Origin of the sequence: Sphingopyxis terrae subsp. terrae NBRC 15098, assembly GCF_001598815.1 — a bacterium.
Taxonomy (GTDB): domain Bacteria; phylum Pseudomonadota; class Alphaproteobacteria; order Sphingomonadales; family Sphingomonadaceae; genus Sphingopyxis; species Sphingopyxis terrae.
Window position 1 is genome coordinate 56,780 of record NZ_BCZQ01000003.1, and the last position, 55,101, is coordinate 111,880.

Genomic DNA, 55,101 nt, shown 5'->3' on the forward strand with positions numbered 1-55,101 from the left:
CAACCGCCCGCAGCGCCTCGCGGTCGGGATCATGCTCGAGCAGATCGCCGAGTATCTGCCGCTTGAGCGCTGCTGCTTCATCCTCCTCGATAGCGCGAAAGCCGGGAAGCAGCTTTGCCTCGAGCGGAAAGCTGGCGAGCAAGGTCTGGCAGAAGCTGTGGATCGTCTGGACGCGGATCGCACCGCCGGGGCTGTCGATCACCGTCGCAAACAGCGACCGCGCGCGCGTCATCAGCCCCGGCCGCTCCCAGTCGAGCCCCAGCGCGTGGAGATCGAGCCGCAGATCGCCGTCGCTCATCCGCACCCAGGTCGCGAGCCGTTCGTGGATGCGGTGCGCCATTTCGGCAGCGCCCGCCTTGGTGAAGGTGATGCACAGGATCGCCTGCGGCGAAACGCCGTCGAGCATGAGCCGCAGCACGCGCGCCGACAGCACCTGCGTCTTGCCGGTCCCCGCCGATGCGCCGAGCCAGACATGGCTTTCGGGATCGGCGGCGGCGCCCTGCCGCGGATCGAGGGTGGCGAGGCCGGCGCTTCTGCTCACAGTCCGTCCTCACCGCGTCCGAACCATTCGTCGCGGCGCATGAGCTGGTCATAATCGCCATAGCCGCCGCCCTCGCCAGGCACGAAGGGTGCGTCGCCGAGCAAATAGTCGCGCGCCAGCCGGGTCAGCGTGTCGGCGGCATGGTCGATCGCCGCCTCAGCGGTCTTGAGCGTGCTGCGCGGGCCATAGCTGTTCGAAATCCGCCCCGCACCGTCGGCGCGGCGGTCCGGACGCAAGCTCCAATATTCGAGCGCCACGACGGGGGCGGCATCGATGCCCTCCATCGCCCCTTCGCGCGCAAGCAGGCCGAGCAGACCGAGTTGGTTGTCGAGCCCGTCGGCGGCGGCCTGCGCGCTCGGCGCGCCGCCCGATTTATAGTCGATAATGGCAAGGCCATCAGGGCCGCGGTCGATGCGGTCGGCCTTGCCATACAGGGTGATGCCGTCGTCGGTTCGTTCGCCCCGCGCTTCGACCGCGACGGGCTTGCGGTCGGCCTCCCAGACCTGCGCCGCCGCCCAGCGCAGCGCGGGTTCGATACGCGGCAGCCAGAAGGCGCGCGCAAGCCCGTCGAGCGCCGGATCGGCGGCGAGCGCGGCCAGTTCCGCTTCGAAAGCCTCGCGCGTCGCGCCGCCGCGCACCCAATCTTCGAACAATTTATGCACCCGCGTACCGCGCCAGCGCGGATCGGGCGCGGCACTCAACGGATCGAGCGCCGAGAGGCCGAGCATGCGGTCGGCATAAAAGGCGAAGGGATCGCGTGCGAGCTTGTCGACGCCGGTAACGCTGATCCGGCGCGGACGGTCGGCGGCGGGCGGCTGCGGCGCCGGACGACCGGCGGGCTGCGTACCGCCCGGCGGCAGGTCGATTTCGGCGGCGAGGCGCGTCAGCGGCACGCCCCCCGGCGCGGGTTCGGGAAGCTCGCCCGCGAGCGCTGCGAGCCGCAGCCAGAAGCGCGAGGCGACGGCGGGATCGCCGCCGCTGCGCTGCGCGCGCGTTACGACGATTCTCCCGGCTCCGAGCGCGCCCGCGAAATCATGCGCCGCCATCCCCTGCTGCCGTTCGGGCGCGGCAAGGCCGAGCAGACGGCGGATGCCGGGCGCGAGCCACGGGTCGGGTTGCGTCGCGGCGGGCCAGCGTCCTTCGTCGAGCCCGCCGAGGATCATCAGGTCGGCGCGCTGCAGCCGCGCCTCCAGCAAGCCCCAGATGAACAGGCGCGGATGCCCGCCATAGGGCGGACGCACGCTCGCTTGCCCGAGCAATTGCCCGAGCATCGCGGGAAAATCGGCAGGATCGACAAGCGCCGGCCCGGCACCGCGCGCCAGCGCCCACTGGTCGAACAGTTCGGCGAGCATCCGGCCCGCCGGCCCCGCCCACACCGCGTCGCCCGCCAGCCATTCGGCTGCGCGCTGCAACGCCGCGAGCAGGTCGGCGGGCGGCACCGGCCCGGCCGCGAAGGGCGCGAGCACGGCACCGAGCTCGGTCGAAACACGCGTCCACCATGGTGCCATCTGCACGGCGACGGAATGACCGCGCGCCTTGGGATCGGCAGCGCGCGCCGCAATGCGCGCGCTCACCCCGTCCCATCCCGGAAGCAGTCCGGGCTCGCGCAACGTCAGGTCGAGCCGCCGCACCTCGTCGAGCCACATGGTGCGCTCGCCTCCCGCGCGCACGAGCGGATGGCCGAGCAGCGCCACCAGCGCGACCGGATCGAATACAGCAGCCAAGTCGGCAAGCAGCAGCAACAGCGCGCCCGGCGCGGTGCGCGACAGCGGTTGGCCGGCGCTGTCATCGACGCTGATGCCCCAGCGCGTCAGCGCGGCGGCGACGCGCTCGGCGAGCGCGCGGTCGGGGGTGACGAGGGCAGCGGTGCGCCCCGGCGTCTCGATCGCCTCGCGCATCAGCAGGGCGATTCCCTGCGCCTCCTGCCCGTCGTCGGCAAAAACAGCGCCCGACAGGCCGGCAACCGCCGCCGACAGATCGCCCGCCGCCTGCCACTGGGTGCTGTAGTCCGCGGGCGCGAAGAGCAGCGACGCGAAGGGCTTCCGTGCTTCGGGGCCATCGTGCGGCGATGCGGCATCCCATGGCTGCACTTCGTCACGAGCAACGCCCATGCGATCGAGCAGCAGCTTCAGATGATATTGCGGATGCGTTTCGAGCGGGCGCCGGTCGTCATCCGCATCGGGCCGCGTCGGGCCGAGCGCATCCCATTCATCCGCCGCCATCACCTGATCGAGCCCGGGCAGCACGACCATGCCGCGCGTCATATCGGCCACGGTGCGGAGCAACCGCGCGATGGCAGGAGCAGCGGTGGTAACGCCCGCCGCGACGACGAAGCGCGCTGGCGGCGCCGCGCGCCACCCCGCCGCGACGCGATCGAGCAGCAAGTTGCGGCGCGCCGCGCGGTCGATCGCACCCGTCCTGGCAAGCGCGGCCGGCCATTCATCGACCAGCAGCCGCAGCCGCGACAGCGACGCCCGCCAATGGTCGGCAAAGGCGCCGAGATCGAGGTCGACGAGCGCCGAAACCGACACCTCTTCATAATGAAGCTGGTCGATCACGCGGCCCAGCCCATCGGCGAGCTGGAACGCCGCCGCGCCCGTGATCGCCGGTTCGCCCGGCGGTGTATGCCGCTCGATCAGCTCGGCGAGCAGCAGGCGCCGGTGCAGCGGATCGATGGCAGGCGGCAGCGGATCGTCGTCGATCGCATCAAGCGCCAGCGCGACCGATTCATCGAGATCGGCGTCGCCGATCACCGCCAGCCGCGGCATGAGAAGCCCCTGCCCGCCCGCGCGGACGAACGCCGCCTGCACCGCGCTGCGTGCACGATTGCTCGGCAGCAGGATCAGCCCCTGCGCCAGCCCCAGCGCGCCGTCGTCGAAGCGCGCGATCACCCCGGCGGCGAGCGCGTCGGCGAAGGCCCGATGAATCGGGATGGAATAGATGGTGGGTTGGCCGATCACAGCCATCAGGATTCCTTCGTCATCCCGGCGAAGGCCGGGATCTCTCCCTATCGCCATGACGCACCGGCGAGATCCTGGCCTTCGCCGGGATGACGATCCGTGTCAAACTTCGCTCAGCGCCGCTTCGGTCGGTGCAATGCTGGCGGGGGTTCCGACGTCGAACCATTGCCCCATATGCGACAGACCATAAAGCCGCCCCGCCGCGATCGCGCGGTCCCACAACAGGTTCGTCGAAAAGGGTCCATCAGGCGCGCCAACGAGCAGGCGCGGCGAAATGAGCTGGATGCCGGTATAGACGAAGGGTGCGACCCGGCCCGGCTTGCGCCGCGACAGCTTGCCGCTCGGGTCCATGTGAAAATCGCCCTTGCCGCCGTGTCCCGTCGCGCTCGCCTGACGGATGACGAGGAGCAGCGCATCCATCCGATCGCCGTCCCAGTGGCGCGCCAGATTGCGGATGCTGTCCTGCGGCCCGTCGGTCCAGATATTGTCGCTGTTGACGATCAGGATCGGGTCGCCCTTGAGCAGCGGCAGCGCCTTGACCATGCCGCCACCGGTTTCGAGCAGTTCGCCGCGTTCGTCCGACACCGCCAGGGTGAAGGATCGCTTCTGCTTCGCGAGATGCGCCTCGAGCGCGTCGGCGAGATAATGGACGTTGACGACGACATGGCTGATCCCCGCCGCCTCGATCCGGTCGAGGCTATGGTCGATCAGCGGCTTGCCGGCCACGCGCACGAGCGGCTTGGGCCGCGTCGCGGTGAGCGGGCGCATCCGCTTGCCGATCCCCGCCGCCATCACCATCGCGCTTTCGATCGTCGCGGTCATGCCGTCACTCGCTCCACGCCGCCGCGCGCTTGGCGGCGGGCACATTGTCGTCGAACCATTTTTTCACCGGCGCGAGCGCCGGGTGCGCGAGGTCGCGTTCGAGCAGACCCCACATGCGCGGCTGGAACTGGCGGTATCCGGGCTTGCCGTCGCGCTTCCACAAGCGCACGAAAACGCCCAGGATGCGCGTATTGCGCTGCGCCGCGAGCGCCCAATAGGCGGCACGGAACGCCGTACCCTGTCCCGTCGCAGCGACATAGCGATCGAGCATTGCCGCCTCGACCGTCGGGGTCACGTCGCGGCGCGCATCCTCGAGCACCGAGGCGAGGTCATAGGCGGGATGGCCGACCAGCGCGTCCTGAAAATCGAGCAGACCGAAATGTTCAATGCCGCTGCGTCCATCGACGAGCATGATATTTTCGGCATGAAAGTCGCGCAGCACGGTGACGCGCGGCAGGCCGTCCTGTTCGACGGGCGCCAGCGCCGTTTGCCACGCCGCGCGAAATCCGTCGCGATCGACGGCAAGGTCCAGCGCGGGGCAGTACCAGTCGGTGAACAGCATCACTTCGTCGAGCCATTGTTCGATGCCGTGGACGGGCAGCCCCGGCATCGCGGGGCGCGCGTGCAGATGGACGAGCAGGTCGGTGACCCCGGCGTAGAATTCGACCTCCGCCGCGGGGCGCGCGTCGAGCGTTTCGCGCAGCCGCACATCGCCGAAATCCTCGATCAGCAGCAGGCCCTGCGCCAGATCGCGGGCGAGGATCGCGGGCGCGCTCATCCCCTGTTCGCACAGCCATTCGGCGACGGCGATGAAGGGGCGCGGGTCTTCGTGCGGCGGCGGCGCATCCATCAGCACCGCCTGCCGCCCTTCCCCGACGACACGGAAATAGCGGCGGAACGAGGCATCGCCCGCGAGCGGCAGAATGCGGGCATCGCCCCAGCCATGCGCGGCAAGAAAGGCGGGCGCATGGTCGGGCGGAATCATCGGAGCGGCCATCGCGCTTCCCAAGCGGGCGGCACTTCCGCTGTCAAGACGCGCGTATCGCCCCCGCCCGAAATCGTCAGCGCCAGCGCGTCGCCCCATGCCTGCGCCCCCAATCGATCGGGCCATTCGATCAGCAGCGCGCCGTCATAGAGATAGTCGTCGAGGCCGAGTTCGATCAGTTCATCCTCTCCCTCGATGCGATAGAGATCGACATGCGCGATCGGCAGATCGACTTCGGGCGGGGCGTAGGGCTGGACGATCGCGAAGGTCGGGCTCGGCGCCTCGCCCGCCAGACCGCGCGCCTTGAGCATCGCACGCGCCAGCGTCGTCTTGCCCGCGCCGAGGTCGCCCGACAACAGCACGACATCGCCGGGTCTCAGCGCGGCGCCGATGGCGGCACCGATGCGATCGGCGTCTTCGAGACTATAGGGGCGACGGGATTGCATGGCGATTTTGCAACGGATTCGCGCAGCGGCGCGGAGATTTTTGGTTCACGCGAAGACGCGAAGACGCGAAGATGTAGTGTTTGCCGCGTAGCGGTTTTCTGGCTGCTTCGTCGGGTCCGGGCGAGACATTCGAAATGATAAAGGGCCTGTCGGCCCCGCGCTCCTTCTTCGCGTCTTCGCGTCTTCGCGTGAATCCCATCTTCTTCTCTGCGATCTCTGCGCATTCGCGCGAATCTTTCATCTGCGCAGGCAAGGACATCCCTACATCCCCCGCGGCAGGGTGACGCGGACCAGCGTTCCCTGGCCCTTTTCGCTGAGCACCTCCATCGTGCCGCCGTGCGCGGCAACGAGCTGGCGCGCGAGCGCGAGGCCGATGCCACCGGTCTGCGTACCCGCCTGCTGCCCCTTCGTCACCGCGGCGACCGCATCGGGCATGCCCGGGCCGTTGTCCGACACGACGATCTCCACTCCGCGCGCGTCGCCGTCGGCGTGGAGCAGTACGCGCCCGCCGCTGCGCTTGGCCGGGGCGGTGAAGCGGATCGCATTGTCGAGCAATCCGCCAACGACCCGCGACAGGCGCTGCGCATCGCCTTCGATACTGCCAAGATTGTCGGACAGATTGTCGACGAGTTCGATCTTTTCGGTCTCGGCGAACGGGGCCGCGTCGGCGAGCGCCTTGCCGAGCAGCGCGCGGACATCGACCGGCGCGCGTTCGACCGCCAGCGTCCCCGCCTCGCCCTGCGCAAGATCGAGCACATTGTCGATCTGACGGCCGAGCACCGCGACCGAATCCATGATCGCATCGACATAGGAGCGCGCGGCAGGCGGAAGCTCGCCCGCATAGCCCGCCTGCAGCATCTCGCCGAAGCCGCCGATCGAGGTCAGCGGCGTGCGCAGTTCGTAACTCATCCGCGACAGAAAGGCGGTCTTGACCTTGTCCGCCGCCTCGAGCGCCTCGTTGCGTTCGCGCAGCGCGCCCTCCATCTTCCGGCTGGCGGTGATGTCGAGCATGATGAGCAGCGCATTGCCGTCGGGCAGCGGGATCGAGGCGAAATCGAAATGGCGTCCGTCCTTGAACCGGATTTCGCCCGCGCGCTGCGTCCGCTCGAGCGTCGCGGCGCGGATCACTTCCTGAACGATGCTGATCTGGTTGGGCTTGGCGAGCCGGTCGGCGAGGCCGTTCATCAGCACATCGACGCGCGGATGCGCCGCAAGGGTCGATTCATCGACGCCCCACAAGCGGCGGAAACGCTGGTTCCACAGGTGCAGGCGGCCATCGGGAGCGAAGACCGCGATCGCCTCGAACAGATTGTCGAAGGTCGCGGTGCGCACGCGCAGCAACGTGTCGCGCGTCGAGGCCAGTTGCACCTGCTCGGTGCGATCCTCGGCTATCAGCAGCAGGCCGCCGTCGGGGGTCGGCTGGGCGACGACGTGCAGATGGGTGCCGTCGCGCAGGCGCCATTCCTCCTCGCTCGCGTGCGGCAGCGCGAACCAGTCGACATGCGCCTGCCGCCATTCGGGATAGTCGCGCACCTCGGGCGTCCGGCCGCCCTCGCGCCATGCATCGAGCAACCGCGCGAGCGCCCGGCCTTCGGACACATCCTCGGCCGTCACGTCGAACAGCCGGCGAAAGGGCTGGTTCGCAAAGACAAGGCCATGATCGGGGCCGAACTGCGCCACCGCCGCCGACAGCCGATCGAGCAATTCGCGCTGGGTATCGACAAAGCGGCGGTGCGCGCCGCGCTCGCTCTCCAGCTCCTGAATATCGATCGCATAGCCCGCTATACCGATGACGCGGCCGCCCTCGGGCGCCAGCGGCACGTCGACGACCCGCATGATCCGGCGCTCGCCCTCGATCGTTACCGGGACGGTGCGCATATGCGCCGCGCCCGCGGCACGCGCCGCTTCGGCCGCGTCGGTCGCGCTGACCCCGGCGATTGGCTCGCACAATTCGGTGCCATCCTCGATCACCCGCGCCGCGCTCTTCGCCTCGACCGCCCGGACATAGGCGGTGTTGACGAGCGCGAGGCGAAGATCGGGTTCGCGGAACCACATCGGAAACGGCGCCGCCTCGATCAAGCCCGACAGCGCCTCGAACGCCGCCATCGCCTCGTCGCGTTCGATCCGCGCCTTGGCGAGCGATTGCTGGCCATCGGTCGCATCGCTGAGCCACAGCAGGACGCTGCCCGGTCCGCCGACCGACTGCGGCGCCGCCACGCCCTGACAGACGATCGTACGGTGGCTGCCCTGCGGACGCAGGCTGAGCGTGAAGGGTTTGGCACCCCGCTGGGCGCCGAGGATCGCCTGGCGCAGCGCTTCGTGCGCCTGCGCGTCGAGCCCGGTGCCGAGTCCGCGAAGCTCGTCGAAACTGCGCGGCCCGGCATCGAGCCCGAGCCAGCGGCCGAGCCGCTCGCTCGCCTCGATGCGCCAGTCGCCGCGCACCACGACGAGCAGATAGGGAGACGCTTCGAGCAGGCTGGCGAGGCGTTCGGTCTGCCCGGCGACGAACGCCGAGCGCCGCTGCATCGCAACCCCGCGCCCGACCGCCCACAGCCCGGCGACCAGCCAGAGCGCGGCGAACAGGCCGAGCGCGAAGAGCAAGCCCGCGCTCATCGGCACGGGCATCGCGCCGATCGAAGCAAGAGGACGACAGGGACGCCGGATATCATCCGTCTGCCCCTATCGACTGCGCAGCCTCTATTCAATCGTCCGCCGCACGGGCGCGGCGGGACAGGACGCCGGAAGGCCTCGTCCGGTCGAATATCCCCGGCACTCCGCACCGATTGCGCGCGCCCACGCGGTCAGAATTTTGCCGTCGCCGATGCGCGGAAATAGCGTCCCAAAATGCCCGAATAATAAGTGATCGTGCCATTGGCCGCAGGCGCCGGGAACGGCGGCTTCGCGTCGAAAACATTGTCGACGATCAGGCGCAACGAAAACTGCTTCGACACGTCGACGCCGATCGAGGCGTTGAACAGCCACCAGGAACCGACACCGCTATATTCCAGCGCGTTGGGCGCCGCGTCGGCATTCCACACGCTTTTGCCATAATATTGCGTTTGCCAGAGCAGGTTTACCGGGCCGCGATCGACCGTGACATTCGCGGTGAACGAATGTTTGGGATTGCCGATTTCGCCGCGCGCGGTGTCGATATCGCCCGTTCCAACGCGCGTTTCGAGCTTGTCGAGATAGAAATAATTGAGCGACAGGCCGAGCGCCGTGTCCGCCGCGACCTCGCGCCGATAGGCGATTTCGGCGGTCAGGCCGCGGAAGTCCATCGACGCCGCATTGGCATAGCCGGTGCGCACGAAAGTCACTTGCCCGCCCGGATCGCGGTCGATCTGGCCGCAAACCGCCGCCGGATAGGCGACCGCATCATAGCAGGCGTCGAGCGTCTGGCCGGCACCGAGCAATATGACCGCATCGCGCAGCCGGATATCGACCCAGTCAGCGGTGATCGACAGACCAGGCACGAAGCGCGGGCGCAGGATCGCGCCGACGGTCCAGCTGTCGGCGCGCTCGTTCTTGAGTGCGGCATTGCCCGAAACCGAGATCGGCGCCGTGAATCCGACGATGTTCGACGTGAAGGCATCGGGGTTCGCTATCCCCGCTGCGATGCAGTTTGCGCGCCGCTGCGCCGGGTTCGGTCCCGAATTGACGAAGCGGCGATCGCACGGATCATTGGCCGTCGCAAAGGCCAGCGAGGTCGGGCTGAAGCTTTCGGTGATCGCGGGCGCGCGCACCGAGCGGGTGAAATTGCCGCGGATCGTCACATCGGCGACCGGCGACAATCGTCCGCCCGCGGTCCACGTCCAGTCGCCCCCCGCCGCCGAATGATCGATATAGCGCGCCGCGCCGTCGAGTTCGAACGCATGGACGAAACTGTCCATGGCGGGCGAAATCACTGGAATTTTCAGTTCGCCGGAAAATTCATTCGTGGTGAAGCTGCCCCGCACCGGATCGATCGGGATGCTGCGGCCGAACGGCATCCGGAATCCGCCCCCGACATCCTCGCCATAATAATAGGCGCCGGGATCGAAGGCGGTCTTCTCGTGCCGATGCTCATAGCCGAGCGAGGCGATGACATCGCCGCCGGGCAGCTGGAACAGCGGCCCGTTGACCGACGCGCTCAGCACGAACTGCGAATTGGTCGCGGTCGGATCGGCGATCGTCGTCACATAATCGAGCGCGGCCTGGCTGAAGCGGCCGACGCCGAACAGGTCGAGCGGCGCGCAGGTCGCGCTGCGCGTCGCGATGTTCGCGTTGCTGTATCCGGGACGGCAGATGATATTGCCGTTGGCGGCACCGCCGCCGAACACACCCTCGTCGACGGCATCGACCGCGTTGAGGAAATTCTGCTGCACCAGCACGCGTTCGCGCCCGCGCGTTTCGGAATGGCCGTAATTGGCCGAGACCTCCCATTTGTAGATCCGGTCGCCGACGTCGAATTCGCCGTCAAACCCGGTGACGAAGCGATAGAGTTCGACCGTCGTGTCGGAACGGCCGGTCGTCAGGTCGGTATTGGCGCGTGCCATCAGAAAGCTGTCGGGAGCCGTCGTGAAATCGGGATTGCCGTCGCCGTCGGCATCGATCGGAATCCCGCCGAGCAGACCATAGGCGGCCAGATTGTCGCGGATCGTCGCGCGGTCGGCGTCGTTCAGATAGGGATTGTCGAGGCTGAGCACCAGATTGCCGTTCGGCGACGTGCCCGGCCCCGCCAGCGCCGTATTATACAGCGGCTGCGCTGCGACATTGGTCCCCTTGCTGTGCGCATACCAACCCTCGCCGAACCAGCGAACCGTGTCGCTCAGCTCGAAACTGCCGAGCGCGGTCGCGAGATAGCGGTCATTATTCGTCGCGAGGTTGCCGTAATCCTTTGTCGCAAAGCCATTTCCGCCCGAGCTTTCGAACAGGCTGCCCGTGCGCGTCCCGAAGTCGAGCGGGACGAGTCGGCCGGCGTCGTTGAACGTCAGGACATTGCCCGACGCGTCGAAAATCCCGCCGAATTCGGGAATGCTGTCGAAGGCGAGCGGCACGCCGCTGTTGGTGAAGGCGTTGAGCCGCTGGTCGTAATAGAGTTGCTGCTGAAAGGGAGATGCCGGATCGGCGGCGGTCGTAAAAAAGGGGCCGGCGGCGCTCGTCAGAAAGCGGTCGCCCGTGGTGAGGCCGCGCGCGCGATTCCATTCGCCGCTGAGCGTGATGTGGCCGCGCCCGCCCGCAAAACCGGCGCCCCAGATGCCGCTGATGCGATAATTCGGTGCGTCGCCGCGCTGCGACACGCCCGCCTGGCCTTTGAGTTCAAGCCCGTCGAAATCCCGTTTGAGGATGATGTTGACCGTGCCCGCGATCGCATCGGAGCCATAGATGGGCGCGCCGCCGACCGCGACCGTTTCGATGCGCTCGACCAGCGTTTCGGGGATGACGTTGAGGTCGACCTGACTGCCCGGCCCGACCGGCCCGAATACCGAGGCGGTATTGGACGACACGAAGCGCCGACCGTTCACCAGAGTCAGCGTGCGCTGGCTACCCAGCGAAAAGAAATCGACGAAGGTCTGGCCCGAACCGAAGGGGCCTTCCTGCGCACCGACATTGCTGTTGCCGGGAACGCCGAAGGCGGCAATTTCCGACAGCGCCTGCGCGACATTGGTATAGCCGCGCCGGTCAATCTGGTCGGCGGTGGTGACCAGCGTCGGCTGGATCGTGTCCGCATCGGTGCGCGCGATGCGCGACCCGGTGACGATGATCTGTGTACCGCTGTCGGCGTCCGCCGACGCATCGGGCGCAACATCCTGCGCCGCAGCCGGTGTAGCCGCCGCCAGAATAGCCAGCGCGGACAGGCCGCCATAAAGCCCTGCTCGCATCGCGCGCACGGTAATCATTCCGGGAACTCCCTCGTTTAAGCGATGCCCCCCGGCCGCACCAAAATCTGAATCGAGCGAGCGCTGCCCCGAACCCCCAAAAGCAAAGGGCCACGCTCCCATCCGGTTTCCGGACGGCAGCGCGACCCTACAGTCTGCTTATGAAAAATTAGTAACGATCAGTAACGATAATGATCGGGCTTGAACGGTCCTTCGACCGGCACGCCGATGTAATCGGCCTGCTTCTGCGTCAGCGTCGACAGCTTCACCCCCAGCTTTTCGAGGTGCAGCGCCGCGACCTTTTCGTCGAGATGCTTGGGCAGAACATAGACGTCGTTCTTGTAATCGTCGGCCTTGGTAAACAGCTCGATCTGCGCGAGCGTCTGGTTGGTGAAGCTCGACGACATCACGAACGACGGGTGGCCCGTCGCACAGCCGAGGTTCACGAGGCGGCCCTTCGCCAGCACGATGATCTGCTTGCCATCGGGGAATTCGACGAGGTCGGTGCCCGGCTTCACTTCGGTCCACTTGTAATTGGCGAGCCCCGCGATCTGGATTTCGCTGTCGAAGTGGCCGATGTTGCAGACGATCGCCATCGGCTTCATCGCCGCCATATGGTCGGCGGTGATGACGTCGGCGTTGCCGGTCGCGGTGCAGAAGATGTCGGCGCGGGCGACCGCTTCGTCCATCGTGACAACTTCATAGCCTTCCATCGCCGCCTGCAGCGCGCAGATCGGGTCGATTTCGGTAACCAGCACGCGCGCGCCGCCGTTGCGGAGCGAGGCGGCCGAGCCCTTGCCGACGTCGCCGAAGCCCGCGACGCACGCAACCTTGCCGGCCAGCATGACGTCGGTCGCGCGGCGGATCGCATCGACCAGGCTTTCCTTGCAGCCATAAAGATTGTCGAACTTCGACTTGGTGACGCTGTCGTTCACGTTGATCGCCGGGAAGGGCAGCTTGCCTTCCTTGGCCAGCTGGTAAAGGCGGTGGACGCCGGTCGTCGTTTCTTCCGACACGCCCTTGATCGCGCGCACGCTCTTGGTGAGATAGCCCGGCTTGGCGGCAAGGAATTCCTTGAGCGCACGGACAAATTCGACTTCTTCGGCGTTGGTCGGCTCGAACAGCGGTTCGCCCGCTTCGACGCGCGCCCCCCACAGCGCGAACATCGTGGCGTCGCCGCCGTCGTCGAGGATCATGTTCGCGGTCTGATCGTCGCCCCAGTCGAAGATCCGGCCGACATAGTCCCAATATTCGGCGAGGCTCTCGCCCTTCACCGCAAAGACGGGCGTGCCGCCAGCGGCGATCGCGGCGGCGGCATGATCTTGGGTCGAAAAGATGTTGCAGGTCGCCCAGCGCACCTCGGCGCCCAGCGCGATCAGCGTTTCGATCAGCACCGCGGTCTGGATCGTCATGTGCAGCGATCCGGTGATGCGCGCGCCCTTCAGCGGCTGCGCCGCGCCATATTCGGCGCGCAGCGCCATCAGGCCGGGCATTTCGGTTTCGGCGATCGCGATTTCCTTGCGGCCGAAGTCGGCGAGGCCGATGTCGGCAATCACATAGTCGGCGGCGCCGTCCTTGGTCTTCGCCGCCGCGATTGCGGCATTGGCGGCGGTAATGGTGGCATTGGCTGCGGTGGTGGCCACGGGGGAGTCTCCATATTGGCGAGTACGGCCGCAGGCGAGCGGCCCCGAATTGTCGAGCAATTATGTTGCGCGCCCTAACCGAAAGCGCGTCGCCATTCAAATATAAACTTTTCTTTATATCTGCAAGGCGCGGGTCGCAGTCGAACGCGGCGCAGGCACGATTCGTCCTCCGCCAATCGCGAGGCAGCGCAAAATAAATTTCGGGCGCGCGCCAATGTTACAACGCGCGGGGCGCAATTGTGACACAGCCTTGCAATGGCCAACTTCCTAAGAAATTTACCTTATAATACGCCTTGCGATGAGCATAATCCGTCTATGTGACAGCAATGTTACATAGCCCGCGATTCATTGACTTTTATCCCCACAAACGAGAAAATAGGTCAAAGTTTTCGGGGAGATACCTAGATGAAAAAAATTCTGCTCAGCCTGGCTGCCCTGGCCGTCGCGTCGCCGGCGATGGCTCAGTCGATCGTCGTCACGGGCACCGAGGACAGCGCCTCGACGCCGCTGTCGGTTGCCTTTGAAGAATTACAGGCGGGCGAAAACAAGGCGGCAGTGGCCAAGCTGACCGACGGCCGGGTCGATGCCCGCGATCCGTCGCGCCTGATCAATCTGGGCACCGCCTATGCCCGGCTTGGCCGCACCGCCGACGCCGCGACCGCCTATCGGTCGGCGATCGACAGCCCGATCCGCTACGACCTCGAGCTTGCGAACGGCGATTTCATGGATTCGCGCTGGGCCGCACGCACCGCGCTCGCGCGGCTTGACCAAGGGCGCCCGCTCCTCGCCCTCGCGCACTGACGCAGCCGATCGACGGGCGGCGATCCTACGCTTCGCCGCCCTCGACCGTCAGCAGGCGCGCATCGATGCCGGCTTCGGCAAAGGCTGCCTGCCACCGCTGCGCCGGCGGCGTGTCGAACAGCAGCGCGTCGCTGCCGGGCGTCAGATGCCAGGCATGGCGCACCATTTCCTCTTCGAGTTGCCCCGGTGACCATCCGGCATAGCCGAGCGCGACGAGCCATTGCGACGGCCCGCGCCCCTCGCCGATGGCGCGCAATATGTCGTGCGAGCTCGATATCATCCAGCGCCCCGACACCTGCACCGCGCCTTCGCCCGACCAGTCGCGGCTGTGGAGCACGAAACCGCGCGACGGTTCGACCGGTCCGCCCAGAAAGACCGGCTGATCGAGCGGTGCGTCGTGCGCGATGTCGAGCTGATCGAGCACCGCACCGACGGTCATGCCGTCGATCGGGTCGTCGATGCTGATCCCCATCGCACCCTCTTCGTCGTGGCTGATCATCGCGATGACAGAGTGATCGAAACGCGGATCGCCGATGCCGGGCAGCGCGAGCAGCAATTGGCCGGTGAACCAGGTCGGCGCCTTTTCCATCGCCCCATCATGGACTGCCGGGCGCGCAGGGTCCAGCGTCTTTGCGGCCATATCGACGAACGGCGGGGTCCATTGTGCAATGTGAACGCTCCGCCGCTTGACTCGCGGCGGCGCACACCCAATGTCTCGCCCGCACAAGACCCCCCTCAACGAAAGGATGCCAGCATGACCATCACTACCGGAGACTCGCTGCCCGACACCAAGCTGGTGAAGGTCACCGAAGGCGGCCCCGAACAGGTTTCGGCCGCGGATTATTTCAAGGGCCGCAAGGTTGCGCTCTTTTCGGTTCCAGGCGCTTTTACGCCGACCTGTTCGGCCAAGCACCTGCCCGGCTTCGTCGAGAAGGCAGCCGAACTCAAGGCCAAGGGCATCGACGAAATCGTCTGCACCGCGGTCAATGACGCCTTCGTCATGGGCGCCTGGGCGAAGAATGCCGGCGCGACCGACAGCGTGACGATGCTCGCCGACGGCAATGGCGATTTCGCCGAAGCGGTCGGGCTGACCATGGATGGCAAGGCATTCGGCATGGGCAAGCGCGGCCAGCGTTTCTCGATGGTCGTCAACGATGGCGTCGTCGAGCAGCTCAATGTCGAAGCGCCGGGCGAATTCAAGGTGTCGAGCGCCGACCATATGCTCGAACAGCTCTGAGCGGTTTGCGGATTGGAATGAGGGGCGGCGCGGCGCTGCGCCGCCCCCCTTTCCTTTTGTCATATTTTCGTGCAACAGCGTCGCGATGACATCAGAATCATCGAACGAAAATATCGCCGACCCCACCACCCTTGTCGAAGGGGTCATCGCCGAACTTCAGTCGCGTTTCCGCACGTCGGTCGGCAATCTCAAATCCGCCATCGCCGCCTTCGTCCGTGACGGCACCTTGCCGCCCGCCGATGCCGCCGCGACCGGCCTGTTCGACTATCCGGCGCTGCGTCTCGTCACCAATGGCGAGTTTCGCGAAGGCCAGGGCGGCCACAACCTCGCCTTCGGTCATTTCGAGCGGGCGGGCGAGTTCGTCACGACGGTAACGCGCCCCGATCTGTTCGAGGCCTATCTGCGCGAACAGCTGACCCTGCTCGTCCGCCACTATGAGGTGACGCTGGAGGTGACGCGCACCGGGCAGCAGATCCCCTTCCCCTATGTGCTCGACGCCAGCGACGGGTCGGACATGGGCCGCGTCACTCCGCTCGAACTCGCGCGCCATTTTCCGACCACCGAGCTCGCCGATATCGGCGACGAGCTGGCCGACGGCCTGTTCGGCTTCGACCCCGCGGCGGCGCAGCCGCTCGCGCTGTTCGACGCGCTGCGCACCGATTTCAGCCTCGCGCGCCTGCGTCACTATACCGGCACCGCGCCCGAGCATTTCCAGCGCTATATCCTGTTCACCAACTATCACCGCTATGTCGACGAATTCGTCGCCTGGGCGGGGGCGCAGGTCGGCAAGGGGCGCTACACCGCGCTCGCCGGCGCGGGCGGCCTCTATGTCGACGAGCCGGATATCAACGCCAGCGCGCTCGCGAGCGACAGCGCGTGGCGGCGGCACCAGATGCCCGCCTATCACCTGATTGCCGAGGGCGGCAGCGGCATCACGCTCGTCAACATCGGCGTCGGCCCCTCGAACGCCAAGACGATCTGCGATCACCTCGCGGTGCTGCGGCCCGAGGCATGGATGATGATCGGCCACTGCGGCGGGCTGCGCCCCAGCCAGCGGATCGGCGATTATGTGCTCGCCCACGCCTATCTGCGCGACGACCATATTCTCGACAGCGTGCTGCCGCCCGAAATTCCGATCCCGCCGATCGCCGAAGTCCAGCAGGCGCTGGCGAGCGCCGCCGAGGCGGTGTCGGGAACCAGCGGCGCCGACCTCAAGAAACGGATGCGTACCGGCACCGTCGTCACCACCGACGACCGCAACTGGGAATTGCGCTTCACCGATTCAGCGCTGCGCTTCTCGCAGTCGCGGGCGATCGGCATCGACATGGAGTCGGCGACCATCGCGGCGCAGGGCTACCGCTTCCGTGTGCCTTACGGCACCTTGCTGTGCGTGTCCGACAAGCCGCTTCACGGCGAACTCAAGCTGCCGGGACAGGCCAACCGTTTCTATGAAGAAGCGATCGCCGCGCATCTCCAGATCGGCATCCGCACGTGCGAATTGATGCACGACGAGGGCGCCAAGCTGCACAGCCGCAAACTGCGCGCGTTCAACGAGCCGCCGTTCCGGTGACGCCGGCAGCCGCCCTTTCGCGCTCCGTCGCGGGCCGCGTCGCAATCGTCACCGGCGCCGCGAGCGGCATGGGGCGGGCGACCGCGCTGTTGCTGGCGCGCGAGGGCGCGAAGGTCGCGGTCACCGACCTTGACCCTGCCGCATGCGAGGCGGTTGCCGCGGAAGCCGGCGACGGCGCGCGCGCTTTTGCGCTCGACGTATCGGACGGCGAGGCGATCAAGCGGGTCGTCGCCGACGTCGCGGCGCATTTCGGCGGCATCGACATCCTTATCAACAACGCCGGCGTGTCGAGCTTCTGCCCGCTCGATGCGGGCGACGATTACGATGAGATCTGGCACCGCGCGATCGCGGTGATGCTGACCGCGCACCAGCGCATGGTGCGCGCGGCGCTGCCGTGGTTGCGGCAGAGCGACGCGCCGCGTATCGTCAACATTGCCTCGACCGAGGGACTGGGCGCGACGCCCGGCGACACGCCCTATGTCGCGGCCAAGACGGGCGTGACCGGGCTGACGCGTGGGCTGGCGGTCGATCTGGGCAAGGATGGCATCACCGTCAACTGTATCTGCCCCGGCCCGATCCGTACCGCGATGACCGACAAGGTGCCCGACGCGGACAAGGCGATCTTCGCACGGCGCCGCACCGCGCTACGCCGCTATGGCGAGCCCGAGGAGGTCGCGCACGTGACGCTGAGTCTCGTCCTGCCCGCGGCGAGCTATATCACCGGCGCGGTGATCCCCGTCGACGGCGGCCTGATGGCGCGCAACGCGTAAAGTACATTAGATATAGAAATCGGCGCGCAGGTTAAGGCCGCGTTCGACCCAGAGCTTGAGCGCGCAGAGCATCTGCGTCCAGCCGTGACAATTGCCGTAGCTGCCGTCGAGCGCCGCCTGCGTTTCGCGCCAGCCGCCCTCGGCGATCTCGACCAGCGTGCGACCGTCATCGAGCGGCTTGAAGGTCATCGTCACGCGGGTACGGTAAGCGGCGTCCGCCATCGTGCCGCCCTCTACCCCCGGCGCCTGGCCTTCATAGGCCGCCCATTCCAGAACGATCTTCTCATCCTGCACCACCTCGATCACATGGACCGGAAAGGCGCCGGGATAATCGTGGAAATCCCACGTTACCACCGCGCCGGTCTCGAGCCGGCCCTGTGCGCCGCCGGTGGTGAAATAGTGCGACAGTTGCGCGGGATCGGCAACCGCCTCGAACACCTCATGCACCGGCTTGGCGATGCGCGCCGCGACCCTGAATTTCAGTTCCATTTTCATTCTCCGCTTGAGTCGCATTTAATTATGTTATAAATTTATAACATGTCAATCCACGACGATTTCGACCGCATCTTCAAGGCGCTCGCGCACGGCGTGCGGCGGCAGATTCTGGACGATCTGAAGGATCAGCCGCTCACGACGGGGGCGCTGTGCGACCATTTCGCCGATCTCGACCGATGCACGGTGATGCAGCATCTGAAGGTTCTGGAGGAGGCGGGGCTGGTCATCGCCGAACGTCGCGGCCGCGAACGCTGGAATCATCTGAACGCGATGCCGATTCAGGATATTCACGACCGCTGGATCGGCCCGCATGCCGCAGCCGCCGCCGCGCAGCTTGCGCGGTTCAAGCAGGCTGTCGAAACGCAGTAGAAGTAGTCGCCGCGGGCCCATTTCGAGCGACCGCGCGGCCGATGGTCAGCCAGCCACGCCCTTCGCCGAACCCGCGACCAGGTTCATCACCAGCTTCGGCAGGCTGCGGTAGTTGGCGGCATGATATTGCGAATCGCCGGGCAGCGCTGCTTGCAGGCGGCGGTGCGCCTCTGGCAACGCGTGATAGGGAACGCCGGGCAGCAGATGATGCAGCGCGTGATAGCGCAGCCCTACCGGCGCCCACAGCTCGGGGAGCAGGCCCGGCGGCGGGACGTTGACGCTGTCGAGGAACTGCGCGGTTACGGTCAGCACCTCTCCGTCATTTTCCCACAGATGCGCAACGAGCGTGCGGATCTGGTTGAGCACGAGGCTGGCCGCCGCAATCGCGCCGAAGATCAGCAGCGCGCGCAGCGGCACCCAGCCGAACACGCCCGCCGCAATCAGCAGCGTCGACCAGGCCCAGGCCCCGCCCTCCTGCCACGCCCACTGGCGGCGGAAATCGCCTTCGGGCGGGCGGCGGCGGAACATCGGGTTGATGATCATCCCCGAATAGCGCTCCATCACCACGCGGCGGAGCGGCGGGATGACGAACGACAGCGGGGTCAGCACCGCAAAGCGAAAGAGCAGCGCCAGCGGCGCAAAGGCGGCCGCGCCGACGAACAGCGGCACCGTCCACGGCTTCATCAGCGCCAGCGGCAGATATTCGGGATCTTCTACCGTGCCATATTTGGTGCGGTTGTGGTGGAGGCTGTGGATGCCTTCGTAAAGGAAGGAAGGGATAAGCAGCGGGATACCGACGAGCAGATTCCACACGAGCCGAAAACCGGGGAGCGCGTTTTTGCGGATATGCGTCAGTTCATGGATGAAGCTGCCCGCGCGGTAGAGCGCGACGACGGCGATGAGCGCCGCGGCGAGCATCCATGCGGTCGATGGTGCCAGGATCGCAGCCGCGACACCGGCATAGCCGATGAATGCCGAACCGAGGAAATCCACCCAATAGATGCGCGCGTTCGGATTGACGAGATCGCGCGTCAGCTCCGAAGCCGCGCGGATCATCGCCATATCGTCGGCAATCGCCGATTTGGGCGTCTTGGTAGCCGGGGCCGCGGGGGGAGTCGCGATCCGTTCGGCAGCGGGATTGGTCGTCATCATGCCGGCGTCTTCACCATGATTTCGTGGCAGCATGATGGCCGAATACGGGTCGCCAGCGCCACAGCTATGCCCTAATGCGTCGCCACAAATATAGGCATCGTCATTCAGGAAACCAGCCATGGCCGCACATTCGCAAGGTCCCGTCTCCATCCATCCCGTCAAGGACAAGGCGGACAAGCGCGAATTCGTCGAACTGGCCTTTCGGCTCAACCGCGGCGATCCCGCCTGGGTGCCGCCGCTGAAAAACGAAGCGTTCGACCTGTTGACGCCAGGCAAGAACCCCTGGTTCGAACATGGCAAGGCGCAGCTGTTCCTCGCACGCCGCGACGGCCGCACGGTGGGACGCATTTCGGCGCATGTCGACTTCCTCGCGCTCGAACAGCCGGCGAGCCAGGGCATGGGTCCGGGGACGGGCAATTGGGGGCTGCTGGAGGCCGAGGATGCCGAGGTCGCGCACGCATTGATCGTCAGCGCCGAAGACTGGCTGCGCGGCCAGGGAATGAACCGCGCGCTCGGCCCGCTGTCGATTTCGATCTGGGACGAACCCGGGCTACTGGTCGAAGGCTTCGATACGCCGCCGACGATCATGCTCGGCCACAACAGCCCGCTCTATCAAGCGTGGATCGAGGGCGAGGGCTATCGCCCGGTCAAGAAGCTGTTCAACTATGCGGTCGATATCGTCGACGGCTTTCCGCCGCTGGTAAACCGCATCGTCGCGGCGGGCGAGAAGAACGAGCGCATCCGCATCCGCCGCGTCGACAAGCGCAAGTTCGATGCCGAGGCGCAGCTGATCATGGGCATCTTGAACGACGCCTGGTCGGACAATTGGGGGTTCGTCCCGCTGACCGACAGCGAGATCGCCTATGTCGGCAAGAAGCTGAAGGACATTGTTTTCGAGGATCTGATCCGCGTAGCCGAAGTCGACGGCGAGGCGGTCGCGTTCATGATCGTGCTGCCCGATCTCAACGAACTCTTGATCGGGATGGACGGATCGTTGTTCCCCTTCAACTGGGCGCGCCTGCTTTGGTGGCTGCGCAAGCCCAAGAGCAAGCGGCTGCGCGTGCCGTTGATGGGCGTGGTCAAGAAATTGCAGAACAGCCGCATGGCGAGCACCCTCGCCTTCATGATGATCGAATATATCCGCCGCGACGGCGTCGCCAAATATGGCGCCGAGCAGGGCGATATCGGTTGGGTCCTCGACGACAATCAGGGGATGAACGCGGTCGCCGACGCCATCAACGCGACGGTCAACCGCGTGTATCAGCTTTACGACAAGCCGCTGTCCTGACGCGGCGGGCCGCCATTCTGCTGGCATGATTTTGCGACAAAGGGCGGGCAGCTTCATGGTCTGAACCCGAAGGATGCGCGATGCCCAGCCTTTATCTTGCCGCCAACCGCTTCGGCCTCGGCCGCCGCTTCGACGATCCCGCGACCGACGATCCGCAGGCCTGGCTGCTGCGACAACTTGACGACTATGACCCGGTTCCCGTACCGATCGCCGCCTTGCCCGGCCGCGCCGCCATCGCCGCCGCCTATGTCGAATATCAGGACGACCGGCGAGCGATGCGCCGCAATGCGCTGGATGATGTCGCCCAGAAGGACGGCACAGGCACGGCGATGGCCCCCGAACTGCAACGCCTGTCGCGCTCCGCAATCCGCACCCATTATGTCGATGCGGCCGCCGCGCGGCTTGCCAGTGCGGTCGCGACGCCAATGCCCTTCCCCGAACGGCTCGTCCACTTCTGGTCCAACCATTTCGCCGTGTCGGCCGACAAGCTGCCGGTGATCGGTTTTGCCGGCAATTACGAGTTCGAGGCGATCCGCCCGCACATTATGGGCAAATTTTCGGATCTCCTGATCGCGGCGGTGCGGCATCCCGCCATGCTGCTCTATCTCGATCAGGCGCAAAGTTTCGGGCCCGACAGTCCGGTGTCCGACCGCATCCGCGCGCGCGGGCGGCGGCAGGCGCCGGGGCTCAACGAAAATCTGGCGCGCGAGATCATGGAATTGCACACGCTGGGGGTGCGTACCGGCTATACGCAGGCCGACGTCACGGCCTTTGCCAAGGTACTGACCGGGCTGACCGTCGCCGGGCTCGGCCGCGGTGCCGGGCAGCGGCTGATGCCTGCGGGCGCGGCCGACGGCGACACCGTCTTTATCGCACCGCTGCACGAACCCGGCGCGCAGTCGATCATGGGCAAACGCTATGCGCAAGGCGGCGCGGACCAGGCGGAGGCGGTGCTGCTCGACCTCGCGCGACATCCGGCGACCGCGCGACACATCGCCACCAAGCTGGCCCGGCATTTTTCCGGCGACACGCCTGCCCCCGCGCTCGTTGCGCGGCTTGAGGCCGATTTCCTTCGAACGGGCGGCGACCTGACCTCGCTCTACCGCACGCTCGTCGCCGCGCCCGAGGCATGGGCGGCCGACCCCGCGATGTTCAAATCGCCGTGGGACTGGACCGTATCGGTGATGCGAAGTCTGAAACTGCCGGCGCTTGGCGACCGGCAGAATGTCCCGTCGCTGTTCACCCAGCTCGGCCAGCCGATCTGGCGCCCCGGATCGCCCGCCGGCTATGACGATCTGGTCGCGACCTGGGCCGGATCGGCGGCGCTGATGCAGCGCGTCGAGCTCGCCAGCCGGATCGCCGGTCGCATCGGCGACCGCGTCGACGCCCGCCAGCTCGCGCCGCTGATCCTTGCCGACGCCTTGACGACGCAAACCGCGCAGGCGCTCGCCCGCGCCGACAGCCCCGGCCAGGCGCTCGCCCTGCTCTATGCCAGCCCGGCCTTTCTGCGGAGATAGACGATGACCCTCTCCCGCCGCCATATGCTCATCAGCGGACTGACCGTTGTCGCCGCCGGAGCGGTCCCGCGTTTCGCCTATGCCGCCGCGGCCACGCCGCGCCGGCTGGTGTTCGTGATCCAGCGCGGCGCCGCCGACGGCCTTGCGATCGTCGCACCGACGGGTGATCCCGCCTATGCCGCGGCGCGCGGCGCGCTCGCCGAAGAGGCCGGCGGCGCCAGCCTCAATGGCCTGTTCACGCTGCACCCGGCACTCGCCGCCGGTGCCGGTCTCTATCGCGCCAAGCAGGCGCATTTCGCGCACTCGGTCGCCACCGCCTATCGCGACCGGTCGCATTTCGATGGTCAGAATGTGCTCGAAGGCGGCGGCTCGCGCCCGTATGAAAAGAGCGACGGCTGGGTCGGGCGGCTGCTGACGCTGCTGCCCGCCGCCGAGCGCGAGGCGCTCGCGATCGCGCCGGCGGTGCCGCTGGCGCTGCGCGGCAGCGCCCCCGTCGCAACCTACGCCCCCAGTCGCCTGCCGCAGGCCGACGCCGATCTGATCGCGCGACTGTCGGCACTCTATGCCGACGACGCGCTGCTGCACCCGCTGTGGGACAGCGCGGTCAAGACGCAGGAGCTGGCGGGCGACATCGGCGGCAACAATGGCCGCAATGGTGCCGACCTCGGCAAGCTCGCGGCATCATTGATGCTTCCTGCCGACGGGGCGCGGGTGATGATGATCGAAACCGGCGGCTGGGACACGCACAGCGGCCAGCGCGGGCGGCTGACGGCGCAGCTTCGCGGGCTCGACCAGCTTGTCGGCGCGCTGCAAGTCGGGCTTGACGCGGCGTGGAACGACACGCTGGTCGTGGTCGCGACGGAATTCGGGCGCACGGTTGCGGTCAACGGCACCGGCGGCACCGACCATGGCACCGGATCGGCGGCGATGTTCTTCGGCGGTGCGCTGGCGGGCGGGGGGCCGGTCGCGGGCGGGATGGTCTCGGCCGACTGGCCGGGGCTGAGCGCCGCAAACCGCCTCGACGGCCGCGACCTCAAACCGACACGCAGCCTCGAAAGCGTGATCGGCGCCGCGATCGCGCATCACTATGCGCTTGATCCGGCGCGGGTGATGCGGACGCTCTATCCCGACGCCTGAGGCCATGGTCCAGCGTCATTGCGAGTGCCGCGAAGCAATGACGATTCAACTAATGGGGTTGCGTCATGCAAAGCTGGCCCAGGTTGGCGCATGGTCGCTCGCCTTTTCCCGGCCGCGATACGCCTTGTCGACCTGCGCATCGATCAGGCGGTCGGCCATCGCCGGGCTGAGCAGCAGATGGTCGATACGGAAACCATGGTCGCGCTGCCACCCGCCCGCCTGATAGTCCCAGAAGGTCCAGACATGCCCGGCCGGATGGCGGCTGCGGACCGCATCGGTCCAGCCATCGCCGAGCATTCGGAACCACGCGTCGCGCGATTCGGGCTGCATCAGCGCATCGTCCGCCATGCCGCGCACGTCCCACACATCGTCATCGTGCGGGATGACATTATAGTCGCCTGCCAGGATCGCGGGGATTTCGCTGGCGAGCAGCGCCTTCGCGCGTTCGCGCAGCCGGGCCATCCAGCGCAGCTTGTAATCGAATTTGGGGCCGGGATGCGGATTGCCGTTGGGAAGATAGATCGCCCCGATACGGACGCCGAAAACATCGGCCTCGAGATAACGTGACTGTTCGTCCTCGGCCTCGCCAGCGAGCCCCCGCTGCACTTCGACCGGATCGGTCCCCTTGGCGAGGATCGCGACGCCGTTGAAGCCCTTTTGCCCGTGATAGAGGAAGCCGTAACCCGCCGCCTCGATCTCCTTGGTCGGCATCGTTTCGTCGCTCGATTTCAATTCCTGCAGGCAGACGACATCGGGCTGCGTTTCATCGAGCCATTCGACAAGGCGCGGCATCCGCGCCTTGATCCCGTTGATGTTGAAGGTGGCGACTTTCATCGCCCCGCTATGGCAGGAAGCGCGCCGCTTAGAAAGGCGTCAGATCGAGAAGCTGGAGCCGCAACCGCAGCCCGAGGCGGCGTTGGGATTTTCGACCTTGAACGAAGATCCGCCAAGCGAATCGACAAAATCGACGGTGCAGCCGCGCAACAGATCGAGGCTGATCGAATCGACCACCAGCTTGACCCCGTCGGTTTCGGTGACGCGGTCATCGGCGTCGATGCTTTCAGCCAGACCGAAGCGATAGGTGAAGCCCGAACAGCCGCCGCCATCGACCGCAAGGCGCAGTGCAGGTTCCACCCCGCCCTTGCGTTCGGCGATCCAGCGGACGCGCGCCGCAGCGGCGGGAGACAGGGTGATATCGTCGATCTGCGTGGCCATCATATGAAGATAGGATCGCGAGCCCCAAAAGAAAAGGGCGCCCCGGCCGCTGGCCTGGGGACGCCCCTCCTCTCCGACCCAGAGAAACTGTTACTCGGGACCGCCCATGGCCAGCTTGTCGCCGGTGAGCGCCGCGATCGTCATCGAATCCGACCGGACGAACGGCATCGGGTTGACCGGTTCGCCGTCGATGCGGACTTCGTAATGGAGATGGTTGCCGGTCGAGCGGCCGGTCGAACCGACATAGCCGATCACATCGCCCTTCTTCACCTGCTGTCCGGGCTGCACGACGAAGGACGACATGTGGCCGTAGCGCGTCTCGATCGCGTTGCCATGTTCGATTTCGACATAATTGCCGTAGCCGCCAAGGCGCTGGGCGCGGCCGACGATGCCGTCGGCGGTGGCGTAGATGGGGGTGCCATAAGGCGCCGGAATGTCGACGCCATTGTGACGCGCGAGCTTGCCGGTGATCGGGTGGACGCGCATGCCATAGGACGACGAGAGCGACATCTGCTCAATCGGACGGCGCGACGGGATCGCGATGCCGATATTGGCGGTCAGCCCGGTGTCGAGACGCTTCCACGCCTGAAAAATCGCATAGGCTTCGCTGTCATCGCGCTGCGTCGGTGCCCCCGGGACGCTGTCCTCATCGGGTTCGTCGGGGACGACGATGCCCGCGTCGCTGCTGCCTTCGACCGCATGTGCAGCCGGAACGGTCATGCCTGTCAGTGCCAAGGCACCGAAAACAAGACCAAATCGGAACTTTTGCCCCAGAGAAGCGTTTCGCACGTATCGACCCCGCTATCGCCTTGTCGCCGACCCGTTTTACGGCGGTGTCGGCGCCGGTTGTTTCTCGTGGATGGGATTATTCCCTTGCCCGCGATGGTTACTGCGTGGCCGATCCTTACGAAGCAATAACGGCGTAGTATTCTTGCGTTAAACCGGCATCCCGGCGCGCCGAGTCGTTGAACGGCGGCTTCAGAGCTCCGCGAAATCGCGATTTCACGAGGGTTTGCCATGTCGGCGCCGGGACGAATCCCAATTCATCGCACATCCAGTTGAACCAGACAGTGCCGGCGCTCACATGCCGGATCTCGTCGGTGTAGATGCGCTCCAATATCTTCGCCGAAGCCGCGTCGCCTTGGGCGCGAAAGCGCGCCACGGTGGCGGGCGTCACGTCGAGGCCGCGCGCCTCCAGCACCATCGGCACGATCGCCAGCCGCGCGAGCGGATCGTCGGCGGTCGCCGCCGCCGCTTCCCACAGGCCTGCATGGGCGGGCAGCGCGCCATAGTGACTGCCAAGCGTGCGCAGGCGCCGGTCGAGGAGCGCGAAATGCATCGCCTCGTCGGCCGCAACGGCGATCCAGTCATCGACGAAGCCGCGCGGGAAGCGGTCGCCGAAGCGCCCCAACAGATCGACCGCCAGATCGATCGCGACGAATTCGATATGCGCCAGCGCATGCAGCATCGCGATGCGCCCCCGCTCGGACCCGCCCTTGCGGCGGCGCGGCATCTGGTTCGGCGGCAACAGCGCGGGCTCGGCCGGCCATGCGGGCTGATCCGGCATCGTCCCATCGCAGCGCTGGGCAAGCGCACCGCGGCGCCACGCCCGCGCCAACGCCCGCGCCGCGCGGCGCTTGTGGTGCGGGTCCGGCGTCAGCAGGACCGCGCGTGCCGCTTCGCCCAGGCTTTGCATCAGAGTGTCTTTGCCGCCTCCAGCACCGCATCGGCATGGCCTTTCACGCGCACCTTGCGCCATTCGCGGGCGAGCTTGCCATCAGCCCCGAACAGGAAGGTCGAGCGTTCGATTCCCATATAGGTGCGGCCATAATTCTGCTTTTCGACCCAGGTGCCGAAGGCTTCGCACACGCTGCCGTCCTCGTCGGAGGCGAGCCGCACGGTCAGACCATATTTGTCGCGAAACTTGCACAGCTTCGCCGGCGCGTCGCGCGACACCGCGATCACCTGCGCATTCAGATGCGCGAAATCGGGTGCGAGCCGGGTGAAATCCTGCGCCTCGGTGGTGCAGCCCGGCGTATCCGCCTTGGGGTAGAAATAGACGACCAGCGGCGCGCCCTTCAGCGCCTTGAGGTCGATCGCCGCGCCGTCGGCATCGGCAAGCGTGCCGGCCGGAATATCGTCTCCGATCGCGAGTGCGCTCATTCTTCCTTCTCCTTCTGGGGCGCGGCGGACCGAATCGCGGCCCACCAGTCGCCGACCTCCTGCCGCGCCGCATCGTGCGCGGCAAGCAGTTGCGGCCAGCCCGGTTCGCCGCAGGCGCTGGCGACGAGTTGGCGCGCCGCCGCAGTGGCGGGGGCGCCTTCGGGGGCGGTCAGTCGCAGCATGACGAGCATCCGCGCGAGCAGCGCATGCGCCGTGCCCATTCCGGTCGGCGCCAATGCCGCGGCTTCCAGGCAGGCCATCGCGGTCGGAATATGCGGATCGCGACAGCGCCCGCTCGCCAGTTGCTCGGTCTGCATCGCAAATTCCAGATCGACGAGCCCGCCGGGGCCGCCCTTGATGTCGAGCGCGCCCTGCGGCGGCTTATGCGCGGCGATCTTGTCGCGCATCGTCGCGGCGTCGGCGACGACCGCGGCCCGGTCGCGCGGCGCCGTCAGGACCTTTTCGATCACGCGGCCCACCTCGGCGCGCGCCGCGTCCCCACCATAGACGGCGCGCGCGCGCAGCAGCGCCATATGCTCCCACGTCCACGCCTCCTCGCGCTGATAGCGGTCGAAGCTGTCGACCGTGACCACCAGCGGCCCTTGCGCGCCCGACGGGCGGAGCCGGACATCGACGTCGTAGAGCTTGCCCGCCGCGGTGGGTACCGACATCGCCGCCGTCACCCGCTGCGCAAGCCGGTTGTAATAGGTCGTGGCGCCGAGCGGCCGCGGCCCGTCCGATTCGGCGAGATGGTCGCCAGTGAACAGATAGATGAGATCGAGGTCGGAGGCGTGGGTCAGCGCGCGGCCGCCAAGCCGCCCGAGCGCCAGCACGACCAGTTCGCTGTCCGGAACGCGGCCGTGCGCGGCGACGAATTCGGCAACCGTGGCGTCGGCGAGGACCTGCAACGCCGCTTCGGCCAGATCGGCATAGCCGCGCGCGACGATCAGCGGGTCGGTCGAGCCGGCGATCAGTTGCACGCCATAGGCAAAACGCCGCTCGCCCACCCGGTCGCGCACGCGGTCGAGCAACCGTTCATAATCAAGACCGGCAAGCGTCGGCGCCCATTCGGCGAGCAGTTCGGCCTTGCTCGCCGGTGCCTCGAACGCGCGGGCGTCGATCAACCCTTCGATCAGTTCGACGCGCGCCGCGAGCGCATCGGAGAGCGCGGGCGCGAGCGCGAGGATGCGCGTCGCGATTTTCGCCAGCGCGGGCTGCGCCGCGAGCAGATGAAAGAAGCCCACCGCACTGGGCAGCCCCCCCACCAGCTTGTCGAAGCGGACGAGCGCCGCGTCGGGATCGGGCGCCGCGCCCAGCGCGCGGACGAGTTCGGGGAGCACCGTCTCCAGTGCCTCGAGCGCCGCCGGACTGCGCAGCGCGCGCGCCTTGCCGCCGCGCCATTCGGCGATAGTGCGCAGCGCGGCGTCGGGCGGATCGAACCCCGCCGCGGCGAGCGCCCCCGCCAGTTCCCCCTCGCCCGTCGGCAGCCCGCGCGCCACCGCGCGTTCGGCCACCAGCCGGTCGTAGACGGCGCCGACATCGGTAACGACGGGTTCGAGCGTGGCGAGCAGCGCGGCGCCGTCGGCCTCTCCGTCGAGCCGCGCCACCGCGTCGAGCGCGGCGGGCTGGACCGGCAGGCTGTGCGTTTGCTGATCCTCGATCATCTGCAACCGGTGTTCGATCCGCCGCAGCACCGCATAATGATCGGCAAGCCGCGTCGCGATATCGGCATCGATCCGTCCTGCCCCGGCGAGCGCGGCCAGCGCGTCGACCGTCGCCGGCACGCGCAGCGAGGGATCGCGCCCGCCGTAGATGAGCTGATGAACCTGCGCGAAAAATTCGATCTCGCGAATGCCGCCGCGGCCGCGCTTGAGGTCAAAACCCGGGCCAAATGCCTGCCCTTGCGCGAAATGGTCGCGGATGCGGTCGCTCATCGCGCCGATTTCCTTGAGCTGGCGAAAATCGAGGCTGCGTCGCCAGATGAAGGGCTGGATCGCGTCGAGGAAATGCTGCCCGAGCGCGCGGTCGCCCGCCGACGCGCGCGAACGGATGAAGGCCGCCTGCTCCCATGCCAGCGCCTCCGACTCATAATAGGATATGGCGGCACTTTCGGGCAGGACGATCGGCGTCACCTCGGGGTGCGGGCGCAGGCGCAAATCGACGCGCAACACATGGCCATCGGCAGTGCGCGCCGACAGGATTTCGACCATCCGCCGCGCGATCCGCACCGCCGCCTCATCGGGGTCGTCGCGCGAGCGGCGCGGCATGGTGTCGGGATCGAAGATCAGGATCGGGTCGATGTCCGACGAATAGTTGAGTTCGTGGCTGCCAAGCTTGCCGAGCGCAATGACGGCAATCCCGCGCGGCGCCTCTCCGGGGACGCGCTCGGCAAAGGCTGCGGCCAGCGCCGCGTCGCAGGCGGCATCGGCAAAGGCGGAGAGGTGGCGCGTCGTTGCCGCCACATCATGCTCACCCGACAGATCGCCGAGTGCCAGCAGCAGCGCCGTGCGCCCGCGCCACCGGCGCAGCGCGGGCATGATGTCATCAACTGCCGCTGGCAGCGCCACACGCGCGAGCGCCGCATCGGCCCCATCGGCCAGAAAGCGCGCCACGTCGTCGGGATAAAGCTCCGCGAGCCGCGCGAGAAACGGGGCGTTGGCGGTCAGGCGGTCGAGCGCGGACTGGCGGGCGGCTGTCATCGCCCGCCGCTATCGCCTGCTCCACCGGCGCTCGCAACCCTCACTGACGAAAAGCTCAGGCCGGAACGGTGCTTTCGTCGAAGAACAGCACCTGCGAAATCGCGGCGCGGAGCGTGGCCGGCTGATAGGGTTTGGTCAGCAGGAAGGCCGGTTCGGGACGGTCGCCGGTGAGCAGGCGTTCGGGGAAGGCGGTGATGAAGATCACCGGCACGTTCATGCCGGTCAGGATTTCCTGCACCGCCTCGATGCCCGAACTATTGTCGGCGAGCTGAATGTCGGCGAGGACGAGGCCCGGCTTGTGCGTCTGCGCTTCGGCCACCGCCTCGGCGTGGGTGGTCGCCACCGCGACGACGTCGTGGCCCAGATCGCGGACGATCATTTCGATGTCCATCGCGATGATCGGTTCATCCTCGATGATCAGGATGCGCGCGCGCGTCTGGCGTTCGATCTCCTCGGTCGCCTCTGCAATCAGGGCGTTCACGGCATCGGTGTCGCGGCCGATGATCCGCCCCGTATCCTCGGCATCGAAGCCTTCGACCGCGGTGAGCAGCAGCGCCTGGCGCGCGAGCGAGGGGACACGGCGGAGCCGCGCGTCGGCGATCGCGATTTCGGGCGAGGCGCCATCGTCGTTCGCGGCCGCTTGCTCGGCGACGAGGCCGAAATTGTCGTGGACCATGCGATAGAGCTGGACGCGCAAATCATGATCGACATCGACCGCGGCCGGGTTGGCCACCAGCGTTTCGAGCAAGCGTGCCACCAGCGCATCGCCCGCCGGCTGGCTTCCGGAAATCGCGCGGCCATAGCGCCGCAGATAGGGAAGATGCGGCGCGATCGCCTGACCCAAGGACATATATTACCTCCACATGCGGACGATGAACCCGCTTGAAAACCCGCAGAATATCGAGGGTCCGGCAAGGAAATGCGCGCGCCCCCGACATAATTTCACCTGATGGGAACGATTTAGCCGCAATTTGGTTTCATAGGGAAGGAACAAACGCGCCATTGCAGTTTGGTGAAGGCGCGGTTAGCAACGGGGCCCATGTCGCAAGGAAGCAACGATAATGACGTCTAAGGCCGGCTCGTCGCCCGAAAAGGCCGCCGGGAAAGACGCCGAGAAAAAGCTCCCCAGAAAGGCGCAGGATGTCAATCTTGCGCTTCGGCGCGCCTATGAGTCGGCGATCGACGAAACGATCCCGCAATCCATGCTCGACCTTCTGAACAAGCTCGACTGATTTTTCAGCGGCGGTATCGCGCCGCGAAATCGTTCTGGAAGGCGGCGAAACGGCCTTCGGCAATGGCGTCGCGCATCGCCTGCATCAACGCCTGATAGAAATGCAGATTATGCTGCGTCATCAGCATGGCACCCAGCATCTCGCCCGACCGGACGAGGTGGTGGAGATAGGCGCGCGACCAGGTCGTGCAGACGGGGCAGTCGCACGACGCATCGAGCGGCCCCAGATCCTCGGCATATTTGGCATTGCGGATATTGAGCGGCCCGTCCCAGGTGAAGGCCTGCCCGTTGCGGCCCGAGCGCGTCGGCAGCACGCAATCGAACATGTCGACCCCGCGCGCGACCGCTCCCACCAGATCGTCGGGCTTGCCCACCCCCATCAGGTAGCGCGGCTTGTCGGCCGGAAGCTGGCCGGGTGCGAAATCGAGCACCCCGAACATCGCCTCCTGTCCCTCGCCGACCGCCAGCCCGCCGATCGCATAGCCGTCGAAACCGATGTCGATCAGCGCCTCGGCCGATCGCGCGCGCAGCTTTTCATCGAGTGATCCCTGCTGGATGCCGAAAAGCGCCGACCGCGCGGCATGCGCCTCGCCCGCGTCGAAGCCCGCGCGGCTGCGCGCCGCCCAGCGCATCGACCGCTCCATGCTCGCCTCGGCGCGCTTGGCGTCGACGCCGTTTGGCGGGCATTCGTCGAACGCCATGACGATATCGCTGCCGAGCAGCCGCTGGATTTCCATCGATCGTTCGGGAGTCAGCATGTGCCGCGACCCGTCGAGGTGGCTCTTGAACGCCACACCCTCTTCGCTCTGCTTGGTCAGCGCCGAGAGGCTCATAACCTGATAGCCGCCGCTGTCGGTCAGGATCGGCCGGTCCCAGCCCATGAAATCGTGCAGCCCGCCGAGGCGCGCCATGCGCTCGGCGCCGGGACGCAGCATCAGATGATAGGTGTTGCCAAGAATGATGTCGGCGCCCGTCGCGCGCACTTCGGCCGGGCGCATCGCCTTCACCGTCGCGGCGGTCCCCACCGGCATGAAGGCGGGGGTGCGGATATCGCCGCGCTGCATCCGGATCACGCCGGTACGCGCGGCGCCGTCGGTCGCGGCGACCTGAAAAGCGAATCTGTCGGTCATGGCGCGCGCCTATGACGGGGACAGCGCCGAAAGTCGAGGTCAGAGCGCCAAGGACGCCGCAACGCTGTCCGGCAAACAGAGACCGCCGCCTAGGCGCGCTCGTGCTCGCTCGACGGTTCTTCCTCGGCCGCCTTGGCCTTTTCCTTCGGCTTTTCCTTTTCGAAGATGGCGAGCAATTCCTTCTTCTTCGCCTCCGAAAGATCCTTCTCGGCCTCGGGGAACATCTCTTCCTCTTCCTCGTCGATATGATGAAGATAGCGGTCCTTCATCGTGCGAAAGCGGGTGAGCCAGCCGGTCGAGGCAAAATCCATTTCGTAAAGCTCGGTCAGGAAATCCTCGATCTCCTTATGCTCCGACACGCTGTGCTGTGCATCGTCACGCAGTTCGGGCTTGGCGAGCATCGTCGCATAGAGCGACATTTCCTCGGACGCGGCGTGCGCGGTCACTTCGACGCGGAACGCCTCGAACAAGGTGCGGCGCTCGTCGCTGTCGCCGTGGGTCTCGTCGATGCGCGCCAGCAGGTCGCGGTGGCGGTCGTGGTCGGCCTTCAGCCGCGCGAAAATCTTCGTCTCAGCCATGATGGTCTCCGTTCCGTGAATGGGATCGGAGGTAGAACGACCGACGCGCGGCGCGGTTCCCGGTTCAGGCGGCCTTCCAGTCGCTCGAGGTGCTGAACGCCGGCAGGACGAGCGTATTCGCCGCCTGCTGGCTCGCCGCCGCGATCAGATAGGGGGAGACGCGGTGGCGGGTACAAAGCCCGCCGTTGCCGTCGCTGACCATCGATTGTTCGAATTCGATGCCCTGCTGATGATTGATCGAGCGCCGAACCGTCGCCGTCGCGAGCTGGCCTTCGCCGAAGTCGATCACGAATTGCGTCCCGACCGGTACGTCGAGAATCCCTTCGATGAAGGCGCCGGTGCGCGACAGGTTGCGGATCACCACCGCGTAGCGATGATTGTCGTGAATCGCATGCACCTTGCGGAACATCTGGAAGCGGTCGTTGCGCTGGCGCGCCGGGCCCGACGGCTTGATCGTCCACGCGCCGCGCTCGGTCTGCTCCACCAGTTCGGCGTTGGCGACCGGCTTGCTGTAGACATAACCCTGGACATGGCTGACGTTGAGTTTGCGGATCAGGTCGAGCTGATCGAGCGATTCGATGCCTTCCGCGGTCGTTTCCATGTCGAGCGCTTCGGCGAGCGCGACGATCGCCGCGATGATCGCCGCATTGCGCGACCCCTTCACGGTCGCACCGCGCACGAAGCTCTGGTCGATCTTGATCTTGTCGAACGGCGCCGATTGCAGATAGCCGAGCGACGAATAGCCAGTGCCGAAATCGTCGAGCGCCAGCCGCACGCCAAGCGCCTTCAGCGCCGTGAACATCCGCGCCGTCTCGCTGGAATCGGCCAGGAAGACGCTTTCGGTGATTTCAAGTTCGAGGCGGTCGGCGGGCAGCCCGGCGTTGGACAGCGCGCTGGTGATGATCTTGGGCAGGTCGCCGTTGGCGAACTGGATCGCCGACACATTGACCGCGACGCGCAGGTCGCCCGGCCAGCGCGCGGCATCCTCGCACGCCTTGCGCAGCACCCATTCGCCGAGCGGCCAGATCAGATTGGCCTCCTCGGCGATCGGGATGAACAGCGCGGGCGAGATCGGGCCGCGGTCGGGATGGTTCCAGCGCAGCAGCGCCTCGACGCCCGTCACCATATTGCTCTTGGCGTTGACGACCGGTTGATAGGTCAATTCCATCTGCCCGCGCGCCAGCGCGTCGCGCAGGTCTTCCTCCAGCGCGCGGCGATCCTCGGCCGATTGATGCAGGTCGCTCGAATAGAAGCGGAACCGGCCGCGCCCGTTGCCCTTTGCGGCATAAAGCGCAAGGTCGGCGTTGCGCACCAGATCCTCGCTCGACTGTCCATCGAAGGGCGCGATCGCGACCCCGACCGACGCGCCGATGATGCAGCGGCTGCCTTCGACCGAATAGGGCTGCGACAGGCTGCCGATAATGTCGGCGGCCATATCGCCGAGGCGCCCGCGATCCTCGATATCGGGCAGGATGATCTGGAATTCGTCGCCGCCCAGACGGCTCACCATCTCCTTGTCGCCGACGATCTTGAGCAAACGCTCGGCAACCTGCTTGAGCAGCGCATCGCCTGCCGGGTGGCCGAGCGTGTCGTTGACCTGCTTGAAGCGGTCGAGGTCGAGCAGCATGATCGCGCAGCTCCGCTGCTGCTGCGAAAAGGCCGCGAGCGTCGTGTCGAGCTTTTTGGAAATGTGGAAACGGTTGGCGAGTCCGGTCAGCGAATCATAGAGCGCGAGCCGCGAGGCATCCTCGGCCGATCGGCGCTGCGCGGTGATGTCGGTGCCGCTGCCGCGATAGCCGCAGAAATTGCCGCGGTCGTCATGGTGCGGCCGCCCCGAAATCGCCCACCAGCGATCGTCGCCCTCAAAGGCACTGCGCAGGGGCAGATCGTCGAATTTGGACTGGCGCGTCAGCAGGAACGGCAGGGTGCGCTGCCGTTCGCCATGGCTTTCGGGCGGCAGGAACAGGTCGGTGAGCGGCGTGCCGAGCAGCTCGCCGCTCGACCGCCCCATCAGGCGCGCGACGGCATCGGTGATATAGGTCAGCCGGCCCTTGGTATCGGTCGACCAGAACCAGCCGCGGCCGCTTTCCTCGTAATTCTGGAGCAGCAGCAGCGCTTCGCGGGTGTGCAGATTGGGGATCGCTTCACCGCCCGAACGCGCGGCGCGCGCGCCGAACTTGCCGAGCAGGCCGCGACCACCCGTCGCAGCGCCCCCATCGACATGTTCCCCGTCCCCGCGAAATGGCATGATTACAACGACACTCGTGCTGGTCCCAACCCGCGGAGATGTTTGGGCCCAATGCCTTGCGATAATGTAAATATCCGCGTCCCCGCCGCCGAATATTGTCCCATTCAGGGAAGGGCCGGGTTCGTATCGTCGGCGCCGTAGCCAGGATTGCCGCCGAGAGGCTCCGGGTTCCATCCCATCGTCGCCCGCATGCTTCAGCTACTCGCTATTCCCCGCGCTCTTCAATCGCCGGTGGCCATCGCATCCGCGCCATTCGCCGCAAGCCGGGTTCGCTTGTCATAATCGCCCAGGATCGCGCTGGTCAGCCCGAAGTCGGTGAGAGCCAGGATCGTCAGATCTTCGGTTTCCGAAACATTCTTCGATTGATGAAACACCCAGCGCGGAACGAAAGCCACTTCGCCGGGCTTCAGGCCGATCGTCGCATTGCCGATGCGAACGTCCGCCTCGCCGCGCATCACGATGAAGAGCGATTCATGCGCATGTTTGTGCAGTTCGTTGTTACACCCAGGCGCAATACGCACCACACGAGCATCGAATGCCTGAACAGCCGGGAAATCGAGCACGTCGACCGAAAAATCGATGCCCAGTTTTTCGTTGCGGTTTCGGTATATTTCGCGGTGATTATTTAGGATGTCGGCGTGACATTCGCCGACTTGATCGTCGGCAATCAGCGGTCGGCGAGAGTCGATAGTCTCGATCAGTTTCGCAAGCTCTGGGGTCATATTATAGTGTCCCGAATTCAATGGTCACATCTTGCCGAGGCGGCTTCGGCCGCGCGTCTTCACGTCAGGAAACCAGTTTCATTCGCGAGGCGCCGGCGCAGGTCAGGGCGCGTTCGTACATCCAGTCCCAGAAGCTCGACCGCAGCGACAGCGCCTTGATCATTCCACGGCGCAAGTCGCCTTTTCCGGTCGGCGTAGCCGCAAAATGAAGCGAGATTTCTTCGAGCGCTTCTTGATGATGGTCGTCGACCGCGGTGTGCAAGGGGAAGAATACGGTATCGCGCGGATTGAGATCGGTTCTGGACAGCGCCTTCACGAACGGGACGTAGATCGTGCTGACGATATTCTCAGTGCCAAGGCCGAGAGCGCCCAGCGCTTCCGCCGCCGAACCGTAGGTCAACGTACCGAGAAAGGATTCGCGCCAGCAAACCAGTTCGATGGCTTCATCGTCGGGCGAATAGGGCGAGGTAATGCCGGTTGCCTCACGGAACCGCCGGAACAGCTGCGGATGCGGCACACCTTCGATCCATTCCCTCTCGACGCCAACGGCGGCGAGTTCGGCATATTCTTCCTCGCCATATACGCCCGATTCCTCGGTCAGATTCTCCAAAAGACTGCCCCGATGCGCCGGGATTTCCAGCTTCGATATCACGGTGGTCAGGTAGCGGGGAAAATGAAGCGAATAGCCATAATAATGGTCGGCAAAATCCGCCAAGGCCCATTGCGTATCGGGCAAATCCCCATCCGACAAAGCGCGGAGATAGGGATGATGGACCGCCCGGTGATTCAGCGACTCTTCGACAAGATCATTAATAAAAACGGACACACATCCTCCTGGCCGATGATTTTATTTTATGATGGCTCCGATAACCCCATCCACAACGACGGGTCGGGTGTGTCGCTATAACTATGTCATTGAGTTGATTGTATGAGATCGAGGCACTGGTGCATTTTCCGGATCGTCCGGGCCACCGCCTCTCTCCGTCAGACGTGACGGAGAGCATCCGTAGCTGCCCGCCCGCCGATGATCGGCTGCGTTATCGTGAGGGAAAAGCCCGGTGGGAACCGGGGAAAGAGGCCTTCGCCTTATCGTCCGGGCAGCAACAGGCTCGAATCGCCATAGCTGTAGAAACGATATTCCCCGGCGATCGCATGCGCATAGGCCGCCTGCATCGTCTCCAATCCCATCAGCGCGCTGACCAGCATAAACAAGGTCGATCGCGGCAGGTGGAAGTTGGTCATCAGCCCGTCGATGGCGCGGAAGCGGTAGCCGGGGGTGATGAAGATCGCCGTATCGCCTTCGAAGGGCCGGATCACGCCGTCCTCGCCCGCCGCGCTTTCGAGCAGGCGCAGGCTGGTGGTGCCGACCGCTATGACCCGGTTGCCGCGGGCGCGCACCGCGTTGAGCCGGTCGGCAGTCGCGGCATCGATCACGCCCCATTCGGCGTGCATGACATGATCTTCGGTATCGTCGGCCTTGACCGGCAAAAAGGTGCCCGCGCCGACGTGCAGCGTCAGCGTCTCGCTCTCGATCCCCGCCGCACCGAGCGCCGCGAGCAGATCGGGCGTGAAGTGCAAGGCCGCGGTCGGCGCAGCGACGGCGCCGTCCTTTTGCGCGAACATCGTCTGATAATCGCTGCGGTCGGCATCGTCCGTGGCGCGCTTGCCCGCGATATAGGGCGGCAGCGGCATCGTGCCCGCGCGTTCGAGCAGCAGCTCGACCGGCTCTTCGCCCGGGAAGAAGAGGATAAAGCTGCCGTCGGCCAGCCGGTCCTCGGCGAGTGCGCTGACGCCTGCGCCGAAATCGACCGTCTCGCCGATGCGCAGCCGCTTGGCGTTGCGCACGAACGCCTGCCAGCGGCGCAGGTCGATCCGCTTGTGGAGCGTGGCGCCGATGCGCGCATCGCCCCGTCGCCCTTCGAGCTGGGCGGGGATGACGCGCGTATCGTTGAAGACCAGACAGTCGCCCGGCCGCAGCCATTGCGGCAGGTCGCGCACCCCGGCATCGGTCATCGCGCCGCCTGCCACGACAAGCATCCGCGCCGCATCGCGCGGGCGCGCCGGACGGAGCGCAATGCGCTCGGGCGGCAGATCGAAATCGAAGGCGTCGACGCGCATTATCGGGATCGCGCGTGCGGCAAGATCAGCGCTGGATCGGCGCGTTGAGCTGATCGGCCGTGATGTCCGTGGCGGGCTTTGCCGGCTGATCCTCGGTCAGCATCGATGCCGGCGGCATCGGCTTGTTGTCGGCGGCCACCGACACTTGGACCATGCGGGACATCACCGCCGGCGGCTCGCCCTTGTGCACGGCATCGACAAATTGCATGCCTGACACGACGCGGCCGAAGGCGGTGTAATTATGGTCGAGGCTGAAGCGCGGCTGCAGCATGATGAAGAACTGGCTGTTCGCGCTGTCGGGGCTCTGCGCACGCGCCATCGACACGGTACCGCGCAGATGCGGCGTATCGTTGAATTCGGCCTTGAGGTCGGGAAGCTCCGATCCACCCTGCCCGGTTGCGGTCGGATCGCCCGTCTGCGCCATGAAGCCGTCGATCACGCGGTGAAACTTCACCCCGTCGTAAAAGCCGGCCCGTGCAAGCTGCTTGACGCGTTCGACATGATGGGGCGCGACATCGGGATAAAGCTGCACCACGACGCGGCCGCCCGTCGAAAGGTCGAGGTTGAGCATATATTCGGGATTGCCCAGATACTGCTCGGGCTTGATCGTCGGCGCGGCTTCGGTCGCGGTATCGGTTGCCGGCGCCGCTTCGGTTGCGGGTGCGGCGGCCGCCACGGGGTCCGTCGTCGCAGGGGCCTCCTGCGCCATGGCGGGAAGCGCGAGCCCGAACGCAAGCGCCGTCAGGACCATGGGTCGGATAATCATCTTCATGCTGGGTCAGGCCTCTATCAAAAACTGCTTCGCGCCCCGTTGGCGCGACCTAGCGGGAAAAAGCTGAACGCTCAATGATCGGATTGCCGGCGACGGGATCAGCCCTCGCCCTGGCGAAGTCCGCGCTCGGATATCCGCGCGACGACGGCATCGCGAACGGCGGGGGTGACGAATTTGTGGATGTCGCCGCCGAAGATCGCGATTTCCTTGACCAGCCGCGACGCGATCGGCTGCAGGCTGACGTCGGCCATCAAAAACACGGTTTCCACGCGGTTGTTGAGCTGCTGGTTCATCCCCGCCATCTGATATTCATATTCGAAATCGGCGACGGCGCGCAGCCCGCGGACGATCACCGTCGCCCCCTCGCGCTCGGCAAAGTCCATCAGCAGCGAATTGAAGCCGACGACGCGAATGTCGCCGTCGATCCCCTCTACCTCGCGGCGGACCATCGCCAGCCGTTCCTCGTCGTCGAACATCGGCGATTTGGTGATATTGGTCGTCACCCCGATCACCAGCCGATCGACCAGCTTCGCGCCGCGGCGGATGATGTCCATATGGCCGAGCGTGATCGGATCGAAGGTTCCGGGATAAACCCCAATGCGCATCAACGGTCCCTTTCCACCACAAAGCGCGCGATCGCGCGCAGCAGCGCCGCCTCTTCGCCGAAACCGGCCAGATGCGCAATCGCCTGATCGACGAGCAGCCCGGCCTGTTCGCGCGCGCGGTCGATCCCCATCAGCGTGACGAAGGTCGCCTTGCCCGCATCCGCGTCCTTGTGCAGCGCCTTGCCGGCCAGCGCCTCGTCGCCCTCGACGTCCATGATGTCGTCGGCGATCTGGAACGCGAGGCCGATGTCGCGTGCATAGCCGCGCAGCGGTCGCCGCCCTTCGGCCGGAATACGCGCGAGGATAGCCCCCGCCTCGACCGAAAAGCCGATGAGGGCGCCGGTTTTGAGCTGTTGCAGCCGTGTCACCGTCGGCAGGTCGAAATTCGACGTTTCGGCCATCAGGTCCATCATCTGCCCGCCCGCCATGCCTGCCGGTCCGGCGGCGAGTGCGAGTTCGCGAACCAGCTCGCTGCGCACGAAAGGGTCGGCATGCGTTGCCGGATCGATCAGCCATTCGAAGGCGAGCGCATGCAGCGAATCGCCCGCCAGCACCGCGGTCGCATCGTCGAACGCCTTGTGCACGGTCGGCTTGCCGCGCCGCAGATCGTCATCGTCCATGCACGGCAGGTCATCGTGGATCAGCGAATAGACATGCATTGCCTCGACCGCGGCGCCGACGCGCAGGCTGAGCTGACGGTCGACATGGAACAGGTCCGCCGCCGCGCAGACCAGCAGCGGGCGCAGCCGCTTGCCGCCGCCGATCGCAGCATGGCGCATCGCTTCATAAAGGCGCGCGCGCGGGTCTTGCGGGACCGCCAGCAGGCGATCGAACAGCGCGTCGATGCCCGCCGCCACATCGACGAGCGCATTGCGGAGAAGATCGGAAGAATTCTGCATCGCCCCCTCGGCCAGTGCCACCGCGCCTCAGCCTTCGCCGAAGGGCTTGGTTCCGGCGGGCTGTCCATCGGCGCCGAGCCCGACCTGCTCGATGCGCGCCTGCGCCGCGGCAAGCCGCGCTTCGCAGTGCGCACGCAGGGCATGGCCGCGTTCGTACAGCACTACCGATTCCTCCAGGCTGACATCGCCGCTTTCGAGGCGGCGGACGATGGTTTCGAGTTCGCCCATCGCGGCTTCGAAGGACAGCGCCGCAATATCGGCGGCGGCGGCGGTATCGGGGGTATCCGTCATCCCCCAGCTTTGGCCCGCGAAGGGCGCTGCGGTCAAGCTTGACGTCGCCCTTTTCGTCGATAGCATCGCCACCATGTTCGTCGGCCATTTCGCCCCGGCGCTCGTCGCCGCCACCCGGCCCAGGGCCCCGGGGCTCGGAACGCTGTTCGTCGCGGCGCAACTCGTCGATATCGGCTTCGCCGCGCTGCTGATCCCGGGGGTCGAGGCGATGCGCGTCGTTCCCGGCATCACCGCGATGAACCCGATGGACCTCTATCACATGCCCTACACGCACAGCCTGCTCGGCGCGCTGCTGTGGGGTGCGGCGTTCGGCGCGCTGGTCGGGGCGATTACCCGGCGGCGGGAGGCGGCGTTGCTGACGGCACTGGTCGTCGTTTCCCATTGGTTCGTCGACCTGATCGTCCATATCCCCGACCTCACCTTCTATGGCGCGCCGCCGAAATTCGGGTTCGGGCTGTGGAATTACCCGCTCGCCGAAATGCCGCTCGAGATCGGACTGACCGCCGCAGCGATGATCTATTATGCACGCCGGACCAGCGCGCCGACCGGCAACCGGCGATTGTGGATCCTCGGCGGCTTGCTCGCGGCGGTCCAGGCGGTCGACTGGTTCGGCGCCAAGGCGCCCGACTATTCGATCGAAATCCCGCTGACGATGCTCGCCGCCTATATCGTCCTTGCGCTCGTTGCGGCGTGGGCGGGCGCGAACCGCGCTGTCGTGATGGCACAGGAGGAGGCCTCGACATGATCCATTACGCGATCGGCTATGTCGCCACCGCGATCCTTTTCGGCCTGCTCGACGCCTTGTGGCTCCGCACGATGGTGCCCGCGGTCTACCGCCCCGAAATCGGTACGTTGCTTATGGACGGATGGCGGCCCGCGCCCGCGCTGATCTTCTACGCTCTCTATATGCTCGGCATCCAGATTTTCGCGGTCGCCCCCGCGATCGAGGCCGGGCGTTGGCAGGTCGCGGCGCAATGGGGGGCGCTGTTCGGCTTCTTCTGCTACATGACCTACGACCTCACCAACCATGCCACGATGAAAATCTGGTCAACCAAGGTGACGCTGCTCGACATCGCCTGGGGCAGCGTCGCAACCGGCGTCGCCGCCGGCGCAGCGGCGTGGATCGTGCTGACCGTCGCGCCGCGCACCGCCTGACACGCCGCCCCATTTTGCAATCGCGATAAAGTTTTTTGCAATTGCTGCGCCGTGCGCGCGCCGTCATGCTGCAACGCACAATAAAGAGGGGCTTAAAGGCAAGTTTTGTTCATCAAGACAAGGACTTGCGCGATGAAAAATATCCTATTTCCTGCTTTCGCCGCCGCCGTTCTGGCACCCGTTTTTGCCGCAGCTGCCGAACCGGCGCAGCAGCGTTTCGAGCATGACGGTCACGTCTATGCCTATTCGGTGACCGAAACCAACGGCTATCGCGTCATCAGCGGGGTCGAGGAAAAGAGCGGCAAGCCGTTCAAGCTGCGCGTCGGCGCGCACCGAGTGCGCGGCACCGTCGGCACCCAGCAGGTCAATTTCTCGCTGCGCGACGTCGAACCGCTCGGCGAAGCCGCCGTGACGCTCGCCGCGCGCTGAGACGCCTCTCCGACCCGGACCCCATGGTGCGAAAAGCATCATGGGGTCTGTTCGTTTCGCGCCTACATCGCTAAAGGCGCGCCATGACTCAGACAGCAAGCGCGCCCGCCTCCGTCATCACCCCCGAGATCGTCGCCGACCATGGCCTGTCTCCGGAAGAATATGAGCGCGTCCTCGCCGCGCTGGGGCGCGAGCCGAACCTTGTCGAACTCGGCATCTTTTCGGTCATGTGGTCCGAGCATTGCAGCTACAAAAGCTCGCGCATCCACCTCAAGAAACTGCCGACCGAGGCGCCGTGGGTGATCTGCGGCCCCGGCGAAAATGCCGGCGTCATTGACATCGGCGAAGGGCCGGACGGCAAGAAGCTTGCCGCCATCTTCAAGATGGAGAGCCATAACCACCCGTCGTACATCGAGCCCTATCAGGGCGCGGCGACCGGCGTCGGCGGAATCCTGCGCGACGTGTTCACCATGGGCGCGCGCCCGGTCGCCAACCTCAATGCGCTGCGCTTCGGCCGCCCCGACCATCCGAAGATGAAGCACCTCATCTCGGGCGTCGTTCACGGCATCGGCGGCTATGGCAATTGCGTCGGCGTGCCGACGGTGGGCGGCGAGGTCAATTTCCACAAGGCCTATGACGGCAATATCCTCGTCAACGCGATGACCGTCGGCGTCGCCGAACAGGACAAGATCTTCTATTCGGCCGCCAGCGGCGTCGGCAATCCGATCGTCTATGTCGGGTCGAAGACCGGCCGCGACGGCATCCACGGCGCGACGATGGCGAGCGCGGACTTCGGCGAGGATGCCGAGGAGAAGCGCCCGACGGTGCAGGTCGGCGATCCCTTTACCGAAAAGCTGCTGATCGAGGCGTGCCTCGAGCTGATGGCGTCGGACGCGATCGTCGCGATCCAGGACATGGGCGCCGCGGGACTTACCAGCTCGTCGGTCGAAATGGCGTCGAAGGGCGGCGTCGGCCTCCACCTCAGGATGGACGATGTGCCGCAGCGCGAAACGGGCATGACGGCTTATGAAATGATGCTGTCCGAGAGCCAGGAACGCATGCTCATGGTGCTGCGCCCCGGCAAGGAAGATTTTGCGAAAGCGATCTTCGAGAAATGGGAACTCGACTTCGCGGTGATCGGCACCGTTACCGATACGGGGCGCATGGTGCTGGAGCATCATGGCGAGGTCGTCTGCGATATTCCGCTCGCCCCGCTTGCCGACGATGCGCCGCTCTACGACCGCCCGCACGTTCCGACGCCGAAGCAGCCCGAACTGACCGACGTCCCCGAAACGACCGACGTCGCGGCCGACCTCAAGACGCTCATGGGATCGCCCGACATCGCCAGCCGCCGCTGGATCTACGAACAATATGACAGCCAGGTCGGCGGCGACACGGTGCAGATCGGCGGCGATGCCGCGCTCGTCCGCATCCACGGCACGAACCGCGCGCTCGCGATGAGCACCGACTGCACCCCGCGCTATTGCTATGCCGACCCGGTCGAGGGCGGCAAGCAGGCGGTCGCCGAAACCTGGCGCAACATCAGCGCGGTCGGCGCGACCCCGCTCGCGATCACCAACTGCCTCAACTTCGCAAACCCGCAGCGCCCCGAAATCATGGGGCAGATCACCGGGTGCCTCGACGGCATGGGCCAAGCTTGCCGCGCGCTCGACTATCCGATCGTCTCGGGCAACGTCAGCCTTTACAACGAGAGCAAGGCTACCGGCGGCGGCAGCGCGATCCTGCCCACCCCCGCGATCGGCGGCGTCGGGGTGATCGACGATCTGTCGAAGGCCGTCGGCATCGGCTTCAAGCGCACGGGCGATATCGTGCTCGCGGTCGGCGAACGCGCCGGCCACCTCGGCCAGTCGGTCTGGCTGCGCGAAATCCTCGGCCGCGAGGAAGGTCCGCCGCCGCCGGTCGACCTGCGCGCCGAAAAGCGCACCGGCGATTTCATCCGCCACGCAATCAACGCCGGCTGGATCACCGCCTGCCACGATGTGTCGGACGGCGGCGTCGCGGTTGCACTCGCCGAAATGGCCCTGAAATCAGGCATCGGCGTGCTCGTCAGCGAGGAACAGCCCTTCGGTATTGCCGAAAGCTTTTTCGGCGAGGATCAGGGCCTCTATCTCGTCACCGTCTGCGACACCTGCCTCGCCGACTTCCTCGACGCTGCGAACGGCGCCGACGTGCCGGTCGATCCGCTCGGCCGGACGATCAAGGACCGCATCGTATTCGAACTGCCCGACAGCGATTTTTCGGTGACGCTGGCCGAGTTGCGCGAGGCGCATGAAGGTTTCTTCCCCAACCTGATGGGGGCCGACGCAGCGCTGGCTTGAGCGGCGCAGCATTTACCCCATCCGTCATTGCGAGCGTAGCGAAGCAATCCAGAGTGGCGTACGCATGCTCTGGATTGCTTCGCTACGCTCGCAATGACGCGATGCTCATTGGCACGGAGGTAGAAGTCTATGACCATCCACATCGGCGTCGGCGGCTGGACCTACGAACCATGGCGCGGTACCTTCTATCCGCCGAAACATCCGCAAAAGCGCGAGCTCGACTATGCCGGGCAGCATCTGACCGCGATCGAGATCAACGGCACCTATTATGGCAGCCAGAAGCCCGAAAGCTTCGCCAATTGGGCGGCCGCGGTCCCCGACGGGTTCAAATTCAGCGTCAAGGCGTCACGCTTCTGCACCAATCGCAAGCAGCTCGCCGATGGCGCGGCGTCGGTTGAGAAATTTCTGACGCAGGGACTGACCCGCCTTGGCGACCGGCTCGGGCCGATATTGTGGCAGTTCATGGCGACCAAGACCTTCGATCGCGATGATTTCGCGCGCTTCCTCGACCTGCTGCCCGAAAGCCAAGACGGGCTACCGCTGCGCCACGCGCTCGAGGTGCGGAACGAGAGCTTTCGCGACCCCGCCTTCGTCGACCTGGCGCGCGAGCGCAACATGGCGATTGTCTTCGCCGACAGCGATGAATTTCCGTGCATCGACGAGGCGACCGCGGATTTCAGCTATGCACGGTTGCAGCGCAGCCGCGACGATGTTGCGACGGGCTATGACGAGGCGGCGCTCGACCATTGGGCGGCGCGTGCGAAGGCGTGGGCGGCCGGCGGGCGCGACGCCTATATCTTCTTCATCGCGGGCGCCAAGGTGCGCAATCCTGCCGCGGCGCAGGCGCTGATCGCCCGGTTGGGCGCCTAAGCGCGCGCGGCGTTCAGGCCGCTTGCGCGAGTTCGGGCTGCTTCGCCGCTTCGGCGGCCTGCTTGGTGCCGAGCAGGTCATAGGGATCGACGCCGTCGGCGCGCATCATCGCGTGGACCTGCTTGTAGATTTTCGGCTCGGCGATCCCCAAGCGCTGGCGCGCCGCGTGGATCGGTTCGGCCAGCAGCGCCTCGATATCCTGAAAGGCGATCTGCTGCGCGACGCGGCCGATGCGCTGGCCTTCGCGGACCGCACCGTAGATCGGGTAGCGGCTGCCGAAACCCTTGCGGATCTCGCGCGCGCCGGCCCAGGCGATGAACAGTGTCCCCCAGCTCGGCGTCTGGCTGTACGAGAAGGCAAGCACGCATTGTTCGCCCAGCGCGTCGCGACCATAGCCGGTAAGGATATGAAACAGGTCGTGCGTATCGCGCAGCCGGTCGCCATAAAGCTCGACCATATCGTCGAAGCGCGGCTTGGTGCGGCGGAACTTCATCGATTCATCGACCAGCCCCTGCGCCGTCAGCCCTTCGCGTTCCATGAAATCGACATAGACGCGACCGACGCTGCCTTCGGGCAATTTGCGCAGCGCGTCATGATCGTCGAGCATCGCCGGCAGATAGGGGCGATCGGCCAGGACCTTCTGACCTTCCGCGGTCGCGAAGAAACGCGCGACCGACCGTTTGAACCGATTGTCGCGCAGCGCGTCGAGAATGTGAAACACCTGTTCGGTGTCCTCCTTGTCGGCAATCAGCTTGCGGAAATGGTGCAGCGCCTTCAGCGGGCGGAAGCCGGTGTCTGTGCGGTCGGGGTGGATCAGCGGGATAGCGGTCATGGCGTATCTCTTGCGGTTGGGGCCGTGAAGTCTCGATCTAGTCACTACTGACACAAATGTCAATATATCGTGAATGGCCGGAATATGCGGGCCGGACAAGCCGCTGGACGCGGCCGCTGGGCTCGGCGATAGTCATGTTGGGGGACAAAGCATGACCGACCGGTACGAAAGCCTCGACGCGATTCGCGGCGTTGCGGTGATGGGCATATTGGCGATGAACATCGTCGCCTTTGCGATGCCGATGAGCGCCTATTTCAACCCCGCCGCGGGCGGCGCGCCGGGCGGCGCGGACCTTGCCGCATGGGCGTTCAATTTCGTCTTCGTCGATTCGAAGATGCGCGGCCTGTTCTCGATGCTCTTCGGGGCGAGCACGCTGCTGGTGATCGAGCGCGCCGAGGCGGCGGGCCGCAGCGCGGCGGCGACGCATTATGCGCGGATGCTGTGGCTCGGCCTCTTTGGCCTCGCCCATTTCTATTTCATCTGGTTCGGCGACATATTGTCGCTTTATGCCGTCTGTGGCCTGCTGCTCTTCCTGTTCCGCGGTCTGTCAGTGCGCGCGCTGCTCTGGTGGGCGGCGGGCTTCCTGCTGGTCGCGATGGCGCTGATGGGATCAATATGGCTGTCGATGGCGCTGCTCGAAGCGGGGCAATTGCCCGGCACTGCGGCGGCCGAGGCGCGGGAACAGATGGCACAATTCAACGCGATGATGGGTCCGGACTCGCCCGACTATGCCAGGGATGTCGCCCATTATCTGGGAAGCTACGGCGCGATCGCGGGGATGCGGCTCGGCGCGGGTGCGCTCGAACCGCTGACGCAGGTGATGCTGTTCCTTTGGGAAAGCATGGCGCTGATGCTGATCGGCATGGCGCTGTTCAAGGCGCGGATGCTGACAGGGGAATGGGACGCCGCGCGCTATCGCAAATGGGCGATCGCGGCCTTCCTGTTATCCGCGCCGCCGCTCGCGCTGCTGGCCTGGCATAGCGCAGCCGCGGGTTTCGGTACCGTCGCGGTGTTCGGGGCGGCACTCGTCTGGTCGACCCCGTTCGATTTCGTGATGACGGTCGGCTGGGCCGCAATCATCATGCTGCTCATCAAGACCGCGGCGTCGCCGGCGCTGCGCGCCCGGCTTGCGGCCACCGGGCGCATGGCCTTCACCAACTATCTCGCGACGTCGGTGGTGATGACGACGATCTTCTACGGCTATGGGCTGGCGCTGTTCGGCAGCGTGCCGCGCGCGGCGCTCTACCTCTTCTGCTTCGCCATGTGGGCGGCGATGCTGCTGTGGTCGAAGCCCTGGCTCGCGCGTTTCGAATATGGCCCGCTCGAATGGCTGTGGCGCAGCCTGTCGCGCTGGCAGCGACAACCGATGCGGCGCACGCTGGCCGAAGGTCCAGGGCTTAGCTGACGGCGCGGCCGAAAGTCGGGCGGCGCTGGACGAGCGGGTTCGCTTCGCGTTCGAGCGCGGTCAGCGTTTCCTCGAACAGCGGGCGCAGTTCGACGACGCGCGGCAGATATTCTTCCGGGCTGACTTGCGCCTCGACGCAGTGGCGCGCGAACATTTCGATATCTTCGGCCAGCGCGCCGAGCCGTTCGGCGCCGAACTGGCGCGCCTCGCTCTTGAGCGTATGCGCAGGCATGACGAGGCCGCCGGCGCTGCGGGCGCGCATCGCCTCTTCGATCGCGGCGACCGACTTGATGCCGTCCTCGCGAAAATAGCCCAGAATCCGCACGAATGCCGCCCCCAACTGGGTGCGAGTCGCGCGAAATTCATTCCAATCGACCAGGATCTCGTCCAATTTTCCGTCCCTCGGTGTTCAGTCTGGTCCGTGGTCCCGTCCTGCACATGCACCGAAGTCGGTAAAAAAGAGGTTACGCGCGCAAAGCGGACACCGCCGAATCGCCCCGAAACGGGTCAGTCGCGCCGGACGCGCCAACGCGCGGCTTGGCCCATCGGCCCGGCGTCATCGATCCGCCAGCCCTGTTCGGCGGCAAGCGCTGCAACTTCGCGCGCGGCGTTGGGGTCGTCGGCGATCAGCACGACATCCTGCGCGACGCGCATCGCGCGGGCGAGCCGCAGCGCCGGCCAGGGGCAGCGCATGCCGCGCGCATCGACGGTCAGCGCCGCCGCGTCATTCGTCATAGGGGTTGCGCGTGTTGCGGAAATTGATGCGGATCGGCACGCCCTGGAACCCCAGTTCCTTGCGCATCCCGTTGACCAGATAGCGCTGGTAGCTCGCGGGCAGGGAATCGGTCCGGCTTCCGAAGATGATGAAGGTCGGCGGACGCGTGCGCGCCTGCGTCATGTAGCGCAGCTTGATCCGCTTGCCGCCCGGCGCCGGCGGCGGATTGGCGTCTACCGCGCGTTCGAACCAGCGGTTGAGCTTCGCGGTCGAGACACGGTTGGTCCAGATCGCGCGCTGTTCAAAGGCGACGCGGACGAGCGTGTCGATCCCTTTCCCCGTTGCGCCCGAAATGCTGAGCAGCGGCACGCCCTTGATCTGGCTGAGCCCGTCGTCGAGCGCCGCACGGACGCCGTTGAACAGCGACGACGGGTCTTCGGCGACGTCCCATTTGTTGAGCGCGATGATCAGCGCACGCCCTTCCTCCAGCACGCGGTCGGCGATGCGCAGATCCTGCGCCTCCAGCCCCTTTGTGGCGTCAAGAAGCAGCACGACGACCTCGGCGAAATCGACCGCGTGCAGCGCGTCGGCCACCGACAGCTTTTCCAGCTTGTCCTGAACCTTCGCCCGCTTGCGCATCCCCGCGGTGTCAAAAAGCTGGATCGGATGGACCTCGCCATCCTTTTCCCATTGCCAGTCGACGCGGATCGAATCGCGCGTGATCCCGGCCTCGGGTCCGGTAATCAGCCGGTCTTCGCCGATCATCCGGTTGATGAGCGTGGATTTGCCCGCATTGGGCCGCCCGACGATCGCCAGCTTGAGCGGGCCGAGCGGCACATCCTCGTCCGCATCTTCGCCGACCGCCTCTTCGTCGGCGTCCATGAAGGGTTCGACGATCGGGCGCAGCGCGTCGAACAGATCGACCAGTCCCTCGCCATGTTCGGCACTGAGCGCAATCGGCGATTCGAAGCCGAGCGAATAGGCCTCCATCAGCCCCGCCTCGCCCTGCTTGCCTTCAGCCTTGTTGGCGCACAGGATGATCGGCGTGTCTTCGCTGCGCAGCCAGCGCGCAATTTCTTCGTCGAGCGGGGTCACGCCCGCGCGCGCGTCGATCATGAACAGCGCCGCATCGGCTTCGCGCACCGCCTTTTCGGTTTGCACGCGCATCCGGCCGGGCAGCGTCGCCGCGTCCTGATCCTCGAACCCCGCGGTATCGACGATCAGAAATTCCAGGCCGAGCAGCTTGCCATCGCCCTCGCGCCGGTCGCGCGTCACGCCCGGCTGGTCGTCGACCAGCGCCAGGCGCTTGCCGACCAGCCGGTTGAACAGCGTCGATTTGCCGACATTGGGTCGGCCGACAATGGCGATCGTCGCGGATCGCGCCATGCGTCTATCCTATCTTCGCGGCGGGCCAACCCGGCCGCGCCCTGTTATTGCCAGGCGGTGATCGTGCCGTCGTCCGCCAGGATATAGAGCCGGTTGTTCGCAACCACGGGTGGCTGCGACAAGGGCGACTTGAACTCGGTGGTCGCGAGCGTCGAACCATCGGTCGGCGAAAATTCGACGAGCTGCCCCTCGCTGTTCACCGCGATCAGGCGTCCGCCGGCCAGAATCGGGCCGGTCCAGCGGATCGGATCCTTTTTCTTCTTTTCGGTTTCGACGCGATAGCGCGCGAGCTGCTGGATCCAGCGGACCTTGCCCGAACCGCGCGCGACGCACAGCAGCTTGCCGTCGTCGGTCATCGCATAGACCCACTCGCCGACGACATAGGGCGTCGAGATACCGGCGATCGAGATCTCCCAGATGCGCTGGCCGGTGAGCAGGTCATAGCTAGCCATGCGGCCGCCCTGGCCGAGCGCAAAAACGCGGCCGCGGTCGATCACCGGGTCGGCGTCAACGTCGGTCAGCGTCGAAACCGACAGCGCCATCGAGGTGCGCGCGAGCGCGTCTTCCCACAGATCGCGGCCGTTTTCGTAACGATAGGCCTGAACCTCACCCGACGAAAAGCCGGCTACGATCGTCCCCTGCCCCGCCGCGGGCGATGCCGCACCGAACACGCTGCCGGGCTCGAGCGACGCGGTCGCCTGCCACTGCACCGCGCCGTCGCCGGCATTGAGCGCGAAAATCTGGTTGTCCTGCGTGATCACATAGACGCCGCCGAAGGCAACCGTCGGCGCGCCGCGCAGCGGCCCCGCGGGTTTGACCTTCCACAACAGCTTGCCATCCTCGGCGTTCAGCGCGGCGACGTCGCCGACGCCGCTCGTCGCATAGACGACATTACCGTCGACCGACGCGCCGCCGCCGAACAGCGAATTTTCGAAATCCTTGCCCGTGCTGCCGATCGACACGCTCCACAGCTTCGCGCCGGTATCGGCGGCGAAGGCCGACACGACGGCATCGGTGTCGACGGCGAACAGCCGGTTGTTCGAAATCACCGGGGCCGCGGCGAGCCGCTGCTTCTTGGTGCTGCCCGCGATCGACGCTTCCCACGCCTTGGTGCGCGCAGCGCCCAGCGCGGGATGCCCCATCGACTTGGAAGCATTGCCGCCCGACTGCGCCCAATCCGCATTGAGCACCGGATCGGGCAACACCACCGCGACCGCGGCGGTGGTCGGGTCGACCTTGATGCTGTTGTCGTTCGACAGGATCGAAACGCGCTCGCCGACCGTCGGCGTGCGCGGGCCGCCCTTGCCCTTGAACGCGCCGCAGCCCGCAAGCGGCAGCGCGAGCATCATGGCGCAAATCACATAGTGGCGTTTCCGCATCTTATTTGGCTTCCTCACTCTTGGCGGCGGCCGCTGCGCCCGGGGCGGCACCGCCTTGCTGGTCCTTTGTCGTGTCCTTGGCGGCGCTTTCCGCCGCGCGATCCTCGACCGCATCGACGCCGAGCATCCCCGCCATCTGCACCGTCCGCGACTGCAGCGATTTGAAGGTGGCGGGCGCCTTGGCGATACGCGCATAGAGCGCGCCGGCCTTGTCATATTGGCCGAGGTGATAATAAGCTGCGGCCGTCAGTTCGGCCGCGCTGCCGAACCAGCTCGACACCGGGTCGGTCGCATCGACGAGCGGCTTCATCCGCGCGATCACCGCCTCGGGCTTCATCGTATCGAATTCGAGGGCGGTCTGGCGAACCAGCGCCATATCGCGCATCGACTGGTCGAGCTTGGCGTCGCCCGCGACCTGCGCGAGCAGCGCGGCGGCGGCTTTCAGGTCGCCGGCCTTCGCCTTCATGTTCGATTGCTCGATCAGCGCGGCGGCGCGATAGGCGGCATTGCCCTCGCCTGCCAGCGTCTTGAGATCGGCGGTCGCCGCCGTGGGCTGCGCCGCGGCCTTGTCGAAAGCGGCCAGCAGCTGTTCGGCCTTTTCGCCGCGCGCCACCGTCTGACGGTGCTCCCAATAGAGATAGCCGCCGAACGCCAGCAGCGCCGCGATCGCCGCGCCGACGATCCAGCGGCAGTAACGCTGCATGATGGAGCTGAGCTGATCCTTGCGGACGGCCTCGTCGACTTCCTGCAGGAAGGCCGCATTGTTCGTCGGGCTCAGGGCCAATCAATCCTCCATAACTCGTTCGCGAGCGATGCCCGCTTCGGGTCCGCCGGCCGTTCCTTAGCGGTCATGCCGAAAAAGGCCAAGCGATTCACTTGACCCCTGCAGGCACCCGTCCGGGACGCCGTCAACCCTTGTAGATTTGATCGTCGGTCGGGAATGAACGGGACCTGACCTGCTGGGCATATTCCTTCACTGCGCCGTCGATCACACCCGCCATATCCTGGTACCGCTTCACGAATTTGGGGACGCGTTCGAACATGCCGAGCATGTCGTCGGTGACGAGCACCTGCCCGTCGCATTGCGCCGAGGCACCGATACCGATCGTCGGACAGGCAACCTTGCCGGTAATCTCGATCGCGATCGATTCGAGCACGCCTTCGATAACGATCGAAAAGGCACCGGCCTGCGCGACAGCGACCGCATCCTCGACGATCGTGCGCGCTTCCTCGTCGCTTTTGCCGCGCACGCCATAGCCGCCGAGGATGTTTACCGCCTGCGGCGTCAGCCCGACATGCCCCATCACCGGAATCCCGCGCTGGGTCAGAAATTCGATCGTCGGGGCGAGCACCTTGCCGCCCTCGACCTTCACCGCCGCCGCGCCGGTTTCCTTGAGCAGGCGTGAGGCATTGGCGAAGGCCTGTTCGGGGCTCGCCTCATAGCTGCCGAAGGGCATGTCGACGATCACCGCGGCATGATAGCTGCCGCGCACCACCGCGGCGCCGTGCAACGCCATCATCTCCATCGTCACCGCGACAGTATGCGGCAGGCCATAGATCACCTGCGCCAGCGAATCGCCGACGAGCAGCATGTCGCAATGCGGGTCGAGCAGCTGCGCCTGCCGCACCGTATAGGCGGTCAGCATCACCAAAGGCTCGCCGCCGCCCTTGCGCTGGCGAATGCGCGGCACCGTCAGGCGCTTCATCGGCTGCGGCGTCGGATTGGCGCGGCTGGTGGAGGTGTCGAGGGTGAGCGTTTTTGGGAGCGTGGACATGGGGCGCGGGTTTAGCGGCTTATGCTGCGCTGCGAAAGGCCGCAAAGCGGAGCGATGTTCGCATAGATTGACTCTATGTCAGAAATTATTTACATTGAGTCGCATATTATGAACATGGAGACGCCAAATGTCGTTCCGCGAAAAAATTCACTGGGTGACGCTGGTCACGATGATCGCCGCCTTCGGCTGGTATTTTCTTGCCTATCCGTGGGGGATCGCAGCCAGCCCGGCGGGCCTTTGGGCGAGTGCGGGGATGCTGCTGCCGGTCACCGTCGCGATCATCATCGCGATGACGATCGCATCGGCCTGGATGGCGATCCGCACCCCGGCCGAGGCCAACCTCAAGGAAGACGAGCGCGACCGTTCGATCCATTATCGCGGCACCCATTATGCCTATTATCCGCTCGTCGTCGGCGTGTGGGTCAGCATCTTCGCCCTGTTCTGGAACGCGGGGCCGGCGGTGCAGCTCAACCTGCTGCTTGCGGCGGTCGTCCTCGCCGAACTGATGCGGATCGGCGTCCAGCTTTACCTCTATCGCCGGGGTTGGCATGGCTAGGCTGCCTTTCTCGAACGACATCCGCACCTTGCGCTTTCTCGCGGGCGAAATGACGCAGGCCGAACTCGGCGAGCGCGTCGGCGTGACCCGCCAGACGATCGCCGCGATCGAACAAGGAAAATATTCGCCCTCGCTCGAAGTCGCCTTCCGTATCGCGCGCACCTTCGGCAAGCCGCTCGAACAGGTGTTCGGGTGGGACGAGGAAGGCCGCTGATCCGATGCGCGGCCGCGCTGGCCCGGCCCACCTCTCCCCGGGGGCCGGCCGAGCCGAAACGGCCGCGTGCGCGGCGGACCTTATGCGGTGCCGCGTCCCGCTTCGTTTAGCGCCGCCAATTGCAGGTTGGTCAGCGTGACCGTCTCGCTGTCCATGATCTCGTCGAGTTGCGCGACCGAGGTGGCGCTAGCGATCGGGGCGGTGACGCCCGGCTGCGCGGCGACCCAGGCGAGCGCGATCTGCGACAGGGTGGCGCCGGTTTCGGCAGCGATCGCGTCCATTGCGGCGAGCACCGCCGGCCCCTTACCCTCCAGATAGGCTTTGGCCCGCGCGCCGCGCGAGCTCTTGCCGAGATCGTCGGCGCTGCGATATTTGCCTGACAAATAGCCCGACGCGAGGCTGAAATAGGTGACGACGCCGAGCCCTTCGGCGATGCAAAGCTGTTGCAGCGCGCCTTCATATTGATCGCGGTCGAGCAGGTTGAGTTCGGGTTGCATCGCGGTGAAACGCGGCAGTCCCCCGGCGTCAGCGACGCGCAGCGCCTCGGCCAGCCGCTCGGCACTATAATTGGATGCCCCGATCGCGCGCACCGTCCCCGCATCGACCAGTTCGCCGAACGCGCCGAGCACTTCGTCCAACGGCACATCGGGATCGTCCTTGTGCGCGAAGTAGAGGTCGATCGTATCGACGCCGAGCCGATCGAGCGAGCCTTTCACCGCTTCGCGGATGCGATCGGGCTTCAGCCCGCCGGGCATCATGCCGACCTTGGTTGCGATCAGTACTTGGTCGCGCGCACCGCTATCCTTCAGCCACGCACCCATCATGCTTTCGGATTCGCCGCCCTTGTGCCCCGGCACCCACGCCGAATAGACATCGGCGGTATCGATCATCCCGCCGCCGCGCTCGACGAAACGGTCGAGGATCGCGAAACTTGCGGCCCGATCGGCGGTCATCCCGAAGACATTGCCGCCCAGCACGAAGGGACGGACCGACAGGCCGCTCTGGCCAAGGGGACGCTGCGTCATTGCGATACTCCTGCATGGACCACCGGCACCGCCTCGCGCGAATTGTCGCTGAACAGGCCGTCGATCCCGGTCTTCAGATAGGTGCGGATCTCGTCCGCCAGATCGCCGTGGCCGGCGGGGTTGATGCCGCTCTTGTCCCCAAGCGGCAGGAAATAATTCTCGCGGCGAAAGGTCCAGGGATGGACCTTCAGCCCGGCGGCATGGGCATCGCGCACCAGATGGGTCGGATCACCGAGCGTGCCGAGCGCCGTACGCGGGATGATCATTGTCTTGTTGGGTCCGATCCCGTCGGCATAGGCGGCAATCGCCTTCAGCCCCGCAGGCGTCGCCATCGCGGCGTAGCTTTGCTGCGCATCGTCGGCCGGACCGCCCTCGCCGTCCATGAGCTGGATCAGCGGCAGGTCGCTTTTCGCCCGGATGGCTTTCAGATTGCCGACCTCGAAACTCTGGATGAACACCGGCGCGCTGCGGCCATGATAGCCATAGCGTTCCAGCATCGCGAGCAGCGGCGCCTCGTGCGGCAGGCCGATGCCGGCGAAATAGCTCGGATGCTTGGTTTCGGGATAGACGCCGACCGGGTGGGCGCGCCCCTTGTTGACCCGCACGAGCAGGTCGAGGATCTCGGCAAAGGTCGGGATCTGGTAGTGCCCGTCAAATTCGGTCGAGCGCAGTTGCGGCAGCCGCTCCTTCGCGCGCAGCGTCTTGAGTTCGGCCAGCGTGAAATCCTCGGTGAACCAGCCGGTCACATCCTGGCCGTCA

The 55,101-nt window shown here is 66.0% G+C and carries 54 protein-coding genes (2 of these 54 only partly in view); 17 read left to right on the forward strand and 37 right to left on the reverse strand.

The window, feature by feature from the left end:
- The 8 genes from addA to ahcY all read right to left on the reverse strand — a co-directional run.
- A protein-coding gene (gene addA / locus STE01S_RS00335) for a double-strand break repair helicase AddA (protein ID WP_062763930.1) crosses the window boundary here: on the reverse strand, positions 1–541 show its 5' end (the start). 2,927 nt of this gene lie to the left of the window's left edge; only the first 541 of its 3,468 coding nucleotides appear in the window; it begins with the start codon at positions 539–541; the stop codon falls past the left edge of the window.
- Positions 538–3,507 carry a double-strand break repair protein AddB gene (gene addB, locus STE01S_RS00340; RefSeq protein WP_062763932.1) on the reverse strand — a complete coding sequence of 990 codons (2,970 nt, stop codon included), beginning with the start codon at positions 3,505–3,507 and terminating at the stop codon, positions 538–540. The genes addA and addB overlap by 4 nt, the downstream gene beginning before the upstream one ends.
- 96 nt (positions 3,508–3,603) lie before the next feature.
- On the reverse strand, positions 3,604–4,323 hold the full coding sequence (locus STE01S_RS00345; protein ID WP_003040466.1) for a nucleotidyltransferase family protein: 720 nt from the start codon (positions 4,321–4,323) through the stop codon (positions 3,604–3,606).
- A gap of 4 nt (positions 4,324–4,327) precedes the next feature.
- Positions 4,328–5,308, reverse strand: a complete 981-nt coding sequence (locus tag STE01S_RS00350) for an aminoglycoside phosphotransferase family protein (protein WP_062764529.1) — start codon at positions 5,306–5,308, stop codon at positions 4,328–4,330.
- The gene (gene tsaE, locus STE01S_RS00355; RefSeq protein ID WP_062763934.1) at positions 5,305–5,754 is read right to left on the reverse strand and encodes a tRNA (adenosine(37)-N6)-threonylcarbamoyltransferase complex ATPase subunit type 1 TsaE; all 450 of its coding nucleotides are present in this window, start codon (positions 5,752–5,754) and stop codon (positions 5,305–5,307) included. The genes STE01S_RS00350 and tsaE overlap by 4 nt, the downstream gene beginning before the upstream one ends.
- A 261-nt stretch (positions 5,755–6,015) precedes the next feature.
- Complete coding sequence (locus STE01S_RS00360) at positions 6,016–8,367, reverse strand: PAS domain-containing sensor histidine kinase (RefSeq protein ID WP_409371962.1); 2,352 nt, start codon at positions 8,365–8,367, stop codon at positions 6,016–6,018.
- Positions 8,368–8,555: 188 nt separating this feature from the next.
- The gene (locus STE01S_RS00365; protein WP_062763938.1) at positions 8,556–11,633 is read right to left on the reverse strand and encodes a TonB-dependent receptor domain-containing protein; all 3,078 of its coding nucleotides are present in this window, start codon (positions 11,631–11,633) and stop codon (positions 8,556–8,558) included.
- 158 nt (positions 11,634–11,791) lie between these two features.
- Complete coding sequence (gene ahcY, locus STE01S_RS00370; protein WP_409371966.1) at positions 11,792–13,228, reverse strand: adenosylhomocysteinase; 1,437 nt, start codon at positions 13,226–13,228, stop codon at positions 11,792–11,794.
- Between the two features lie 432 nt (positions 13,229–13,660).
- Here ahcY and STE01S_RS00375 point away from each other — a divergent pair, with 432 nt between their 5' ends.
- On the forward strand, positions 13,661–14,056 hold the full coding sequence (locus STE01S_RS00375) for a hypothetical protein (RefSeq protein ID WP_003040480.1): 396 nt from the start codon (positions 13,661–13,663) through the stop codon (positions 14,054–14,056).
- 25 nt (positions 14,057–14,081) lie between these two features.
- Here the strand turns inward: STE01S_RS00375 and STE01S_RS00380 are convergent, their stop codons facing one another.
- Positions 14,082–14,696 (reverse strand): YqgE/AlgH family protein, encoded by a 615-nt coding sequence (locus tag STE01S_RS00380; protein WP_082657445.1) that lies wholly within the window; start codon positions 14,694–14,696, stop codon positions 14,082–14,084.
- A gap of 114 nt (positions 14,697–14,810) precedes the next feature.
- On the opposite strand from STE01S_RS00380, the gene STE01S_RS00385 reads away from it, so the two are divergent.
- The 3 genes from STE01S_RS00385 to STE01S_RS00395 all read left to right on the forward strand — a co-directional run bounded on the left by STE01S_RS00385 (position 14,811) and on the right by STE01S_RS00395 (position 17,633).
- Positions 14,811–15,293, forward strand: a complete 483-nt coding sequence (locus STE01S_RS00385) for a peroxiredoxin (RefSeq protein WP_003040485.1) — start codon at positions 14,811–14,813, stop codon at positions 15,291–15,293.
- Between the two features lie 85 nt (positions 15,294–15,378).
- Positions 15,379–16,863, forward strand: a complete 1,485-nt coding sequence (locus tag STE01S_RS00390) for an AMP nucleosidase (protein ID WP_003040488.1) — start codon at positions 15,379–15,381, stop codon at positions 16,861–16,863.
- On the forward strand, positions 16,860–17,633 hold the full coding sequence (locus STE01S_RS00395; protein ID WP_062763940.1) for an SDR family NAD(P)-dependent oxidoreductase: 774 nt from the start codon (positions 16,860–16,862) through the stop codon (positions 17,631–17,633). The genes STE01S_RS00390 and STE01S_RS00395 overlap by 4 nt, the downstream gene beginning before the upstream one ends.
- Positions 17,634–17,639: 6 nt before the next feature.
- Here the strand turns inward: STE01S_RS00395 and STE01S_RS00400 are convergent, their stop codons facing one another.
- The gene (locus STE01S_RS00400; protein WP_062764535.1) at positions 17,640–18,122 is read right to left on the reverse strand and encodes an SRPBCC family protein; all 483 of its coding nucleotides are present in this window, start codon (positions 18,120–18,122) and stop codon (positions 17,640–17,642) included.
- 48 nt (positions 18,123–18,170) lie between these two features.
- Here STE01S_RS00400 and STE01S_RS00405 point away from each other — a divergent pair, with 48 nt between their 5' ends.
- Positions 18,171–18,497, forward strand: coding sequence for an ArsR/SmtB family transcription factor (locus STE01S_RS00405; protein ID WP_062763942.1), 327 nt, complete (start codon positions 18,171–18,173; stop codon positions 18,495–18,497).
- A 45-nt stretch (positions 18,498–18,542) separates the two neighbouring features.
- Here the strand turns inward: STE01S_RS00405 and STE01S_RS00410 are convergent, their stop codons facing one another.
- Complete coding sequence (locus STE01S_RS00410; RefSeq protein ID WP_082813193.1) at positions 18,543–19,649, reverse strand: fatty acid desaturase family protein; 1,107 nt, start codon at positions 19,647–19,649, stop codon at positions 18,543–18,545.
- Between the two features lie 118 nt (positions 19,650–19,767).
- On the opposite strand from STE01S_RS00410, the gene STE01S_RS00415 reads away from it, so the two are divergent.
- The 3 genes from STE01S_RS00415 to STE01S_RS00425 all read left to right on the forward strand — a co-directional run bounded on the left by STE01S_RS00415 (position 19,768) and on the right by STE01S_RS00425 (position 23,591).
- The gene (locus tag STE01S_RS00415; RefSeq protein WP_062763944.1) at positions 19,768–20,937 is read left to right on the forward strand and encodes a hypothetical protein; all 1,170 of its coding nucleotides are present in this window, start codon (positions 19,768–19,770) and stop codon (positions 20,935–20,937) included.
- Between the two features lie 80 nt (positions 20,938–21,017).
- A complete protein-coding gene (locus STE01S_RS00420; protein WP_062763946.1) occupies positions 21,018–22,454 on the forward strand; it encodes a DUF1800 domain-containing protein in 1,437 nt (478 codons plus the stop codon).
- Positions 22,455–22,457: 3 nt separating this feature from the next.
- The gene (locus STE01S_RS00425) at positions 22,458–23,591 is read left to right on the forward strand and encodes a DUF1501 domain-containing protein (protein WP_062763948.1); all 1,134 of its coding nucleotides are present in this window, start codon (positions 22,458–22,460) and stop codon (positions 23,589–23,591) included.
- A gap of 63 nt (positions 23,592–23,654) precedes the next feature.
- Here the strand turns inward: STE01S_RS00425 and xth are convergent, their stop codons facing one another.
- The 7 genes from xth to STE01S_RS00460 all read right to left on the reverse strand — a co-directional run bounded on the left by xth (position 23,655) and on the right by STE01S_RS00460 (position 30,518).
- The gene (gene xth / locus STE01S_RS00430) at positions 23,655–24,425 is read right to left on the reverse strand and encodes an exodeoxyribonuclease III (RefSeq protein WP_058813081.1); all 771 of its coding nucleotides are present in this window, start codon (positions 24,423–24,425) and stop codon (positions 23,655–23,657) included.
- Between the two features lie 39 nt (positions 24,426–24,464).
- Positions 24,465–24,809: an iron-sulfur cluster insertion protein ErpA gene (gene erpA, locus STE01S_RS00435; RefSeq protein WP_082657444.1), complete on the reverse strand. Its 345-nt coding sequence runs from the start codon at positions 24,807–24,809 to the stop codon at positions 24,465–24,467.
- Between the two features lie 87 nt (positions 24,810–24,896).
- Positions 24,897–25,526 carry a M23 family metallopeptidase gene (locus STE01S_RS00440; protein WP_003040511.1) on the reverse strand — a complete coding sequence of 210 codons (630 nt, stop codon included), beginning with the start codon at positions 25,524–25,526 and terminating at the stop codon, positions 24,897–24,899.
- Between the two features lie 184 nt (positions 25,527–25,710).
- Positions 25,711–26,502, reverse strand: a complete 792-nt coding sequence (locus STE01S_RS00445) for a ferritin-like domain-containing protein (RefSeq protein WP_062763950.1) — start codon at positions 26,500–26,502, stop codon at positions 25,711–25,713.
- Positions 26,502–26,969 (reverse strand): peroxiredoxin, encoded by a 468-nt coding sequence (locus STE01S_RS00450; RefSeq protein WP_058813079.1) that lies wholly within the window; start codon positions 26,967–26,969, stop codon positions 26,502–26,504. Before STE01S_RS00450 ends, STE01S_RS00445 begins: the two co-directional genes overlap by 1 nt.
- Positions 26,966–29,668, reverse strand: a complete 2,703-nt coding sequence (locus tag STE01S_RS00455) for a bifunctional [glutamine synthetase] adenylyltransferase/[glutamine synthetase]-adenylyl-L-tyrosine phosphorylase (RefSeq protein WP_062763952.1) — start codon at positions 29,666–29,668, stop codon at positions 26,966–26,968. The genes STE01S_RS00450 and STE01S_RS00455 overlap by 4 nt, the downstream gene beginning before the upstream one ends.
- A gap of 55 nt (positions 29,669–29,723) precedes the next feature.
- Positions 29,724–30,518 carry a response regulator gene (locus STE01S_RS00460; RefSeq protein ID WP_062763954.1) on the reverse strand — a complete coding sequence of 265 codons (795 nt, stop codon included), beginning with the start codon at positions 30,516–30,518 and terminating at the stop codon, positions 29,724–29,726.
- 211 nt (positions 30,519–30,729) lie between these two features.
- Between STE01S_RS00460 and STE01S_RS20195 the strand changes: the two genes are divergently transcribed.
- A complete protein-coding gene (locus tag STE01S_RS20195) occupies positions 30,730–30,900 on the forward strand; it encodes a NepR family anti-sigma factor (RefSeq protein ID WP_156000915.1) in 171 nt (56 codons plus the stop codon).
- 4 nt (positions 30,901–30,904) lie between these two features.
- Here STE01S_RS20195 and tgt read toward each other — a convergent pair whose 3' ends face one another.
- From tgt to STE01S_RS00510, 10 genes are all read right to left on the reverse strand, one after another.
- A complete protein-coding gene (tgt, locus tag STE01S_RS00465) occupies positions 30,905–32,029 on the reverse strand; it encodes a tRNA guanosine(34) transglycosylase Tgt (protein WP_003040523.1) in 1,125 nt (374 codons plus the stop codon).
- A gap of 89 nt (positions 32,030–32,118) precedes the next feature.
- Entirely contained in the window at positions 32,119–32,607 is a 489-nt protein-coding gene (locus STE01S_RS00470; RefSeq protein WP_062763956.1) for a hemerythrin domain-containing protein, read from the reverse strand.
- A gap of 64 nt (positions 32,608–32,671) precedes the next feature.
- Entirely contained in the window at positions 32,672–34,855 is a 2,184-nt protein-coding gene (locus STE01S_RS00475) for a putative bifunctional diguanylate cyclase/phosphodiesterase (RefSeq protein ID WP_058813075.1), read from the reverse strand.
- A gap of 221 nt (positions 34,856–35,076) precedes the next feature.
- Positions 35,077–35,577, reverse strand: coding sequence for a cupin domain-containing protein (locus STE01S_RS00480; RefSeq protein ID WP_062763958.1), 501 nt, complete (start codon positions 35,575–35,577; stop codon positions 35,077–35,079).
- A 64-nt stretch (positions 35,578–35,641) separates the two neighbouring features.
- Positions 35,642–36,403, reverse strand: a complete 762-nt coding sequence (locus STE01S_RS00485; protein WP_062763960.1) for a TenA family transcriptional regulator — start codon at positions 36,401–36,403, stop codon at positions 35,642–35,644.
- 260 nt (positions 36,404–36,663) lie between these two features.
- On the reverse strand, positions 36,664–37,695 hold the full coding sequence (gene queA / locus STE01S_RS00490) for a tRNA preQ1(34) S-adenosylmethionine ribosyltransferase-isomerase QueA (protein ID WP_062763962.1): 1,032 nt from the start codon (positions 37,693–37,695) through the stop codon (positions 36,664–36,666).
- A gap of 25 nt (positions 37,696–37,720) precedes the next feature.
- A complete protein-coding gene (locus STE01S_RS00495) occupies positions 37,721–38,467 on the reverse strand; it encodes a peptidylprolyl isomerase (protein WP_062763964.1) in 747 nt (248 codons plus the stop codon).
- A gap of 98 nt (positions 38,468–38,565) precedes the next feature.
- Positions 38,566–39,072, reverse strand: coding sequence for a pantetheine-phosphate adenylyltransferase (gene coaD, locus STE01S_RS00500; protein WP_003040543.1), 507 nt, complete (start codon positions 39,070–39,072; stop codon positions 38,566–38,568).
- Entirely contained in the window at positions 39,072–39,971 is a 900-nt protein-coding gene (locus tag STE01S_RS00505) for a polyprenyl synthetase family protein (protein WP_040589190.1), read from the reverse strand. The genes coaD and STE01S_RS00505 overlap by 1 nt, the downstream gene beginning before the upstream one ends.
- Positions 39,972–39,998: 27 nt before the next feature.
- A complete protein-coding gene (locus STE01S_RS00510; protein WP_062764541.1) occupies positions 39,999–40,262 on the reverse strand; it encodes an exodeoxyribonuclease VII small subunit in 264 nt (87 codons plus the stop codon).
- Between the two features lie 73 nt (positions 40,263–40,335).
- Between STE01S_RS00510 and STE01S_RS00515 the strand changes: the two genes are divergently transcribed.
- The 5 genes from STE01S_RS00515 to STE01S_RS00535 all read left to right on the forward strand — a co-directional run bounded on the left by STE01S_RS00515 (position 40,336) and on the right by STE01S_RS00535 (position 45,055).
- Positions 40,336–41,007: a hypothetical protein gene (locus STE01S_RS00515; protein ID WP_062763966.1), complete on the forward strand. Its 672-nt coding sequence runs from the start codon at positions 40,336–40,338 to the stop codon at positions 41,005–41,007.
- Entirely contained in the window at positions 41,004–41,417 is a 414-nt protein-coding gene (locus tag STE01S_RS00520) for a DUF2177 family protein (RefSeq protein WP_003040553.1), read from the forward strand. Before STE01S_RS00515 ends, STE01S_RS00520 begins: the two co-directional genes overlap by 4 nt.
- Before the next feature lie 132 nt (positions 41,418–41,549).
- The gene (locus STE01S_RS00525; RefSeq protein WP_062763968.1) at positions 41,550–41,846 is read left to right on the forward strand and encodes a hypothetical protein; all 297 of its coding nucleotides are present in this window, start codon (positions 41,550–41,552) and stop codon (positions 41,844–41,846) included.
- Positions 41,847–41,929: 83 nt separating this feature from the next.
- Positions 41,930–44,185, forward strand: a complete 2,256-nt coding sequence (gene purL, locus STE01S_RS00530; RefSeq protein ID WP_062763970.1) for a phosphoribosylformylglycinamidine synthase subunit PurL — start codon at positions 41,930–41,932, stop codon at positions 44,183–44,185.
- 129 nt (positions 44,186–44,314) lie between these two features.
- Entirely contained in the window at positions 44,315–45,055 is a 741-nt protein-coding gene (locus STE01S_RS00535) for a DUF72 domain-containing protein (RefSeq protein WP_062763972.1), read from the forward strand.
- A gap of 13 nt (positions 45,056–45,068) precedes the next feature.
- Here STE01S_RS00535 and STE01S_RS00540 read toward each other — a convergent pair whose 3' ends face one another.
- On the reverse strand, positions 45,069–45,887 hold the full coding sequence (locus tag STE01S_RS00540) for a Coq4 family protein (protein ID WP_003040567.1): 819 nt from the start codon (positions 45,885–45,887) through the stop codon (positions 45,069–45,071).
- A 151-nt stretch (positions 45,888–46,038) separates the two neighbouring features.
- Between STE01S_RS00540 and STE01S_RS00545 the strand changes: the two genes are divergently transcribed.
- Entirely contained in the window at positions 46,039–47,292 is a 1,254-nt protein-coding gene (locus STE01S_RS00545; RefSeq protein WP_062764544.1) for a DUF418 domain-containing protein, read from the forward strand.
- Here the strand turns inward: STE01S_RS00545 and STE01S_RS00550 are convergent.
- The 6 genes from STE01S_RS00550 to panB all read right to left on the reverse strand — a co-directional run bounded on the left by STE01S_RS00550 (position 47,285) and on the right by panB (position 52,547).
- A complete protein-coding gene (locus STE01S_RS00550) occupies positions 47,285–47,683 on the reverse strand; it encodes an Hpt domain-containing protein (protein ID WP_003040572.1) in 399 nt (132 codons plus the stop codon). The two genes, STE01S_RS00545 and STE01S_RS00550, sit on opposite strands and share 8 nt — an antisense overlap.
- Positions 47,684–47,799: 116 nt before the next feature.
- Entirely contained in the window at positions 47,800–48,027 is a 228-nt protein-coding gene (locus STE01S_RS00555) for a sulfurtransferase TusA family protein (RefSeq protein WP_062763974.1), read from the reverse strand.
- Positions 48,017–49,393 (reverse strand): ribosome biogenesis GTPase Der, encoded by a 1,377-nt coding sequence (gene der, locus STE01S_RS00560; RefSeq protein ID WP_058813131.1) that lies wholly within the window; start codon positions 49,391–49,393, stop codon positions 48,017–48,019. The genes STE01S_RS00555 and der overlap by 11 nt, the downstream gene beginning before the upstream one ends.
- A gap of 44 nt (positions 49,394–49,437) precedes the next feature.
- On the reverse strand, positions 49,438–50,772 hold the full coding sequence (locus STE01S_RS00565; protein ID WP_062763976.1) for an outer membrane protein assembly factor BamB family protein: 1,335 nt from the start codon (positions 50,770–50,772) through the stop codon (positions 49,438–49,440).
- A 1-nt stretch (position 50,773) separates the two neighbouring features.
- On the reverse strand, positions 50,774–51,556 hold the full coding sequence (locus tag STE01S_RS00570) for a hypothetical protein (protein WP_062763978.1): 783 nt from the start codon (positions 51,554–51,556) through the stop codon (positions 50,774–50,776).
- Between the two features lie 124 nt (positions 51,557–51,680).
- A complete protein-coding gene (gene panB, locus STE01S_RS00575) occupies positions 51,681–52,547 on the reverse strand; it encodes a 3-methyl-2-oxobutanoate hydroxymethyltransferase (RefSeq protein ID WP_003040587.1) in 867 nt (288 codons plus the stop codon).
- 127 nt (positions 52,548–52,674) lie between these two features.
- Here panB and STE01S_RS00580 point away from each other — a divergent pair, with 127 nt between their 5' ends.
- Together STE01S_RS00580 and STE01S_RS00585 are read left to right on the forward strand one after the other, a co-directional pair.
- Positions 52,675–53,103 carry a hypothetical protein gene (locus STE01S_RS00580; RefSeq protein ID WP_062763980.1) on the forward strand — a complete coding sequence of 143 codons (429 nt, stop codon included), beginning with the start codon at positions 52,675–52,677 and terminating at the stop codon, positions 53,101–53,103.
- Entirely contained in the window at positions 53,096–53,317 is a 222-nt protein-coding gene (locus tag STE01S_RS00585; protein WP_062763982.1) for a helix-turn-helix transcriptional regulator, read from the forward strand. The genes STE01S_RS00580 and STE01S_RS00585 overlap by 8 nt, the downstream gene beginning before the upstream one ends.
- A gap of 80 nt (positions 53,318–53,397) precedes the next feature.
- Here the strand turns inward: STE01S_RS00585 and STE01S_RS00590 are convergent, their stop codons facing one another.
- A complete protein-coding gene (locus STE01S_RS00590) occupies positions 53,398–54,342 on the reverse strand; it encodes an aldo/keto reductase (RefSeq protein ID WP_062763984.1) in 945 nt (314 codons plus the stop codon).
- Positions 54,339–55,101, reverse strand: partial view of a glycerophosphodiester phosphodiesterase gene (locus STE01S_RS00595; protein ID WP_062763986.1) — the 3' portion only. It continues 311 nt past the right edge of the window; only the last 763 of its 1,074 coding nucleotides appear in the window; its start codon lies off the right edge, out of view — the gene reads right to left on this strand; it ends in the stop codon at positions 54,339–54,341. Before STE01S_RS00595 ends, STE01S_RS00590 begins: the two co-directional genes overlap by 4 nt.

What these genes read in the sequence shown, in the direction of transcription:
- addB (WP_062763932.1), bottom strand. Translation starts at nt 3,507, where the DNA reads ATGGCTGTGATCGGCCAACCCACCATCTATTCCATCCCGATTCATCGG.
- STE01S_RS00345 (WP_003040466.1), bottom strand. Translation starts at nt 4,323, where the DNA reads ATGACCGCGACGATCGAAAGCGCGATGGTGATGGCGGCGGGGATCGGC.
- STE01S_RS00350 (WP_062764529.1), bottom strand. Translation starts at nt 5,308, where the DNA reads ATGATTCCGCCCGACCATGCGCCCGCCTTTCTTGCCGCGCATGGCTGG.
- tsaE (WP_062763934.1), bottom strand. Translation starts at nt 5,754, where the DNA reads ATGCAATCCCGTCGCCCCTATAGTCTCGAAGACGCCGATCGCATCGGT.
- STE01S_RS00360 (WP_409371962.1), bottom strand. Translation starts at nt 8,367, where the DNA reads ATGAGCGCGGGCTTGCTCTTCGCGCTCGGCCTGTTCGCCGCGCTCTGG.
- STE01S_RS00365 (WP_062763938.1), bottom strand. Translation starts at nt 11,633, where the DNA reads ATGATTACCGTGCGCGCGATGCGAGCAGGGCTTTATGGCGGCCTGTCC.
- STE01S_RS00375 (WP_003040480.1), top strand. Translation starts at nt 13,661, where the DNA reads ATGAAAAAAATTCTGCTCAGCCTGGCTGCCCTGGCCGTCGCGTCGCCG.
- STE01S_RS00380 (WP_082657445.1), bottom strand. Translation starts at nt 14,696, where the DNA reads ATGGCCGCAAAGACGCTGGACCCTGCGCGCCCGGCAGTCCATGATGGG.
- STE01S_RS00385 (WP_003040485.1), top strand. Translation starts at nt 14,811, where the DNA reads ATGACCATCACTACCGGAGACTCGCTGCCCGACACCAAGCTGGTGAAG.
- STE01S_RS00390 (WP_003040488.1), top strand. Translation starts at nt 15,379, where the DNA reads ATGACATCAGAATCATCGAACGAAAATATCGCCGACCCCACCACCCTT.
- STE01S_RS00400 (WP_062764535.1), bottom strand. Translation starts at nt 18,122, where the DNA reads ATGGAACTGAAATTCAGGGTCGCGGCGCGCATCGCCAAGCCGGTGCAT.
- STE01S_RS00405 (WP_062763942.1), top strand. Translation starts at nt 18,171, where the DNA reads ATGTCAATCCACGACGATTTCGACCGCATCTTCAAGGCGCTCGCGCAC.
- STE01S_RS00410 (WP_082813193.1), bottom strand. Translation starts at nt 19,649, where the DNA reads ATGATGACGACCAATCCCGCTGCCGAACGGATCGCGACTCCCCCCGCG.
- STE01S_RS00415 (WP_062763944.1), top strand. Translation starts at nt 19,768, where the DNA reads ATGGCCGCACATTCGCAAGGTCCCGTCTCCATCCATCCCGTCAAGGAC.
- STE01S_RS00420 (WP_062763946.1), top strand. Translation starts at nt 21,018, where the DNA reads ATGCCCAGCCTTTATCTTGCCGCCAACCGCTTCGGCCTCGGCCGCCGC.
- STE01S_RS00425 (WP_062763948.1), top strand. Translation starts at nt 22,458, where the DNA reads ATGACCCTCTCCCGCCGCCATATGCTCATCAGCGGACTGACCGTTGTC.
- xth (WP_058813081.1), bottom strand. Translation starts at nt 24,425, where the DNA reads ATGAAAGTCGCCACCTTCAACATCAACGGGATCAAGGCGCGGATGCCG.
- erpA (WP_082657444.1), bottom strand. Translation starts at nt 24,809, where the DNA reads ATGATGGCCACGCAGATCGACGATATCACCCTGTCTCCCGCCGCTGCG.
- STE01S_RS00440 (WP_003040511.1), bottom strand. Translation starts at nt 25,526, where the DNA reads ATGACCGTTCCGGCTGCACATGCGGTCGAAGGCAGCAGCGACGCGGGC.
- STE01S_RS00445 (WP_062763950.1), bottom strand. Translation starts at nt 26,502, where the DNA reads ATGCAAAGCCTGGGCGAAGCGGCACGCGCGGTCCTGCTGACGCCGGAC.
- STE01S_RS00450 (WP_058813079.1), bottom strand. Translation starts at nt 26,969, where the DNA reads ATGAGCGCACTCGCGATCGGAGACGATATTCCGGCCGGCACGCTTGCC.
- STE01S_RS00455 (WP_062763952.1), bottom strand. Translation starts at nt 29,668, where the DNA reads ATGACAGCCGCCCGCCAGTCCGCGCTCGACCGCCTGACCGCCAACGCC.
- STE01S_RS00460 (WP_062763954.1), bottom strand. Translation starts at nt 30,518, where the DNA reads ATGTCCTTGGGTCAGGCGATCGCGCCGCATCTTCCCTATCTGCGGCGC.
- STE01S_RS20195 (WP_156000915.1), top strand. Translation starts at nt 30,730, where the DNA reads ATGACGTCTAAGGCCGGCTCGTCGCCCGAAAAGGCCGCCGGGAAAGAC.
- tgt (WP_003040523.1), bottom strand. Translation starts at nt 32,029, where the DNA reads ATGACCGACAGATTCGCTTTTCAGGTCGCCGCGACCGACGGCGCCGCG.
- STE01S_RS00470 (WP_062763956.1), bottom strand. Translation starts at nt 32,607, where the DNA reads ATGGCTGAGACGAAGATTTTCGCGCGGCTGAAGGCCGACCACGACCGC.
- STE01S_RS00475 (WP_058813075.1), bottom strand. Translation starts at nt 34,855, where the DNA reads ATGCCATTTCGCGGGGACGGGGAACATGTCGATGGGGGCGCTGCGACG.
- STE01S_RS00480 (WP_062763958.1), bottom strand. Translation starts at nt 35,577, where the DNA reads ATGACCCCAGAGCTTGCGAAACTGATCGAGACTATCGACTCTCGCCGA.
- queA (WP_062763962.1), bottom strand. Translation starts at nt 37,695, where the DNA reads ATGCGCGTCGACGCCTTCGATTTCGATCTGCCGCCCGAGCGCATTGCG.
- STE01S_RS00495 (WP_062763964.1), bottom strand. Translation starts at nt 38,467, where the DNA reads ATGAAGATGATTATCCGACCCATGGTCCTGACGGCGCTTGCGTTCGGG.
- coaD (WP_003040543.1), bottom strand. Translation starts at nt 39,072, where the DNA reads ATGCGCATTGGGGTTTATCCCGGAACCTTCGATCCGATCACGCTCGGC.
- STE01S_RS00505 (WP_040589190.1), bottom strand. Translation starts at nt 39,971, where the DNA reads ATGCAGAATTCTTCCGATCTTCTCCGCAATGCGCTCGTCGATGTGGCG.
- STE01S_RS00510 (WP_062764541.1), bottom strand. Translation starts at nt 40,262, where the DNA reads ATGACGGATACCCCCGATACCGCCGCCGCCGCCGATATTGCGGCGCTG.
- STE01S_RS00515 (WP_062763966.1), top strand. Translation starts at nt 40,336, where the DNA reads ATGTTCGTCGGCCATTTCGCCCCGGCGCTCGTCGCCGCCACCCGGCCC.
- STE01S_RS00520 (WP_003040553.1), top strand. Translation starts at nt 41,004, where the DNA reads ATGATCCATTACGCGATCGGCTATGTCGCCACCGCGATCCTTTTCGGC.
- STE01S_RS00525 (WP_062763968.1), top strand. Translation starts at nt 41,550, where the DNA reads ATGAAAAATATCCTATTTCCTGCTTTCGCCGCCGCCGTTCTGGCACCC.
- purL (WP_062763970.1), top strand. Translation starts at nt 41,930, where the DNA reads ATGACTCAGACAGCAAGCGCGCCCGCCTCCGTCATCACCCCCGAGATC.
- STE01S_RS00535 (WP_062763972.1), top strand. Translation starts at nt 44,315, where the DNA reads ATGACCATCCACATCGGCGTCGGCGGCTGGACCTACGAACCATGGCGC.
- STE01S_RS00540 (WP_003040567.1), bottom strand. Translation starts at nt 45,887, where the DNA reads ATGACCGCTATCCCGCTGATCCACCCCGACCGCACAGACACCGGCTTC.
- STE01S_RS00545 (WP_062764544.1), top strand. Translation starts at nt 46,039, where the DNA reads ATGACCGACCGGTACGAAAGCCTCGACGCGATTCGCGGCGTTGCGGTG.
- STE01S_RS00555 (WP_062763974.1), bottom strand. Translation starts at nt 48,027, where the DNA reads ATGACGAATGACGCGGCGGCGCTGACCGTCGATGCGCGCGGCATGCGC.
- der (WP_058813131.1), bottom strand. Translation starts at nt 49,393, where the DNA reads ATGGCGCGATCCGCGACGATCGCCATTGTCGGCCGACCCAATGTCGGC.
- STE01S_RS00565 (WP_062763976.1), bottom strand. Translation starts at nt 50,772, where the DNA reads ATGCGGAAACGCCACTATGTGATTTGCGCCATGATGCTCGCGCTGCCG.
- panB (WP_003040587.1), bottom strand. Translation starts at nt 52,547, where the DNA reads ATGTCCACGCTCCCAAAAACGCTCACCCTCGACACCTCCACCAGCCGC.
- STE01S_RS00580 (WP_062763980.1), top strand. Translation starts at nt 52,675, where the DNA reads ATGTCGTTCCGCGAAAAAATTCACTGGGTGACGCTGGTCACGATGATC.
- STE01S_RS00585 (WP_062763982.1), top strand. Translation starts at nt 53,096, where the DNA reads ATGGCTAGGCTGCCTTTCTCGAACGACATCCGCACCTTGCGCTTTCTC.
- STE01S_RS00590 (WP_062763984.1), bottom strand. Translation starts at nt 54,342, where the DNA reads ATGACGCAGCGTCCCCTTGGCCAGAGCGGCCTGTCGGTCCGTCCCTTC.